This window comes from Ochrobactrum chromiisoli (assembly GCF_026241335.1).
Taxonomy (GTDB): Bacteria; Pseudomonadota; Alphaproteobacteria; order Rhizobiales; family Rhizobiaceae; genus Brucella; species Brucella chromiisoli.
In genome coordinates this window covers 1-57,671 of sequence record NZ_JAPHAV010000019.1, presented here as the reverse complement: position 1 = coordinate 57,671, position 57,671 = coordinate 1, and the positions used below count along the sequence as shown (strand labels likewise).

The following is a 57,671-nucleotide window of genomic DNA, read 5'->3' as shown; positions in this document are numbered from 1 at the left end:
AACACGCGGATGGTGAGCTGCTTTTCTTCCGCTTTCAGCGTTTCCCACGACTGGATATCGTTAGAGAGCGGCACCTTTTCCGGCAGCCAGAAATTACCGGTCAGACGGTTCCAGACTTCGAGGTCTTTGTCGTCTTCGATCCGGTTCCAGTTGATGGCCCGCACGACCGCCGGCTTTTTCGCATTGTTGTTTTTAAACTGCATATTCATTTGTCTCGATCCTGATCAGAGAGCGCAAGAGACGCAGCCTTCAACCTGCGTACCTTCGAGCGCCATCTGGCGCAGGCGGATGTAGTAGATCGTCTTGATGCCCTTCTTCCACGCGTAGATTTGCGCCTTGTTGATGTCGCGTGTCGTCGCGGTATCACGGAAGAACAGCGTCAGCGACAGACCCTGATCGACATGCTGCGTTGCCGCCGCATAGGTGTCGATGATCTTTTCCGGGCCAATCTCGTAAGCATCCTGATAATATTCAAGATTATCATTCGTCATGAAGGCAGCCGGGTAATAAACACGGCCAATCTTGCCCTCTTTACGGATTTCGATCTTGGAAACAATCGGATGGATCGAAGAGGTCGAATGGTTGATGTAGGAAATCGAACCAGTCGGCGGCACGGCCTGCAGGTTCTGATTATAAAGGCCGCCTTCCATGACGGATTTTTTCAGTTCCTGCCAGTCTTCCTGTGTCGGGATCGCAATACCGGCAGCCTCGAAAATCTCGCGGACCTTATCCGTCGCAGGCTCCCAGACCTGATCGGTATATTTGTCGAAATATTCGCCCGTCGCATATTTCGACTTTTCAAAGCCCTTGAACGAGCTTTTCTGTTCAATGGCGATCAGATTGGACGCGCGAACAGCGTGATAGGCCACCGTGTAAAAATAGATATTGGTGAAATCGACGCCTTCTTCCGATCCATAGAAAATACGCTCGCGGGCGAGATAGCCGTGTAGGTTCATCTGGCCAAGGCCGATGGCGTGACTCTCATCATTGCCGCGTGCAACGGATGGCACCGAGCCGATATGGCTCATGTCTGAAACAGCCGTCAGAGCACGGATTGAGGTTTCGATGGTCTTGCCAAAATCCGGGCTGTCCATGGCTGCTGCAATATTGAGCGAGCCGAGGTTGCAGGAAATATCCTTGCCCAAATGCTCATAAGACAAATCTTCATTGAAGATGCTGGCTTCACTCACCTGAAGAATTTCCGAGCAGAGATTGCTCATGGTGATGCGGCCATCGATTGGATTGGCGCGGTTCACCGTGTCTTCAAACATGATGTATGGATAGCCGGACTCAAACTGGATTTCCGCCAGAACCTGAAAGAAATCACGCGCATTGATCTTCTTCTTGCGGATACGGCCGTCATCAACCATTTCCCGATATTTTTCGGTGATCGAAATCTCGGTCATTGGCACGCCATAGACGCGTTCAACGTCATAAGGCGAGAAGAGGTACATATCTTCGTCGTTTTTAGCGAGTTCGAACGTGATGTCGGGAATCACAACACCAAGCGACAATGTCTTGATGCGGATTTTTTCGTCCGCATTTTCACGCTTGGTATCGAGGAAGCGCATAATATCAGGGTGATGAGCGTGCAGATAAACCGCACCCGCACCTTGACGCGCACCAAGCTGGTTAGCGTAGGAGAATGAATCTTCCAGAAGCTTCATCACCGGAATAATGCCGGAAGACTGGTTCTGAATCTGTTTGATCGGTGCGCCGGATTCACGAATATTGGTCAGGCTCAGAGCCACACCGCCGCCACGCTTTGAAAGCTGAAGCGCCGAATTGATGGAGCGACCAATCGATTCCATGTTGTCTTCAACGCGTAGCAAGAAGCACGAGACCAGCTCGCCGCGCTGCTTTTTGCCTGCATTGAGGAAGGTCGGCGTTGCTGGCTGATAACGGCCCGCAATAATTTCATCGACCATTTCGCGCGCGTGCTGTTCGTTGCCACGCGCAAGCGTCAATGCCACCATGCAGACGCGATCTTCGTAGCGCTCGAGATAGCGCTTACCGTCGAAGGTCTTCAACGTATAGCTGGTGTAATATTTGAATGCGCCAAGGAAGGTCGGGAAGCGGAACTTCTTGTCATAGGCATGATCGAAAAGATCGCGCACGAAATTAAAGGAATACTGGTCCAGCACTTCCCGCTCATAATAGCCTTCAGCGACCAGATAATCGAGCTTTTCACGCAGATTATGGAAGAACACCGTGTTCTGGTTGACGTGCTGCAGGAAATATTGCTGTGCCGCCTGGCGGTCGCGATGCAGCTGAATCTTCCCCTCATCATCATAGAGGTTCAGCATTGCATTGAGCGCGTGATAATCGAGCGAGGTCTCAGCAGGTTTCTGCGGCTTGCTGCCTGATGCAGCAACCGTCGCCGCAGATGACTCCTGCTTTTGCGAAGCAGCGACTGTCTCGTGCTCACGGGTCAGGGTTGTGTCTGCCGTGTCCAAAATCGTTCCATCCCGTCTTTAACATTGCCAATGTCTTCGTCGGTTCCTAGAAGCTCAAAACGATAGAGGTAGGGAACCTGACATTTGGCAGAAATGATGTTGCCTGCGAGGCCAAAGGCCTCCCCGAAATTGCTGTTTCCAGCGGCAATGACGCCGCGAATGAAGGATCGGTTATCCGCATCATTAAGAAAGCGGATGACCGGCTTGGGAACAGCACCTTTCGCGCCTCCGCCGCCATAGGTTGGTGTTACGAGCACAAAAGGCTCGTTGACGCGCAACAGGCCCCCATTGTCTTCATAGCTTTCCAGCGGAATGCGCTTTGAGCGCATCCCCAGACGCATCACAAAGCGATGCGTGTTTTCCGAACGGCTGGAAAAATAGACGATCTGGCCCATAACAAACCCCGGCAGCGGAAGGGATTATGCCAGCGCGCTGATCATATCCGGACGAAAACCAGCCCAATGGGATTCACCGGCAACAACAACCGGTACCTGACGGTAGCCCAGTCCCTGAACGAGATCATACGCATCGCTATCCGCGGAAATGTCGATAACATCATATTCAATGCCCTGACGATCGAGCGCGCGGGTGGTTGCTGTGCACTGGACGCAGGCGGGCTTGCTATAGACGGTAACGTTCATTTTTTCCTCACTGGGGATAGATTGGTATGGGTTGCGGCTACTGGAGTAACGACGCACAAAGACGCTCGCACATGGTAAAATGCGCGCGGAAAAACTCGGAAACTGAAGAAATGCGGCTCACCCCACTGGCAAGCCATGCACACTAGCCCGTAAAGGGCGGACCGGAACTATTCTGTTTCAAATCACTCGACATGCTTTTCACCCCGAAGCTATTGAGAGGGATATACGGGGCACCAAAAAACGTGGCAGCACAGTGCCATAGTTTATCGCGCGCCAACCGGACACCCCGCCCGTGGACGTTACGTTCAAGGCAGGTCTCCTGGCTCACGGCTCACCGCCCTCATCCGTCTTCCCGGCCTGTGCCAGTGACATCTGGATTTGAGCTTGCCGCTTACAGTTGCGGGGGCAGCTACGGCTTAACAACATCCACGATGAATGCAGCGCACCGTATTCCCATCTTCGCTTTCAATTCTCACGAATCGTAAGAACCTTGAACACAATATGTAGTACCTGAAGTTAAAACTTCGTCAATGGATAGATGCTTCAAAAAAATTAAATCTAATTTTGTTGCGCTGCGGCTGTGAATAACAGGGATATTTTATGGTGCCCGACCTCAGACGGGCCAAACCAGTGAACAGGTAATCCGATAGATAGATTCGCGGCATTCGACAATCTGACAGAGACGCTCACACACAATATATAGCGAAGCCGTCCAGCACCCGGCACATAATCCGAGCCCAGCCACAGCAGCTCTCAGAAATTATGTTTCGCCTTACAAATCATGCAAAAAATCTCAACACGGGATCAATGGTTTGCGCGACTGCTCAACAGAGCGCGCCATTGAATGGCTTATGATCCTCGCTCTTCGTCGAAGGGATGATTTGACAGCCGGGCTTCATATCCTGTATCGATCAATAAAATACTGAACATTGTTCAATATAGTGAACAATAAAGCAGAGATCCTCCCAAGCATCTCTTCAAACGACCGATGCACCGGCAACATCGGGAAACTGCTGGTCTGGCTTTCCTATACGCGAAAGCCAGACCGCTTAAAACCCAGAGCCTCGGCACCGGCGAGGAATGAGAGACCTCGGCGCTGGGGAAATTTGGATAAGGGTGGAAAGTATGACTGTAGGTATCAAGCCATTTTCGTTCGATACGGTCGGCTCAATGCTCGTTGAGTGGGGCGCTGCAAAGCGGCTCGGCGAAATTTTGGGAGAACGGTTTTCCGAGCGCAAAGTCCTCATCGTAACCGACAGGGGGCTGCACAAGGCTGGCGTGCTCAACGAAGCGCTTGCTTCGCTTGAAAAGGCGGGTTTTGTCACCAGTATTTTCGATGCTGTTGTTGCCGACCCTCCGGAGTCGGTTCTGTTTGAATGTGTCGATCAGGCCAAAGCAGCCGGTTGCGATATCGTTCTGGGCCTAGGCGGAGGTTCTTCGATGGATATTGCCAAGCTTGCGGCCGTCCTTATTGTCTCCGAGCAGCAACTGTCCGAGCTTTATGGCATTGGCAAAGTACAGGGTACGCGCCTACCGCTGATCCAGATTCCGACCACAGCGGGCACCGGATCGGAAGTGACGAACATCACAATCCTTACTACCGGCGAGACCACCAAGATGGGTGTCGTCTCCCGCCAGCTTTACGCGGATTTCGTCATTCTCGATGCCGAACTGACCTGCGGCTTGCCAGCACTTCATACGGCTGCCACCGGCATCGACGCCATGGTTCACGCAATCGAAGCCTATACCAGCCGCATCAAGAAAAATCCTCTTTCCGATGCTTTTGCGCGCGAAGCGTTGAAGCTCTTGTCTGCCAATCTTGTTGCGGCCTGTGAAAATGGCAAAGATCGTCACGCCCGTGAAGCCATGCTGCTTGGTGCAAATTTCGCAGGGCAAGCTTTCTCGAACTCGCCGGTAGGCGCCGTTCATGCACTGGCTTATCCACTCGGCGGTCATTATCATGTGCCGCATGGCCTCTCCAATGCTCTGATGCTAGGGCCAGTGCTCCGCTTTAACATGGCGGGTGCTGCCGAGCTTTATGCAGAACTTGCCGACCTTCTGATCGGCAAATCAGACGGTACAACCGAAGAACGTTCAGCAGCTTTCGTTGCATATATGGAAGACCTGATGAATCGCTCGGGTGCACCACGCCGCCTGCGTGATGTTGATGTGACCGAAGAAAGCCTCGAAACACTTGCGCGCGATGCAATGCTTCAGACACGTCTTCTGGGCAACAACCCTGTCGATGTAACAGAAGCTGACGCGCTTGCGCTTTATCGCGAAGCCTTCTGAGTTAGCAAATATCATTTAAATCCAGTCGCGGAAGAGTGCTCTAAATAAGCGCTCTTCTACGGCCTGCTTGATCTATTCGGAGTTAAAATCTTGAGCACTGAACGCATTGACGGTCAGGAGCAGCCATATTGGCCTGCCGGACCGTTTAAAATTCGCCTGCCCTTCGTTCATTATAAATTCGAATGGCCAGACTATTTCCAAGGTCTATTGATGTGCGCGGTGGATCTTTCAGCAATTCCATTGATGACAGAGCTTCTAGGCATGCCCTTTGAAGTGGCGCTTGCGGTCGTCATCCTGAACGGTCTTTTCTATCTCGCGCATCATCTGCTAGGCGATCCGGTTGTGCCAGGCTGGATCACACCCGCTATTCCCCTTCTCATGGCTTATTGCGCCACTTTCCCCGAAGGACCGGAACGCGTGCATGCCCTTGTTGCGTTCCAGATGATGCTCGGGTTGTTTTCGATCTTCATCGGAGCGACAGGATTGGCGCATCGAGTCGTACAGCTGATACCACCTGCCATCAAAGCAGGTGTCATCGTGGGGGCTGGTTTTGCTGCAGTTATTACTGTTTTCAAAGTCGGCGGTCGCTTTGACACATTCCCATTCACGATCAGCATCGCTGTTGGCATGGGTTTCTATGTGATCTTTTCGCGCCAATTTGCGCGTATCAAAAACACTAATCCTATTTTGGCAACTATCGGCAAGCTCGGTATCTTTCCTATCATTTTGCTTGCAGTCATCATCGCACCGCTTTTTGGCGAAGCGCCATGGCCGACAATAGAATGGTCCTTCACAAGCCCGGATTTTGGCACTCTCTGGCGAGAATATACAGTATTCGGCCTTGGTCTGCCTCCGGTGTCCATGTTCCTCACCGCTGTTCCGACGATGCTGGCAGCCTATATCGTGCTCTTTGGCGATGTGTTGCAGAGCCGGGCTATATTGAAGGAAGCTGACGAAGCGCGCCCTGACGAAAAGATCGACTATAGTCCGGACCGCGCGCACCTGATCTTCGGTGGACGCAATGCCGCAATGAGTGTTCTCGGGCCAGATATCTGCATGTGCGGGCCACTTTGGTCGGCAATGCATGTGGTGATTGTAGAGCGTTTCTCGCAAGGGAAAAAAGCCATGCACTCGCTTTTTGGTGGCGCAGGCTCTTTCCGCTGGGGAACCAATACAGGTTTGCTCCTCATGCCGATTGTGACGCTTGTTCAGCCGATCCTGGGTGTAGCATTGGCGCTGACTCTGCTTATTCAGGGATATGTGTCGGTGCGTGTTGGCATTCTGGAAGCACGTTCGCAGCGCGATCTTGGCATTGCCGGCATCGTTGGCGCCGTTCTGGCTACACGCGGTGCAGCCTGGGCATTTGCTACCGGCGTCATCCTTTGTCTGCTCGTCTATGGTCGTGATTTCTTCAAAGGCGAAACTGACAGCACTTTCGTCAAAGACCAGAAATCGCAGTGATCTGACCACGAAGCCTCCCGAATATTTATTGGGGGGCTTCTGCTTTTTATACACACAATATAGCTAAATTTGCCTCTTTAGGCAGTTTCATATAGATTTCCGCCGCAATCCGGCAACCGCATTTTTCACCGCTGCGTCTATTGTCGCGCATTGCGTGATAGTTCGGAGTAAAAATTGCGTAGTGAACAGTCTGTTCTTCAAATATCCATAGCAGTTACTATTTTTATTGCAGGGTTTGGTGTTGTCTTCGGCCTTTTATCTGGGTCATTTTCGATTGTGTTTGATGGCGTCTATATGCTGGCCGATGCTGCGATGAGTGGTCTTGCACTTGTCGTTTCACGCCTGATTGCGCTTTCTGCGCTGCCAGAGCCGCCGCGCGGAAAATTGCGCGACCGTTTCACCATGGGTTTCTGGCATCTTGAGCCGATGGTTCTGGGGCTCAATGGCATCATGCTCACGGGTGTGGCCATCTACGCGCTGATCAACGCGATCGGTAGCCTGATGGATGGTGGCCGCGATCTGGAATTCAGCTATGCTATCTTCTATGCCGTGCTCGCCCTCATTGCATGTCTTGGCATGGCATTTCTTGAAATGCGCGCCAACCGCAAGCTCAAATCAGATTTTATCGCCCTTGATGCAAAATCTTGGATCATGTCTGGCGGCATAACGGCGGCACTTCTGATCGCCTTCACCATTGGCTATTTCATTCAGGAAACCCAATTCGACTGGATCACGCCTTACATCGATCCTGCCGTGCTTGCGCTTGTTTGCGTCATTATCATTCCAATGCCTGCCGCAACGATCAAACAGGCATTATCGGACATGCTTCTGGTTACGCCTGTCGACTTTAAAAAGCACGTCGATGACGTGGCAAAGCAGGTTGTGGACCGCTATGGCTTCAAATCTTACCGCGCCTATGTCGCCAAGGTCGGACGCGGTAAACAAATCGAACTCTATTTTATTGTACCAAAGGCACAACCTGCAAAGAAACTCGAAGAATGGGATGCATTGCGCGATGAAATCGGCGATGCGCTCGGCGGCGAAGGCCCTGACCGCTGGCTGACGATTGCCTTCACAACGGATGTTGAGTGGGCGGTTTAGCGCGCCGGTCTGTTTCAATCAGATCGAAATACGCTCTAAAGCGCAATTTTTGCCGACCTTCGCTTCACTACGGCAAGACCTATGCCCAAAGCGAATCCGTTGCCAGATTTCATTACTGCCCGATTTAAGTGATCATTAACCGTGTTTTTTCGAACACAAGGGCATGGCGAACGCACAACCGTCACAACTGTTGAACTCGAATTAGATCATAAAATTCAACGCATTGATAAATGTTTCATTTTTCGCGCAGAAATGTGATCGCGTTTTACGTTGACTATTAACATTTCGTTAACCACAGTTTGTTGCAATTTGTTACAAAGCGTTATTGTGGAGCGGGCACGAATTGAAAAAGATACGGCAGATAAACCAGCAGTCCCTGAGCGCAGGGAACCGCACTGCCGTGTCGCAAATGACCACTTTCTGGGGTGTGATGCGCGCCTATTGGGTTTCAGACCGCTGGAAAGAGGCATGGGCCCTTACGATCGCGATCTTCATCTTCACAGCATTCATCAGCAAGACGACGGTCTGGGTTGCGGAAGCATCCGGCCTTCTGATGAATTCCATCGTCAATGTCAAAAGTGCACCGGTGCAGGACCCGCTGATGGCCATTGCCATCAATGCCGGTATGCTGGTCATACTGATGCTTGGCAAGGATGTGCTGCTGGTCGGCTTCCGGCATCTTCTGTCCACCACCTTGCACCGGAAATGGCGCAAATGGCTCAATGACAGCTTCTCCGATGCACTGCTTGATCGCAATCACACGCATTACCATCTGCAACAGGGAAAAGGTCCAAGCCTGCCCGATAATGTCGATCAGCGTTTGCAGGAATCCATCAAGGGCATGACCGGCGGCGCCATTGGTCTTGTTATGGGCATTGTTGGTGTCCTGCTCTCAGCGTTCTTCGTTGGCCAGAAACTTCTGGAAATCTCGACAGAAGTAAACGGACTGGAGTTTCTTGGCTCTTATGGTGGTGCGGTCGTGGCTTTTGCCGCTATCATAGTCTACGTGCCGATTGGCACACTGATTGCGATCAAGATCGGCCGCAAACTGGAAAAGCTCAACCTGCGCATGCAAAAAGCGGAAGGCTCCTATCGTGGTGAATGGACCACGCTTCTACGCCGCAGCTTCCAGATTTCGGCTTCCGAAGGTGAAGCCGTACAAAGCACGGTCAACAAGCGTCTTTATCAAGACGTTGATGGAACCTGGAACCAACTCAACCGCTTTGATGCTGCCTATCTCGCCTTTTCACAGGCTTATGGCTTTCTGTCCAATCGCATCATCGCTTATATTCCGGGCCTGATCCCCTATATGAGCGGGGCGGTCAGCTTCCGCAATTATGTGACCGGTGCCGAACTGGTGGCCGCCATGATCAATGATTGCTCATGGTTCATTCAGGTCATGCCGGCAATTGCCAATCTGCGCGCAAATGCCGGTCGTGTCACTGGTCTCGCACAAGCCATTGAAGCCGTGCAGGAGCCTGCCGAATTCTATGCCCGTTCAGGTATAAACCGTTTCACATTTTCCGCGCAGCACCCACATTTTGGTCTTTCGGTCCGCAATCTTGCGCTCATGCTCGGACCCGACACGGAAGCGCCGTTTCTGCGCTCCGGTGTTATTAATATCCGCTCCGGTGACTGGGTTTATATGCGTGGCGAATCCGGCTCGGGCAAAACCTCGTTTATCAAGGCGCTCAATGGTCTTTGGCCATATGGAACCGGCGACATCATCTATCCTCAGAAGGCAAAAGCCATCTACACACCACAGGAAGCAAAGTTTCCAAGCGTGTCGCTCAAGCAACTTGTTTGTCTTCCCGAAGACGAAAGCCAGTTCAATGATCTCACGGTTGCAGCCATATTACACGAAGCAGGACTTGGCGAATTTATCCTGCGGATGAATGATGACAATGCAGATGGATCGGCATGGGACATGGTGCTCTCTGGCGGGCAAAAACAGAAGATCATGCTTGCCCGGCTTCTGCTGCATAAGCCATCAGTGATCTTCCTTGATGAAGCAACCGGTGCGCTTGATCCTGTGTCGAAGCTACGTTTCCACACAGCGCTCAAAACACATTGCCCGGATGCAATTGTCCTCTCCATCATGCATGAGGAAAAACTGCCAACGCTGGAAGACGGCCAAAACGTCTATTCGCATGTGCTCGACATTCAGAACGGCTATATGTCGCTCAAGCCGGTTGATGCTGCATCCGAGCCGCAGATTCCATTGGTCGCAGCCGAATAGTTCAGAAGGCCCTAAGTGAAACGCATCTCATTCTGGGATGCAGAATATTGTTCTTTCCTTGGGCTATTGCGGGCAGTCGTGTCGCGCAAATTTTCATTGGTCCGTTGCCGTCGGTACGGGATTTGAACACGGAATGGTTGCCAAATCTATCCAGCGCATAAAGAAGTTTCGATAAAGCATTTCCAAAAAGTGCGACGCTGCTTTGCGTCGGATAATGCGTAAAAATAAAGGACTAGAGTGCCGATTTGATCCAGTCAGATCAGCACTCTGAAAAGGGTCAGTGGAGAGCCTCCCGTCGGCCTGGCAACAGCGCGTCAATGACACTGGCGAGCCGCATTTCCTGTTGACCACTGGCGATCGTCCGCTCAAGCACATCAAGCACAACGGCACCCGCGCCGCGCGCCGCATCGACCAGCGTGCCACCATGAGCCAGATTGGCCGTCAAAAGACCGGTAAAGAGATCGCCTGTGCCAACCGGCGCGATAGGCAGGCGTGGAAATGTCAGTCTTGTGCTCGTCTTGTTCTCGAAAACGATGTTTTCCAGCAAACCATCCGGCGTGTCGGCAAGAGTGCAGCCGGTAACGACCAACCGCGCCTGGCGTTGCGCCTGTATTTTCAAAACGTCCGCCTCAAGCGCACGCCATGACGATATCCCGCTGCCCGCAATCAGGCCGACCTCAAACTGATTGGGGGTCAAGACATCCGCCATCGGAACAAGGCGACCAAGCAGACACTCGACCACCTGGTCAGCGACAAAGACACCGAGATTGGAATCGCCCATCACCGGATCGCAGATATAAACGATATCCGGGTTGATCCTGCGCGCCCGCTCAACGAAAGCGGCAACCACATCACCATTGGCGCGCGAGCCCAGGTAGCCCGAGATAATATAGCGGCTCGTTTCGATCAATCCGCGTTCCTCGACACCACGAAGCAGATCACCGACGAGCTCCGATTCGAGCACACGTCCGCGCATGGTCTCAAAATGAGGATTGTTCGATAACAATGTGGTGGGAACCGCCGCAACGGTCAGCCCCCGCACCTGCATCGGCAAAACGGCAGCGCTGTTTCCGACATGGCCATGCACGACCTGGCTTTGAATGGATATAATATTCATCAGCCTCACTCCGCTGCATCTTCGCTGATTGCCAATTTGGCACTTTCACGGCGAGGCAACCGGCCATTGAGCGCCAGATAAGCGGCCAGCCCGATCACCAGCCCCCAGAAGGCGCCACCAATACCGAGCAGGTTGATGTTTGCGGCCGATGCGAGGAAGGTTATGAGCGCCGCCTCGCGGGATGCGGGGTCTGCCATCGCATTGGCAAGGCTGCCGCCGATGGTACCGAGCAGCGCCAGACCGGCCAGCGTGGTGATAAACGTTGCCGGAAATGCCATGAAAACCGCTGCCAGCGTCACGCCAAAAACGCCCACCAGCACATAGAAAACGCCTGCCGCAATACCAGCGATCCAGCGCTTGGACGGATCTTCATGCGCCTCCCGACCCGTGGCGATTGCCGCAGTAATTGCCGCTAGGTTAAAAGCGTGCGAGCCAAAGGGGGCCATGATGAGCGAACCAAGGCCGGTTACGGTAACAATGGGATTGGCGCTTGTCTTGAAGCCATCATTGCGCAACACCAGCATTCCCGGCATGTATTGGCCGGTCAGGGTGATCAAAAACAGTGGCAGCGCAACGCTCAGAAGAGCATTAAGCGAGAATTCCGGCATGGTGAAAATCGGCGTCGCGAATTTGAGCTGCAGGCCAGACATATCGACACGCTCCTGCGTGACCAGAAAAACAAGACCAATCACCAGAATGCCAACCACAGCATAGCGCGCAGAAAAACGCTTCAGCACGACATAGGCAACGATCAGCAGCCCAACCAGAGCAGGATCGACACTCGCGCCGCCAAAAGCTCCGATACCAAATTGCAGCAGGATACCGGCAAGAAGACCAGAGGCGATGCCAGAGGGGATCAACCGAATGACTTTCTCAAAGCAGCCGGAAAGACCAAGCAGAACAAAGGCCAGAGCCGAGACCATATAAGCGCCGATCGCCTCGGCATAGGGCGTTGTGGCAAGCGCTGTTACAAGGAAGGCCGCTGCCGGCGTCGACCAGGCGGTGATGATCGGTTCTCGATAACGCCAGCTCAGAAAAAGGCCGGTAAGTCCAACACCAATAGAGACAGACCATACCCAGGATGCCGTGAGTTCAGGGCTCAGACCGGCAACACGCGCGGCCTGAAAGACCAGAATGAAGGTACCGCCATAATTGACGATGACCGAAATCAGTCCTGCTATAATTGGATGGGTAAGATCATTCAGACGAATGGATGATCGTGAAGGCAAACGATGCGACATGGCTCTGTTAAAGCTCCTGAATTGTGGCTTGCGGCCCGTTTTTTGCCTTGACTTCTAGAGGACAAATGGCCTGTTGTTCCCATCCACTTACGAAGAGAGGTACAGACCATTTGTTCAAGCATTCGCAACTGGAGTCTGTGAAGGCTTGGCTTGCCCATCCCGCGCATGCGGCGATGCCACTGCATGCACGGATACAACGCGCCATCCGGCAACTGATCGTCGACGGCGCGCTGGGTCCGGGTAAACCGCTTCCGGCCTCGCGCGCGCTGGCAAAATCGCTCGGCGTTTCACGCGACACCATCGAGTCCGCTTACGCCCAGCTTCACGCAGAAGGCTTTATTGAACGGCGCGTCGGAAGCGGCAGCTTTGTCGCGGAAATGACAGAGTTCACGCCCGGCCGCCGGCTGACGCAGCGTGACGCACTTTTACGCAATCAAGCGCCGAACCTCAGCAGACGCGGTGCTGCCATGTTCGGCAGTGGCGGTGTGCGCGAAATGCTCTCTCCACGCCCGTTCGCACACGGCATACCGGAAACTCGCAGTTTTCCACTTCCATTATGGGAGCGTCTTGAGCGGCAGGTGCTCAAAGAAGTTGGCACGCAGGCTTTACATCACGGCGATCCGCAAGGAACGGAACCATTGCGCCGTGCTATTGCCGACTATGTCAATCTTGAACGCGGCGCACGCGCCACCGCCGAACGGGTGGTGGTCCTGACAAGCTCACAGCAGGCGCTGACCTTGTGCGCCAACATGCTGTTCGATCCCGGCGACCCGATCTTCATTGAAAATCCGGCCTATTATGGTGCGCGCAAGGCATTTGAAGCTGCTGGGCTTGAATGCTTGCCTGTGCGCGTCGATGGACAAGGGGTAATGGTTGACCAAATTATCGATGATCCGCGCGGTGCAAAAGCTGCTTTTTTGACACCTTCGCACCAGTTCCCGACAGGCGCAACCCTTGCGCTGGATCGTCGTCTCGCTTTGATCGAATGGGCCGCACGGCATCAGAGCTGGATCATCGAAGATGATTACGACAGTGAGTTCCACTATGCTGGAAAGCCTACCGCCTGCGTTCAGGGGCTCGACCCGCATGACCGGACCATCTATATCGGCACCTTCACAAAAGCCCTCTTTCCGGGCCTTCGGATTGGCTATGTTGTGTTACCACCGCAGCTGGTCAAACCTATGACCGTGGCACGAACCCTGCTCGACGGGCATACTGCCTCCATCGCACAACTGACTTTGGCGCGGTTCATGGAAGGTGGACATTTCGGTGCCCATGTTCGCACCATGCGCAACATCTACGCGCAGCGCCTGGACGTTCTGACAACGCTGGTTCGCAAACATCTTTCAGAATTCGTCGAACCGCAAGTGCCGATCGGTGGCCTGCAAATGCCCTGCATATTGATCGGCGGACTTTCCGAACGCACGGCAATTGATGCAGCGCGGCGCATGGGGATAGAACTTCTTGGCCTTTCAGGACTTCATGCATCCGGCGACGGAAAACCCGGCTTCCTGATGGGCTTTGCTGCCTATACTCCACACGAAATCGAGGTCGCCGTCAAAAGGCTCGCAACTGCACTGCGCGCCGCCGTCGCCGCATAGCCAACGCCCGGTTCCATGGAGTATTGGCCTGATATAATGATCTAAAATCTCATAGAACAACAGGCTTAAACCTGCGGTTCCGTGCGTTGTAGATGGCGCAATCCCAATGCACTTATAGTGCCAAGCCACTGGCGCGATCGAAAACATGAACGCGCTCATTGTTGATCGCCGCCGAAAAAGCTGTGTGAACGCGCACATGCTGTTCACCATCGACAACAGCAGTTATCTGGTCTTCACCAAGTTCAAAAACCACATGTGTCTGTGCGCCGGTTGGCTCCACCAAAATTGTTCTTCCCTCAAGGCGAATATCTCCGCCGGTGGCAGAACCAATATGTTCCGGCCTAAGGCCAATCGTAACCTCCTGGCCCCGCTTTACACTCCTTTGAGATGAAATGCCTATTGCCGTACCGTCTTTCAGACGCGCTATCGGTGCATTTGCATCTGCATCAATCACTGCAGCGATAAGATTCATGGCTGGCGAACCAATAAAGGCCGCCACGAAGATGTTTGCAGGGGTTTTATAGAGTTCGAGTGGCGTTCCCTGTTGCTCAATCCGGCCCTGGTTCAGAACAACAACCCGATCCGCCAAGGTCATCGCTTCTATCTGATCATGCGTCACATAGATGGAAGTCGTTCCGACTTTCTGATGCAGGCTTTTAATTTCGCTGCGCATTTGAACACGGAGTTTTGCATCAAGATTTGATAATGGTTCATCAAAAAGGAAAACAGAAGGATCGCGAACAACCGCTCGTCCCATGGCAACCCGCTGACGCTGACCACCAGAAAGCTGCGAGGGCTTTCGATCCAGCAACTTGCCAAGATCAAGCATGCGTGCTGCTTCCGCAACCCGCTCATCAATGACATTTTTGGGCTTGCCGGCCAGCTTAAGATTAAAACCCATATTCTGTGCAACAGTCATATGCGGGTAGAGTGCATAAGACTGAAACACCATAGCGATATTGCGCTCCCGCGGCGTCATACCGTTGACGATCTGACCACCAATGGCAATTTCACCATCGGTTATTTCCTCAAGTCCGGCGACCATACGTAAAAGAGTCGATTTCCCGCAGCCGGACGGCCCGACAAGCGCAACAAACTCACCGTCATTGATCGACAGAGAAATGTCGCGGATGACTTCGACGGAGCCATAGGATTTACAAACGTTAATAAGTTCTACTGAAGCCATGATTACGTCTCCCGATCAGGATTTTACCGCACCTGCCGTCAAGCCGGCGATGATGTGTTTTTGTGCAAGGAAAAACACGATGACGGTTGGCAAAATCGTCAGTGTTATGAAAGCAAGGACAAGTTGCCATTCGGTGCCGAACTCGCCGCGATAAACCATGATGCCAAGCGGCCACGGATATTTTGATTCCGAATTGAGCATGATCAACGGTAAGAGATAGCTGTTCCAACTGCCGACAAACGAGACGATGCCCACTGTTGCGAGAATTGGACGGGAGAGCGGCAAAGAAATGTGCCAGAAGAAGCGCAGATAACCGCAACCATCGACGAATGCCGCGTGAAACAACTCTTCCGGCAGGTTTCGGAAATAATTGCGAAACAGCAATATGCTCATACCGAGACCGAATGCGACCTGCGGCAGCACAACACCCCAATAGGTATCCAGCAACCCCAGATCACGAATGCGGATAAACAATGGCAGGATTGCTGTTGCCGCAGGAAACATCAGCCCCAGCAGAAAATAATTCAGCAGGAAAGACGAGCCAAAAAACTTCACATGCGCAAAGGTGAAGGCCGCCATCGCCGACACAACCAGTGTCAGGAAAACCGTCAAAACGGCGATGATCAATGAGTTGAATATTTGCAGCCAATAACGGTGACCAAAGAGAATATCTCCGTAATTCGCCCATTGCCATTCCGCCGGAAGGCCGAATGGATTGACCCGCAGATCACCCAGCGTTTTGAAGCCACCCAGCGCTGTTGTCAGAAGCGGAACCAAAACAATAGCGGCAATGAAGCCAAGCGAAAGATAGAGATAAAGTCGGGTCTGTATCGTCATGCGGACAGCGTTTGATGTATCAGTCATGGCGCATGAAAATCCTTTTATAACCGAAGGCAAGTGTCACACAGATCACGAACAAAACGACACCAACCGCACTGCCAAGCCCAACCTGCATACGCATGACACCGTATGTGTAGAGGAAGGTCACCATCGTCTGTGTTGAATTGGATGGCCCCCCGCCTGTCAGCGGCATGATCATGTCGAAGAGCTGCAGCGAACCGATGACGGCAAAGAAAATGGACAAGCGCACGGTGGAACCAAGCATGGGCAGCGTTACATAGCGAAACTTCTGCCAGCCATTCGCGCCGTCGATTTCAGCAGCTTCCAGAACAGCTTTATCGACAGACTGAAGGCCGGCTATGAAAAGCATCATGTGAAAGCCAAAATACTTCCAGACAATGACAGCAAGCACAGCGTAAATTGCGACATCTCGGTCTGCCAGAACATATGGATTTGCGAAACCAAAGAAGTTGGAAGCCGCGGCAAACAGACCGTAGTCGCCGTCATAGACAAAGCGCCAGATCAGGCCCGCCGCAACATCTGCAAGAACGTAAGGCAAAAAGAAGATCAGCCTGAAGGCGACAACACCGGGAATGCGATGCGCCAGCATCATTGCGAGCCAGATCGCTAACGGGATTTGCACAAGGACGGAGACGAAAATGATCAGACCGTTATTGAACAGTGCCTGAGAGAAGGCTGCATTGCCAAAGAGGACCTGAAAATTTTTCAAGCCCACAAATTCCGTCGGCGTTCCATACCCATTCCAGCGGTAAAGACTGTACCACGCCGCCTCACCCATCGGCAAAATAACAAAGAGTGTAAACAGCAATAAAGCCGGAGGCAAAAAGACCAGCAAGGTCATTGTGCGGTCGTGGGCGACAGAGCTTTTTTTCTTTTTGACCAGATGTGTTTTACGTGGAGGCGAGGATGCCGAAGTCACAGACATATCCGTCATCTTTTCCGCTTTCATGATGCCAATAATTAGGATGCGGAGCGCACGTCATGTTCTAACGTGCGCTCAGAACGCGCTTAACGGAGCTCGAAAGCATCCTGAATTTGCTGCGCTGCTTCTTCGGAACTCATCTGCCCTGCGAGAATATCGACCGATACATCGTTCACGACGCGTCCGACAGCAGCACCCAATGTTTGATCAAAATAGTTCTGGTGCCATGTTGAATCCGCCAACTGACGGGCAGATTCGGCCAAAAGAGGGTTTTTAACCGCACTGTCTGCACCGGCTGCAACCGGCAAGATCATGCCTGCCTCCGCCATTTTCTGCTCATTTTCCTTGTTGGTTAGGAAAAGAGCAAAATCGATGGCTTCTTTGGAAGCATTTTTGGTCACTGCCCAACCATTGATCCCGCCTAAAGTATCACTCGCTTTTCCTGCACCACCTTCGACCACAGGAAATGCAAACCGCCCTATGTTTTCCAAAGCGAGCCCTTTTCCATCGCCCGCATTCTTGCGTTGATTGGCCTCGGTATTATCAAAACCGAGGATCATTGCAGCCTTGCCATCACCAAAAACACCAAGCGCCTGCGGCCAGGTTGCCCCTAGATAGCCCGGCTGAAATGGTTCCAACTTGCCAAAGTCCGCAAGCTGCTCACCTGCCTTGAGAATGGCCGGATCCAAAAAGCCTTCACCTTCACCCTTGCTGGCAGCATCGAAGACCGCTTTGCCGCCGTTACGCATCACAAGATAGCTCCAGTAGAAGTGAAGGGGCCACTTATCACCACCCCCTCCGGCAATAGGAACAATGCCAGCGTCTTTAAGCTTGGTTACAGCGGCACTCAAATCATCCCATGTCTTGATATTGTTGGAATCTAAACCTGCTTTCGCGAAAAGTTCTTTATTGTAGAAGAAACTGACAAGACTGACTTTATAAGGAACTGCCCAGAGCTTGCCATCAAAGGAAAGACCTTCAATAGACGAACTCGTGTAAGCTTGACGCAGTTTACCGTCAGAGGCGTTGAAATCCTCTGTCAGATCCTTGAGAACACCGGTTTTTGACTGCTCCTCAAGAACACCACCACCCCAACTATAGAAAAAATCAGGGACGTCATTTGACTGTAGCAGCGTCGGGAGCTTGGCTTTGAAAGCCTCGTTTTCCAGAAATTGCAATTGGATCCGAACATCAGGATGCTGGTTTTCATAGTCTCTTGCTATTTCTTCCCAGACAGCGACCGCTTTGGGGTCCAATTCCACGTGCATCCATTTAACGGTCGTGGTCGCCGAAGCACTTGCGGTGCCTAGCATCAATGCTATGCTTGCTTTTGCGGCATAAGACATCAACTTGCCGCTCAGGCTTGCGCCTGCGTACCAATACGTCATGTTCGAGATCCTCCCTTGGGGTCATCCTCACAATTTATTCCCCAATGCGGATTAATTCATCCGACATATCTGTCGATGTCAAGGCTATTTCATAATTTTTCGCAAGCAGGCTTGACATGAACGATAGAAGTGACGCTATTTAATCCGCAATCCGATTTAAATAATATCTGATCAGCTTTGATCTCAACAGGACCTCATGAAGACCGCTGACCCCGAACTGATGCGCGCTATCAACAGGCTGAACGTATTAGATACGATCCGTCGTCATGGTCCCATTTCGCGCATTCAGATCAGCGAGCGAACTGAGATTTCCACCACGACTGTATCGGCGATAACCGCATCACTGTTGGATGATGGGCTGATACTGACACGGCATGAAGGGGATATCCGCAACGAGACGACGCGCGGGAGGCCGCGGGTCATGCTTGAGCTTAATCCTGAAGCAGCGCGTGTCGTCGGTGCAAAAATCGCGTCCAATCGCATGATTTTCGTGGTCACGGACTTTCGTGGCGAGATCCTTTCCAACCTGTCGCTTCCAATAAGAGTTGATCGTCAACCAATCAGCGTCATTGCGGATCTTATTGAAGACGGGGTACGCCGATGTGTCCTGGATGCCGGTGTGTCGCTGGAAGATGTCGACATGATCTGCCTCGGCATACCAGGCGTCATAGAGCATCGTACTGGTATCATTCGAAGCACACCAATCCTAAGAGAGCATAATTTTAATTTTGCCTCAGAAATGACAACTCGCCTGAATGTGCCCACGATTGTTGAAAGTGATGCACATGCAATAACACTTGCGCACCATTGGTTTGGCCATGCACGTGAATTTGAAGACATGGTTTTGATTTCGCTTGAGCAAACGCTTGGGCTTGGGGTCCTGCACAAAAATCAGCTGTTTCGCGGTGCTGATGGGCTCAGCCATAATCTAGGCGATCTCGTACTCGGTTATACCAATGACACGACCGTCAGGCTTGCAAGCCATGCCGGTGAAAGCGCAATTCTTGGCACTCGCCCGGATGATGCCCGTTTTGCAGAAGCCATGCGCCTCGGAAGGGGCATGAAATACGCGCATTCACTCATTAGCGCTTCCGATGAGGAACTCTTAAATGCTGCCAAACGCGCCGGCGCTGCAATAGGTCTCACACTGGCAAATATCGTAACTTTGTTTGCGCCACCGCGCGTCATCATTACGGGCACCAGTCTTGAACTTGGAGAGCCATTCATCAACAGCATTCGTGAAAGTTACAATATTGCCGTTCCACAAGCCCTGAAGGGCGTTGCTGAACTGGTTTTCGATATTGCCAGTGACGAATTATGGGCACAGGGCGCCGCTGCCGTTGCACTGCATGAACTCTACGAGTCTCCATGGAGCACGACGGGGCCTGCAATTTAACTCAGCTTAAAGTTACGGATTTCTGGGAGGAAACAAGATGGATAAGGTCGGCATTGGCATCATTGGCTGCGGAAATATCTCCAGCGCCTATCTTAAAGCGATGGCTTCGTTTCCGATACTTAATATCTGCGGTATTGCAGATATGAATATGGAAGTGGCGCAAAAACGCGCCGAAGAGTTTAACCTTCAGGCTCGAACAGTGGAGGCATTGCTTGCCGATCCAAGTGTCGAAATCATTGTCAATCTCACGATTCCAAAAGCACATGTTGAGGTGGGATTAAAAGCCCTTGAGGCCGGCAAACACGTTTATTCCGAAAAGCCGTTGGGTATCAATTTTGCCGAAGGTAAGCGGCTTTTTGAAGCTGCAAAGGCAAAGAACCTCCGTTTGGGCTCGGCTCCGGACACTTTTCTTGGCGGAAGCCATCAGGCCGTGCGTTCGCTTATAGATGAAGGTGTCTTGGGAATTCCTGTCGGTGGAACGGCAACATTTATGTGCGCAGGTCATGAGCGCTGGCATCCCAACCCGGCCTTCTATTACGAAGTGGGCGGGGGGCCGATGCTCGACATGGGACCTTATTATATTACAGAACTCGTCAACCTCCTCGGGCCGGTTGACAAAGTCGCAAGCTTCGCGACGACACCCCGGAAAGAACGCATCATTACGAGCGCCGAAAGGAACGGTGAGCATATTCCTGTTCATGTTCCTACCCATGTTGCAGGCGTTCTGGCATTTAAAAATGGCGCGGTCGTGCAAGTGGCCATGAGCTTTGATGTCGCCGGGCACAAACATGTGCCCATCGAAATTTATGGCACTGAAGGCACGCTGATCGTTCCGGACCCGAATTATTTTGGCGGCGATGTCTTGTTGCTCAAAAAAGGCGGAGAGTTTGAAGAAAAAGCAGTTTCTCAACCTTATGCCGACGGGAATTATCGCTCACTTGGAATTGCCGATATGGCATATGCCATTCGGAATAACCGGCCGCATCGCGCGAATGGCTCACTTGCACTCCATGTACTCGAAGTCATGGAAGCATTCCAGACTGCGTCTGATATGGGCAAAACAATATCTATCATGACAGACGTGGAGCGACCTGCCCCACTCGAAACGTCTCTGGTTAATAACCAGATTGCAAATTAATCCTGAGGAGGAAACAATGAAAGAAGCGCTGATCGTCTGGGGCGGCTGGAGCGGACATGAACCACAGGAATGTTCGGTAATCGTCAAAGACATCCTCGAAGAAGAAGGTTTCAAAGTCTATGTCGAGCACAGCACAGAGGCTTTTGCTGATCCGTCCGTGCATGACCTTAGCCTCGTCGTTCCCATTGTAACGATGTCGAAAATTGAAAAAGAAGAAATAAAAAACCTTGCCAAAGCCGTTGAAAATGGAGTTGGCATTGCTGGTTTTCACGGCGGAGCGGGCGACAGCTTTCGTGAATGTGTTGAATATCAGTTCATGATCGGAGGTCAGTGGGTTGCTCATCCTGGCGATATTATCGACTATCAGGTCGATGTGACCCGCCCGGACGACTCTATCATGGAAGGCATCTCAAGCTTCCCATACCGCTCAGAGCAATATTATATGCACGTGGACCCTTCCAATGAAGTGCTGGCAACGACGACCTTCACTGGTGATCATGCCTGGTGGATCGATGGGGTGGTAATGCCCGTCGTCTGGAAAAGAAAATATGGCAATGGCCGGGTATTTTATTCCGCACTGGGGCATCAAGCCAAAGAATTCTCGGTACCACAAATGCAGACGATTTTTCGGCGGGGTGCAAATTGGGCAGCACGGTGAAGGACAGGCTTCATCTTCTACGCTATGGTCTGACAGACACCCTTTATTTTTTTGAAGGGGAAGCCAGCGCAGACCGTAACGCTGCGAGGAGTGCAATCCTCTCACCATAGTCTAAGGAACAGGCGGAAGGGTAAATCATAAGACTGAAGCTCATCAAAGGCCTAATTGTACAGGAAAGCAAAAGAGCCTTTGGGAACCAGTCATCTTATCAATGTTTAAAGCTCTTGTGAAAAGCCTGCCGTAGACAAAGCGAACGATGCACCTTAAATCGGTTTTAGCCACTAAAACCCAAGCAGAAGAGCGCGTCCATGCCACAGAAAACAGATCTCCTTGCTCCCGTCATGCAAGGCCAACCCGTTATCCCGGTCCTGTTGATCGACAAGGTCGAGCATGCAGTTCCGCTGGCACGAGCGCTTGCAAAAGGCGGCTTACCTGCAATCGAAATCACATTGCGCACGGCTGCGGCACTCGACGCAATTCGTGCCGTTGCTTCCGAAGTGCCGGAAGCGATCGTGGGTGCGGGCACCATTCTCAACGCCAAACAATATGAAGATGCAGCCAAGGCAGGCTCACGCTTCATTGTCAGCCCCGGCACTACAAAATATATTATCGCCGCAGCCAATGACAGCGATGTGCCGCTGCTGCCTGCCGCCATTACGCCAAGCGAAATGCTCGCTCTTCGCGAGGAAGGCTACACGCATCTGAAATTTTTCCCTGCCGAACAGTCCGGCGGTGCGCCGTTCCTCAAAGCATTGTCATCACCATTGGCTGGCACCGTTTTCTGCCCCACTGGCGGCATCAGCCTCGCCAATGCGAAAACCTATCTCTCGCTTCCAAATGTCATCTGTGTCGGCGGATCGTGGGTTGCTCCAAAGGAATTGGTTGAGGCCGGCGACTGGGACGGGATCACCAAACTTGCAAGCGAAGCCGCTGCACTAAAAGGATAAAACCGCCCCTCCCAAATATGGTGACTCGTTTTGGGTGATCGACATCCTTAAAAATCACAAAACATGCTTATAAAAAGAGATGACTTAAAAAAGGGGCCTCGAAGGCCCCTTTTCTTGATCTGCTTTCTGATCAGTTGGTCTCGGTAAACTTTGCAACCGTCAGGAATGTAACAGCATTGCCGCTAAACTGATTGGCGCGTTCGCTCGGCAGGTCACCGCGCTGGAAGCCAGCGGTATAGACCATCGCGGGCGCAGAACGCAGGGCATCATTGCGCAACACCGGACTGGTCGCGGGTGCAGTTTGAGAGACCGAATGCGATGAAAGCGCTATCGCAGAAGCCGGTATCGCGGCAGGCTGAACAACCGGTTTTGGGTGCGAAGAAACCCTTGCCACACGACGATCGCCCTTACCTGTTGAGCGCGCACTGCTCTTGGCACCTTGACCGACAGCGACAACGTGCTGACGCGCAGGTGCAGGCTTGGCAATCGATGCAGTCTTCACCGGTGTAATTTTTACAGGCTCGGCTTTGACTTCCGCAGCTGGTTTTGTATCAAAATCATCTTGCGGCGGCGCAATCAGCTCTCCGATTTCATCCCGCTTTGAGAGCATGGCCAATTGCGTATTGGCGCGCGGCGCTTCTTTCGGTACCGGATAAGCGGCAGGGGCTTGCTGCGCAGCTGCATTGCCAGCATCTGCAACAACCGTTGAAGCAACCGGATTGTTGTTTACGAGCTGCGCAATCGCATCCTGCGGATTGTGCTGATCACGCTCCGGCCGGGCACTTGGAACCACGGCGGCTGCAAGCTCAGTCGCAGCTTCCTGCTGTGGGCGCGTGGATGGAATTGGAACAAAACCCGTTACAAGCGGATTAGAACCTTCATCAGATGGAACCTCAGCGGGTTGTACAGCAGCAAGTGCAATCGCTTCCTGAGCTGCATTGGCCGGCTTGCGGCTTGGAATTGGAACATTCAATGCGACGACAGGTGCTTCCTCAACCGCTGCAGCCGCAACAACTGTCTCTGGGCGCGGAGCCTGTAATGGCACTGGCGCATCGCGTGCAGGCAAGGCAGCAATCATCGTTTCAGCCTGTGGAGTCTGCACAGGAGCCGCAGGGGTTGGCGCCTGACGCGCAGGCACGGCACGGGCTGGACGGGCGGCAGCAGGCGCGACATCGCCGTTATCTTCTTCCTCATCAGCACCACCGCCAAAGAGCGCACCAAAGAGTGTCTTGCTCTTACGAGGGGCGGAGTTGCTTGCCATCATGACAGTGCCACCGCTCGCTTTTCGCTGCTCAATCATTGCCAGCGCCTGCTCATAGCCCGGCAATGGCTTGCCATCGGCAGGCAAGTGAGCCGTTTTGCCATCCGGGAACAGCGCCAGCAACTCGCGGCGGCTCATCCGTGGCCAGGAGCGAACATTCCCCACGTCCATATGCACAAAGGGCGAGCCGGAACGCGGATAATAGCCAACGCCACCGATCTGGTAGCGCATACCGATGCCGCGCAGCTTGGCAAGTGGAACACCGGGAATGAAAAAATCCATCGCGCGGCCAAGCGTATGCTGGCTCTTCTTCGCAACACCTTTGGTGGTGGAACGCAACATGTTGTTGGTTGCCGGTGAACGATAGGCGGAAACCACAGTAATATACTGGCTGGAGCCAGTGGAACGATAGACCTGCCAGACCAGATCGAACAGGCGCGGGTCCATTTTGGTCGGTTCGTTGCGGCGCCAGTCGCGCAGAAATACATTCAGTTTTTTCAGACCATCAGGCAGAAAACGACCATTCTTCTTGAACGTAATCTCTGCTTTTTCGCCGGTATGCACATAATAGAGCTTCAACGTGCGGGTTTCAGCCGAAGCCTGCGACGGGGCCAGCGCCATGAGCACAGCTGCCGCGATCCAGAATAAGGACATCGACAACCTGAACCAGGCTTTCGCAAAGCGCGCTTTAATGGTCGATATACTGCTCATTGAATCGTATCGCCTTACCGTGTTGTCTGCCCTAAGGGCCGTATCAGAGATCGCACAAGTGAATATTCGAGAACCCTGATTGTCGGATTTAATGGTTAATAGACGCTTAGTGAACAACAAATGAGGAAACACCATGGCAAAAAAGCCACACAGGTGCATCTATTTTCATCATGGTAAAAAAATTATTAACAATCTTCCTTGTTGCTAACATTCTAGCAACAGTGACAGCAGTGCTTTATAAGTTACTGAATTTCAATAAGTTAAGGCGCTTTACTCGTTAACAATGCGGGGGTGATCGGCGTCAATATCGCTTTCTGCACCGTATTGGCCCTTGCCCGCTACGGACGCCACATCGATGCCATATTCTTTCAATTTTCGATAAAGAGTCGTCCGCCCGATGCCCAAACGCCGGGCAACTTCGCTAATATGCCCCTCATAATGTGCTATTGCGAAGCGGATCATATCCTCTTCAGTGGCAGCAAGAGTGCGAACCTCGCCTTCGGAGGTGATTCCACGGATCGAGCGTGAACCAAACCTTTTAATGGACGCCTGATTTACAAATTCATTGTCATTGACGCGGATTGCCCCACCCTCGAATCCAAGATGACGAAAGTCGCGTATCGTCAGAGCATGTTCTTCACATAGGAGCACGGCATGGTAAATGGCATTTTTGAGTTCGCGAACATTACCGGGCCAATGATAGGACTTGAGACTTTCCAGAACGTAAGGCGTGATACCCGTGATATGGCCCAACCGTTCTTCGCCGGCAAAATGCATCAGGAACTGATGCGCAAGAAGAGGAATATCCTCGATGCGATCTCTGAGCGGCGGCATGGCAATCAGAAACGATGAAACAAGATGATAGAGGCCGGGGTGAAACCGCCCCATATGCACACGTTCAACCAGCGAATGGCTGTTGGATGCAATAATACGTGTATCGGAAAGATGATCTGCCTGCATGATCTCGAACACGCGAAGCTGCGTTCGATGAGACAAGGCGCTTATCTCATCCAAAAACAAGGTGCCGCCCTGGGCCTCGGCAAACTTGCCAGCAATCTGGATGGGCGCATTGCCGACTTGAAGGGCTGTGGGCGCGTCTGACTGCCCGAAAAGCACTTCATCGGGATTCTGCTTTGCCAATGAGCGGCAATCAATGGAGATAAATGGTCCCTGCCAGCGTTGACCACTGCTGCTGATTGCGCGCGCCAGCGTTTCTTTGCCAGTGCCAGCCTCGCCTTCGATGAGCAACGGCGTATCAAGCTGCGTCACACGGCGCGCCAGCGACACCACCTTTTCCATTTCAGAGCTTTTGGCAACCATCTCTGAAAGCAAAATATGGGATTTTTCGTAAGAACGGGTGCGCTTGAGTTCCTGTATCAGAGAATCAAGTTTGAAAGCATTGGCAAGCGAAACCTGAACACGTTCAAACGCCACAGGCTTCGTCATGAAATCCACCGCGCCAAACCTGATCGCCTGCATAGCCTTGTCCATTGTGTCATTTTGCACAAGGACAATAACAGGGGTTTGGATACCAGCTTCGCGCATTCTTGAGAGAACCGAAATACCATCCATATCCGGCATCGCCAGATCAAGGAGGATAAGGGCTATATCCTTACGGCTACAGATGAATCCGAGCGCACTGGTCCCGCCATCTGCCAGAATAGTGCGATAACCCATGCGCAAAACCGCCGCCTCAAGGTGGCGGCGTTGTATCGGATCATCATCCGCTATAAGGATACGCGTACTCATAAATGCTCTACTACCAGTGGCGTATATGTCAGAATATCCCAATATATTGTATTGATCATATTTCAGGCACTTTTTTTGAAACAGCATTTCTCATCAATGCAAGCCCTATGCGCGCACATTCGTATATCATCCTCAGAATAGTGGCGCTTTTCTGAACAAACCCGCGCACCCCTTGGCGACTTGAAGAAGACATGCGAAAAGAGGCCAACAGGAGAATGTTATGACCGTTGCCATTTATCGATTTTCAAAGTCTGTCGCGCTCGACACTGTTTCCCATATGCCCGCCGGTGATACCGGAACTGCTGCAAAAGCCGATCTTGGAAAGCTGCCCGAGTGGAATCTCGCCGATCTTTATCCTTCCGCCGAGAGCGCTGAACTGAAAGCCGACCTCGAAAAAGCGGCAAAGGATGCAGCCGATTTTGAAAACCGCTGGAAGGGCAAACTCGGTGAAGAAGCAGCCAAGGCCAATGGCGGAAATTTCGCCGATGCGATTAAGGAATATGAAGGCTTAAGCGAACTCATGGGCCGCATTGCCTCTTTCGCAGGCCTTTATTATTATGGCGATACCACCGACCCCAAGCGCATGAAGCTGTTCGGCGATGTGCAGCAGAAGCTGACAGATGCCAACACGCCGCTCATTTTCTTCAGCCTCGAAATCAACCGCATCGATGATGACGTACTTGAAAAGGCGATGGCCTCCAATCCAGTGATCGGCCACTACCGTCCATGGCTGGAAGATCTGCGCCTCGACAAACCCTATGAGCTTGACGACAAGCTGGAACAGCTTTTCCACGAAAAATCGATCACCGGCTACAGTGCATGGAACCGCCTGTTCGATGAAACCATGTCGAGCCTGCGTTTTGAAATCGATGGCGAAGAACTGGCCATCGAGCAGACGCTTAACATGTTGCAGGATGCTGATGGTGCCGTGCGCAAAAAGGCATCGGAAGCGCTTGCCAAAACTTTTGGTGCAAATCTGCGCACTTTCACGCTGATCACCAACACGCTGGCCAAGGACAAGGAAATCTCTGACCGCTGGCGCGGTTTTGAGGATATTGCCGACAGCCGTCACCTTGCAAATCGCGTCGAGCGCGAAGTGGTTGATGCGCTGGCGAGTGCCGTCGAAGAAGCCTATCCGCGCATTTCGCATCGCTATTATGCACTGAAAGCCAAATGGCTCGGTCTTGAAAAGCTGGAGAACTGGGATCGCAATGCACCGCTGCCGGAAACTCCGCAGGCACTGATCTCATGGGATGAAGCGCGCGAAACCGTGCTTTCCGCCTATGGCAACTTTGCCCCTGAAATGGCCGAAATTGCCAAAAAATTCTTTGACAAAAACTGGATCGACGCGCCGGTGCGTCCGGGCAAGGCGCCGGGGGCTTTTGCGCATCCGACCGTGCCTTCCGCCCATCCCTATGTGCTGCTCAACTATATGGGCAAGCCGCGCGATGTGATGACGCTTGCGCACGAACTCGGCCATGGCGTGCATCAGGTGCTGGCCGGCGAACAGGGTGCGCTGATGGCATCTACGCCTCTCACACTGGCTGAGACGGCTTCCGTCTTTGGTGAGATGCTAACGTTCCGCTCGCTGCTGGAACGCACCACCAACAAGCGCGAGCGCAAGGCCATGCTGGCTCAGAAGGCCGAGGACATGATCAATACGGTCGTGCGCCAAATCGCTTTCTATCAGTTTGAGCGTCGTGTTCACACCGAACGCCGCGAAGGCGAACTGACCTCAGAGCGTATCGGCGAAATCTGGATGGATGTGCAGCGCGAAAGCCTTGGCGATGCGGTCAATCTCAATCCGGGTTATGAAACCTTCTGGACCTATATTCCGCATTTCATCCACTCGCCTTTTTACGTCTATGCCTATGCTTTCGGCGATTGTCTGGTAAACTCGCTGTATGCCGTCTACCAGAACTCGGAAAAGGGCTTCCAGCAGAAATATTTCGATATGCTGAAGGCGGGTGGCACCAAGCACCACAAGGAACTGCTGGCGCCATTTGGCCTTGATGCAACCGATCCAAATTTCTGGAGCAAGGGCCTTTCAGTGGTGGAAGGCATCATCGACGAACTCGAAGCCATGGAAGACTGAGCAAATTCGTGGCCCACAAGGGTTTGAATAGGCCGCACATCCTTTTTCGGGATGACAAGGCGGGCCGCGATGTTGTATTCGCGGCTCCGTCTTCGATGATCCGCGCCGATACACCAGATACATTCGAAGCAGCATGGGAGGCGATGCAACGCGCCCATGAAGCGGGCAAATGGCTTGCAGGCTATCTCTCCTATGAGGCAGGCTATCTGCTTGAACCCAAGCTGAAAGCGCTTCTGCCGGAAGGCCGCAAAGCCCCTCTCCTGTGCTTTGGCGTCTTCGATGGTCCATCGGACGATGTCTTGCATACACGCAGCGCCGACAACATCACCTATCTGCGCGAACCCGTCGCGCAATGGTCGCTCGAAGACTACCAGCCTAAATTTAACCGCCTTCACCAGCATTTGCGCGAAGGCGATTGTTATCAGGGCAATCTGACATTTCCGGTTCATGCGCAATGGGACGGCGATCCGCTCGTGCTGTTCAACACGCTCGCAAAGCGTCAGCCGGTTCGCTATGCGAGCTATTGCGATCTGGGTGGGCCGATCATCCTGTCGCGTTCACCGGAACTCTTCTTTGAAGTGGATGGCGAAGGCTATATCGAAACACATCCGATGAAGGGCACCATGCCGCGCGGTGCCACCCCTTTTGAAGATGAGGCCAACCGCCAGTTCCTGATGAATGATCCTAAAAATCAGGCGGAAAACCGCATGATTGTTGATCTGCTGCGCAACGACATTTCATTGATCAGCGAAGTGGGATCGCTGGATGTGCCTGAACTTTTCCGGGTCGAAACTTACCCGACCGTTCATCAGATGATCAGCCGCGTGCGCGCAAAGCTTAAAAGCGATCTGCCGCTGCGCAAGATTTTTGCAGCCCTTTTCCCCTGTGGCTCCATCACCGGTGCGCCGAAAATAAGCGCGATGGAAATCCTGCGCAGGCTGGAAAGTGGGCCACGTGATATTTATTGCGGCTCGCTCGGTTGGATCGAACCGGGCGGACGTATGCGGTTCAATGTTGCCATCCGCACGATCTCGCTTCTTGAGCAAAATCGTGCAATCTTCAATGTCGGGGGCGGCGTGGTCTTCGATTCCACAGCGCAAGCGGAGTATGAGGAATGTCTTCTGAAAGCACGGTTCGCGACGGGACAGCGACCAGCCATGCGGAACCAGACTATCAACTGATCGAGACCATGCGCTGGGAGCCTCTCTCTGGCATTCTGCGGTTTGATCTCCATATGGCGCGGCTTGAAAACTCAGCGCGGGAGCTCGGTTTTCACTACAACATGGAAGCGGTGCACCAGAAAATCGCCGAGATCAGCGGCGGTGAAAATCCGCTCAAACTGCGGCTGACACTGGCACCGGATGGCCATGTCGAGATTACCGCTTTTCCTTACGAACCACTGCCGGCGCAAACTGTCTGGCGCATCGCGGTCGCAAAAACACGCCTGAAGCACGATGATCCCTTGTTGCGTCATAAGACAACAAAACGTCAGGCCTATATTTCGGCTCGCGACGAATATTCACCGGCGGAAGTGGACGAAGTCATTCTGCTCAATGAGCGTGACGAAGTGTGCGAAGGCACCATCACATCAATTTTTCTTGATATTGGCGGCACCACCTGCATTACCCCTCCCCTTTCCTGCGGCCTGCTCGACGGCGTTCTGCGGCGTGAACTTTTAAACAACAGCGTGGTTCAGGAAGGCGTAGTCACACTTGATGATCTTAGCCGTGCGCGCAACATTCTTGTCGGCAATTCATTGCGTGGCATGATCCGCGCTCAACTTCTATCCATATAAATTCGTTAAACACGTTTGCTGTCATAGGCTTGTGACGTTTCTTTCTTTCTATGAACCTGTGCTATCGTAGCAAAGTGAGCAGTTCCGCATATCGGAAATGCCAAGCGTTGCGGCCTTGCAGCAGGAGAGAGAAAAAATGGCGAAAGCGAAATGGCCAGTCTATGGCGAAATTACCGGCCCTCTTATCATGATCGGCTTTGGCTCGATCGGGCGCGGTACCCTGCCACTGATCGCACGCCACTTCAAATTCGACAAATCCCGACTGGTCGTCATCGATCCAAGCGAAAAGAACCGCAAAATTCTGGATGATCAGGATATCCGCTTCGTCAAGGAAGCGATCACCAAAGATAATTACAAAAAGATCCTTGGCCCTCTGATCAAGGAAGGCGAAGGCCAGCCGTTCATCGTCAATCTGTCGGTCGATACCGGATCGCTCGATCTGATGCGCTACAGCCGCGAACAGGGTGCGCTCTATATCGACACGGTTGTCGAGCCATGGCTCGGTTTCTATTTCGATGCGGAAGCCGATAATGCTGCGCGCACCAATTACGCATTGCGTGAAACAGTTCGTACCGAAAAGCGCAAGAATCCGGGCGGTCCGACTGCTGTTTCCTGCTGCGGCGCCAATCCCGGGATGGTTTCATGGTTCGTCAAAAAAGCGCTTATCGATCTTGCCACTGAGCTCAAGCTTGAGTTTGAAGAGCCATCAGCCGATGACCGTAAGGGTTGGGCCAAGCTCATGAAAAAGGCAGGGGTTAAGGGTGTTCACATTGCTGAACGCGACACTCAGCGCGCCAAGGAGCCGAAGCCGTTCGACACATTCTGGAACACTTGGTCGGTGGAAGGTTTTATTGCTGAAGGTTTGCAGCCTGCCGAGCTTGGCTGGGGCACCCATGAAAACTGGAAGCCGAAAAACGCCCGCAAGCAGAAGAAGGGCAACAAGGCTGCAATCTTCCTTGAACAGCCCGGCGGCAATACCCGCATCCGCACATGGTGTCCAACCCATGGCGCGCAATACGGTCTGCTTGTCACCCACAATGAAGCAATCTCGATTGCCGACTTTTTCACCGTGCACAACAAGAAGGGCAAACTGGAATACCGCCCGACCTGTAATTACGCCTATCATCCAAGCAATGTCGCCGTTCTTTCACTGGATGAAATGTTTGGCAGCGGCGGACGTGCGCAGGCGGTTCAGCATGTGCTTGAAGAAGACGAAATACTCGACGGCTCGGACGAGCTGGGCGTGCTGCTCTATGGCCACGACAAAAACGCCTATTGGTATGGCTCACAGCTGAGCGTCGAAGAGGCTCGCAAGCTTGCGCCTTACCAGAACGCAACCGGGCTGCAGGTTTCATCTGCCGTTTTGGCCGGTATGGTCTGGGCGCTTGAAAACCCACAAAGCGGGATCGTCGAAACCGACGAAATGGATTACCGTCGCTGCCTTGAAGTACAGCTGCCCTATTTGGGACCCGTCAAAGGCTATTATACTGACTGGAACCCGCTGGAGGGTCGTGGCGTTTTGTTCGAAGAGGATATCGACACCAAAGACCCTTGGCAGTTCCGCAATATTCTTGTTCGCTGAGCCGTTCGAATGCCCGGCTTCGGCCGGGTTGCCGAATGCGACAGTTGCGCAACAGTCTTGCAATCCTGATAAAAGGGGCTTGTAATCGTGTGAATTTCCATACATCACACGATAAACACTCTTACGGAGAAGATGGACATGAAATCCTTCCGCATCATTGGCTCTACGGCAATCGTATCACTCGCGCTTGCAGGTTGTGTTGCGACTGGCCCAGTCGGTGGCGGCAATGTCCCTGTCGTTAATCGTGCGCCATCCGGTATTGATGGTTCATGGGTTGATCCGAATGGCATCGTCTCATCTTTCAACGGCGGTATTTTCGAGACCCGCGCGACCGATACCAACGAAAAGCTGGCCGAAGGCAACTATCGTTACCAGTCGCCGCAGCTCGTTGAAATCGATATGCGTTCCATCGTGCGCGGCACCTCATCCCGCGTCAATTGCGCGCTCGTTTCACAGAACCAGCTCAACTGCACATCGTCTGCAGGATCGCGTTTCTCGCTGACCCGCCGCAGCTAAAAATCGTCTGAATGCAATCAAACGGCACACGCTTTTCGGCGTTTGCCGTTTTTATTTTATGGGGTTCCAGCTTAACGCCTTATAATTCAACCATACCCAGCGTTGTTAGGATTGTAATTTGTCTTTTTTTCTCTAGTTTTCCGTCAGCATAGGAACAGGAAGATGAATGAGATGGATAAAGTGACCACCACCCCAGCCAGCCATTCTGTAAAACAACCCAAAGTTGGTGTTTTACTGGTTAATCTCGGCACGCCGGACGGTACAAGTTATGCGCCGATGCGCCGTTATCTGGCCGAGTTCCTTTCGGACCGCCGTGTTATCGAGTGGCCTCGCATTTTTTGGTATCCTATCCTTTACGGCATTGTGCTCAGTGTGCGCCCGAAGCGTTCAGGCAAACTTTATGAACGCATCTGGAATTATGAAAAAAACGAGTCGCCGCTGCGCACATTCACGCGTGCCCAGGGCGAAAAACTCGCCATTGCCCTCAAAGATCATCCAAATGTGATTGTCGACTGGGCTATGCGCTATGGCCAGCCTTCAATTGAGGAAGTGACGGATCGCCTGCTCAAGCAGGGCTGCGAACGCATCGTTATGTTTCCGCTCTATCCGCAATATTCAGCAACCACCACTGCCACGGTGAATGATAAATTCTTCGAAGTGCTGATGAAAAAGCGCTTTATGCCAGCAGTGCGCACAATCCCTTCCTATGAAGTGGAGCCGGTCTATATTGAGGCGCTTGCGCAGTCGATTGAAAAGCATCTGGCAACGCTTGATTTCAAGCCGGAAGTCATCCTTGCCTCCTATCATGGCATTCCAAAAAGCTATTCCGACAAGGGCGACCCTTACCGCTCGCAATGCCTTGAAACCTCAAGGCTTTTGCGCGCACGCCTCGGCATGGACGACAAACAGTTCCGCTCCACGTTCCAGTCACGCTTTGGTCCCGAAGAGTGGCTACAGCCATACACTGACGAAACCGTTGAAGAACTGGCAAAGCAGGGCGTAAAATCAGTAGCCGTGCTCAATCCCGGCTTTGTGGTAGACTGTCTGGAAACCGTGGATGAGATCGGCCATGAAGCGGCCGAAGCTTTCCATGAGGCTGGCGGAGAAAATTTCAGCCACATACCGTGCCTTAACGATACCGAAGAAGGTATGAACGTTATCGAGACACTCGTGCGGCGCGAGTTGCAGGGCTGGGTTTAATTTAGGGGATTACATATGACTGGTTTTGACATCACGCTGCTGATTTTGGCGGCCCTTGTTCTTGCAACACTGTTCGCCGGCATCAAGACTGTACCGCAGGGCTACAATTACACAGTCGAGCGCTTTGGCCGCTACACACGCACATTGATGCCGGGCCTCAATCTCATTGTACCCTTTTTCGATCGTATTGGCGCGCGTCTCAACATGATGGAACAGGTGCTTGACGTTCCTACCCAGGAGGTCATCACCCGCGACAATGCCATTGTCGGTGTCGATGGCGTGGCCTTCTATCAGGTGCTCAACGCCGCACAGGCCGCCTATCAGGTTTCAAATCTGCAATATGCGATCCTTAACCTGACCATGACCAATATCCGCTCTGTCATGGGGTCAATGGATCTTGACGAGTTGCTTTCCAACCGTGATGCGATCAATGATCGCCTGTTGCGCATCGTTGATGAAGCTGCACATCCTTGGGGTCTGAAAATGACCCGCGTGGAAATCAAGGACATCAATCCGCCGCAAGACATTGTGACCTCGATGGCACGCCAGATGAAAGCCGAACGCGACAAGCGTGCACAGGTGCTGGAAGCCGAAGGCGACCGCAATGCGCAGATTTTGCGCGCTGAAGGTCAAAAACAGTCGCAGATTCTGGAAGCCGAAGGCAAGCTTGAGGCTGCAAAGCGCGAAGCTGAGGCGCGTGAGCGTCTGGCGGAAGCGGAGGCACGGGCGACCACGCTTGTTTCCGATGCTGTTTCGAGCGGCAATGTTCAGGCGCTCAACTACTTCGTCGCACAGAAATACACCGAGGCACTCGGCAATATCGCAAGCGCCAAGAACCAGAAAGTGGTTCTCATGCCGCTTGAAGCAAGCTCGGTGATCGGCTCGCTGGCTGGCATCGGTGCAATTGCCAAGGAAGTGTTTGGCGATGGCAGCAAGCCGGTTGATCCGGTTCCCACCGCACCTTCGCCGCGCTCGCGCAGCGTTCCCACCACGCGCAGTTAGTCAGGCAGGGCGTCATGATCATCCATTTCCTGTCGCAACTGGGGCTGTGGGGCTGGTTCGTCGCCGGACTTGTCCTGCTCATTCTGGAAATTATGGCGCCCGGTATTTTCTTTATCTGGTTTGGTCTTGCCGCGCTTGTGACCGGCATCTTTGCTTTTCTGCTCGGCTCACTCGTGGGCTTTGGCTGGCAATTGCAAACCGTGCTGTTTCTGGTTCTGGCGGTGGTTTTCGTGCTCGTTGGGCGTCGCGTTTTCGGCTTCAGCGATCGTCAGGATGAGCCATTGCTCAATCGCCGCGGCGATCAGCTCGTCGGCCAACGTGCGACCCTGACAGAGCCAATTGTCAACGGCCGCGGTCGTATGCGCATCAATGACACGACATGGCGTATCAAAGGCCCCGATTTACCGGCTGGAACCGAGGTGCACATCGTCTCATTTGATCCTGTCACACTTGAAATGGAAGTGGCTGCATAGCGGCCACTTCTCTTCTTTACGCAACACCAATACGAAGCAGATCGTGGAAGTGCACAAGGCCGATTGGCCGACTGTCTTCGACAACAATTAACGCGCCGATATGTTTCTCATTGATGAGGCTGAGCGCAGCGCTTGCCAGCATATTCTGGTCAACGGTTTTGGGCGTGCGTGTCATGATGTCATCAACGGTCAGCTCTGAAAGACTGCGGCTCAGATTGCGTGAAATATCGCCGTCAGTGATAATACCCGCAAGTTGTCCATCGTGCTCAACAACGATCACACAACCAAAGCTCTTATGGGCCTGAACCTTCATGGCATCCGGCATCAATGTGCCCACTGTGACCAGCGGCAGACAGTCACCCTTATGCATGATTTCCCGAACATGGACGAGACTCGCACCGAGCGAACCGCCCGGATGGAAGGTTTTGAAGTCTGTCGGCGTGAAACCACGGGCCTCGAGAAGCGCAATCGCCAATGCGTCACCAATGGCAAGCTGCATCATGGTTGATGTCGTCGGTGCAAGGCCGTGCGGACAAGCTTCCTGTGCCTTTGGCAAAAGCAGAACAACATTGGCCGCGCGTCCAAGCGCCGACTCCTCGCCTGCCGTAATTGCAATCAGCGGGATACGAAAGCGCTGTGAATAATTGACAATGCCCTTAAGTTCGGCCGTTTCGCCCGACCATGAAATCGCAAGGATAACATCATCCGTACCAATCATGCCAAGGTCGCCGTGATTGGCTTCCGCCGAATGCACGAAGAATGCAGAGGTGCCGGTTGATGCGAAAGTCGCCGCAAGTTTGGAGCCAATGTGCCCGCTCTTGCCCACCCCGGTTACAACAAGGCGGCCTTTAGAACCGACAATCGTTCGCACGGCTTCTGCAAACGGTGCAGAAAGGCCATTGTCGAGCGCTTTTTCCAGCGCCACGAGACCCGCGTTTTCGGTTCTGATCGTGCGCAAAGCGGAGGCGATCAAATCCTCCGCAGGCGCGGTATTTTGTGTCGTATCAAGATTTGTCATGACGCCAACGGTTAGCGCCTTCAAAGCTGCTTGTCCAAGCATTTGTTGCCGCACAATAGAGCCACGCAGAAAGCAAATCTCAATAAAGAATTAACCATGAACGTTTACCGTTCGCTTACCACGTTGCAACGAGTTGAAGACATTATGCTTTTTGCCAAATCCACACAGGGCGGCTTATCGCCTTTTGCCAGCAGGTTAACACGCCTGTTGCTGGCAGGCTGTGTTTTGGCAATCAGCAATTCGGTGGCGTTTTCGCAGGATACCCAACTCCGTGGCATTCTTGATGACGACAATCTGTCTGTCGTATCACCCGATCAGGCAACCCTCCGCGATGGTGATGCGTTTGATCCGAATGCGTCCGCTTCGGATGACATTGCAAACGAATCTTATACACCACCCACCGAGCCACAGGCGCCCAAACCTAAACTGGTGACGCCCGTGACTGAGGAAGAGCCGCAGCGCTTTCTTGCCACCGACAATATGCCCGTGGGTGCGGTTACAATTGAAGAGCAGGACAGCACCGGACGCGTCCGCCGTGAGAACTTGCCCGCTATCCCTGAACAGGGCCGGCGTTTGCCGCACGAGGCCGATCCGTTTGCGCCCGTGGGCATCCGCACAGGCAATTTCATACTGCGCCCTTCACTTGAACAAGGGATTCGCGCCACCTCCAATGGCGACAATAGCTCAACCGGTTCAAGTGCTGTTCTGTCCGAAACAACGCTCCGTCTGAAGGCTGAATCAGACTGGTCCCGTCATCAGGCAACGCTTGATGCCTCGGGCACCATGAGCAAATCCATTTCCGGGCAGGATGTTTCAGAGCCGCGCGTCGATGTTCGGGGCAATCTGCGTTTCGATCTAAGCAATGAAACAACTGTGAATGCGGGCGCAGGTTATAAATTGCGCCGTGAAAGCGCATCCAGCCCCAACGGCGTCACAGATGCTTTGAAGCGTCCGCTGGTACACACGATTAACGGCAGTCTGGGCATTGAGCGCGACACCGGACTGATTTTCGGTCGTGCAACAGGCCGCGTCGAGCATGAAACTTATGGCGATGCAGAACTTTCTTCCGGCGGCACCGTCAGCCAGAAAGATCGCGACAACACCTATTCCAGCGTAACATTGCGCGGTGGTTTTGCAATTTCGCCCGCGCTTAAGCCCTTTGCTGAGATTGAACTGGGCAAGCGTATTTTTGATGAGCGTATAGACAGCAACGGCTATGAGCGCAGCGGATCACAATATGCCTTGCGCGGCGGCCTGATGTTTGATCGCGGCGAAAAGTTCAATGGCGAAATTTCGGCAGGCTATATGCGCGCCAACAGCGATGATTCCCGTCTTGGCAGCATCAGCGGCCCATCGCTTGCAGCCAGCATCCAATGGTCGCCACTGCGCGGCACCGATGTGCAGCTTTTTGCACAAACCTTGGTCGACACCTCCACGACGCCCGGCGTTTCCGGTGCGCTTCTGCATCTTGCAAGCCTCGAGGTGACGCGGCACGTGCGCTCAAACCTGAGCTTCAACGGCAAGCTCGATCTGAATGTCCGCGACAACAAGGATGGCACAGGAACCGATTACACAATCGGCGCACAGATTGGTGCGACCTATTGGATTAACCGCTTTGTCGGCATTGATGCACGTCTGCGACATGAGTTTCAAACCAGTCAGGTTTCCTATCGCGAATATCACGCCAACAGTGTTTATGTCGGCATGAAAGTGCAGCGATAAAGCGCATGTAAAGCCCTCCGCTCCGAGGCCCTCGCATGAATTTATAGCAGCATAAAAAACCCCGCCTTCATTGCTGAAAGCAGGGTTGATTGATTCTGCCGACGGCTCAGCCTATTCCGGCTGAATGGTCTTGAGAAGATCGGCAATCGAAAATTCGACCGTTGGGCGGATATCCTTGCGCCAAAGCGCAAAAGCCACATTTGCTTCGATAAAGCCTGACTTGGAACCACAGTCAAACGTCCGGCCGTGATAATCAAAGCCATAGAATTTCTGCGCATCGGCAAGCTTGAGCATGGCATCGGTCAGCTGGATTTCATTGCCAGCACCTTTTTCCTGCTTGCTCAGCAGCTCAAAGATTTCTGGCTGAAGAATATAGCGGCCATTGATATAAAGATTGGAAGGTGCCGTTCCCTTGGCTGGCTTTTCAACCATCTGGTTGATTTCAAAGCCACTACCGATGGCATTGCCCTTGCCGACGATGCCGTATTTGTGCGCTTCGTCAGGATCACATTCCTGCACGGCAATCACATTGCCACCGGTCTGCTCATAAAGCTCGACCATTTCCTTGAGGCAGCCTTTCTTCGACTGCATGACCATATCTGGCAGTAACAATGCAAAAGGCTCGTCGCCAACCAGTTCGCGCGCACACCAGACCGCATGGCCTAGGCCAAGTGGAACCTGCTGGCGGGTGAAGCTGGTGGTGCCTGGCTGCGGCTGCAATTCCTGCAGATGCTCAAGCTCCGCTTTCTTGCCGCGCTCGGCAAGCGTGGAATAAAGCTCAACCTGCGCGTCGAAATAATCTTCGATGACAGCCTTGTTGCGTCCGGTGACAAAAATCAGATGTTCGATACCGGCTTCGCGAGCCTCATCCACCACATACTGGATCACGGGCTTGTCGACGACGGTGAGCATTTCCTTGGGGATGGACTTGGTCGCTGGAAGAAAGCGGGTGCCGAGACCGGCGACTGGGAAAACTGCCTTACGGATTTTGCGGATCGAACTCATTCGTCTCCTCGATTTGTTAAAAAGAACAGGGCGCTATCAAAGCATTGAAACCACTGCATTTCAATTAGGGCGCTTTCATTAAGAAAGGACGAAATTCCGCCTTTTTCCTTATCACATTCAATAACCCGGCCTTAATGTTACTTGATTCAAATATTTTACAAAATTTCCGGCAATTTCTTTGGTGTAAGCTTGATGGTAAACCAAATGCTAACCCGAAGGCTTTAATTTTAGCGTTACGAGAGTCGGCCCCAAATTCAACACTGGATAGTATTATCAACTTAATGCAATCTGAATGACACAGGCTCGGCAGGAAAGGCAACTCGCCGTTCAACACGGCAGCAATATGATTGCAGAAGGGAAACACAGAATGCTGCGATTTCCATTCACTCTGGGACGAGGAATGCGCGCCAGGATTACGGCAACCGTTGCGGTTGCAATGCTTGCGTCTGCGCTGACAACAGGCAGCGCTTTCGCCGATGCCAATTTCAGAAAATGGGTTTCTGGCTTCCGCACCACCGCGGTTCAGAGCGGCGTATCGCCGTCGATCTTCGACCGCGCGTTCAGAGGCGTCGATTCACCTGATCCCGAAGTGCTGCGCAAAGCCCGCTTTCAGCCCGAATTCAACGAACCCGTCTGGAACTATATCGACAACCGCGTGAATGAGCATTCCGTGGCTGTGGGCCAGAGCATGGCGAAAAAATGGGGTCCGTGGCTTCAGCGCATCGAACAGCGTTTCTCGGTTGATCGCAACATCCTGCTTGCTATCTGGTCAATGGAAAGCAATTACGGTGAAATTCTCAAGCGCGACGATGTGATGATGGATACGATCCGTTCACTGGCAACGCTTGCCTATGCCGATCAGCGCCGCGCCAAATTTGCCCGCACGCAGCTGATCGCCGCGATGAAAATTCTCCAGACAGGCGATATTGATCGCGGCCACCTGACCGGCTCATGGGCGGGTGCAATGGGTCACACGCAGTTCATTCCGACCAGCTATCAGGCCTATGCAGTTGATATTGATGGCAATGGCAAGCGTGACATTTGGAATTCAGTTCCCGATGCGCTTGGCACCGCTGCCAATCTTTTACATCGCAATGGCTGGCAGCCGGGGCGTACCTGGGGCTATGAAGTCGTGCTTCCGGCAGGACGCAAATTCCCATCCGGTTCTCTCAGCGCCGCTGAATGGCAGAGGCTTGGCGTCGTTCGCGCCAATGGCCGCCCCTTCCCCGATGCCAATGAAAAAGTCACGTTGAAGGTCCCCGATGGCCGTCAGGGTCCAGCCTTCCTGATGGGCAAGAACTTCTTCGTCATCAAGCGCTATAACAATGCTGATAAATATGCGCTGGCCGTTGGCCTGCTCGCGGATCGTATCGGCGGTTATCAAGGCCTTCGTCAGGACTGGAACCGTCCTTTCACGCCAATCACCATGAACGAGCGTGAAGAATTGCAGACGCATCTCAAGGCGCTCGGCTATTACGATGGCAAGATCGACGGTAAAATCGGCTCAACATCGCGCAAAGCGATTGAAGCTTTCCAGCAGCGCAATGGCCTACAGCCAGACGGACATCCAAGCGCTGAAGTGCTTTCGGTTCTCCGCCGCCGCTAAAAGCCGCGTTAAAGCAAGGGAGCGTACATTGGTGTACGCTCCTTTTTCTTTCTGGCAAAGGACGCTACTATTCCGCAAGCAGGAAGGTAAGGCCCATGCAGCCACAACGGTTCAAATATTCGATTGGCAACATCGTGGCGACGCTGTTCATTGCCTTTTCGATGGTGCTGACAGCCCTTTCTCATGCATCGGCACAGGAACGCCCACGCACGATTTTCGACCTGCTGTTTGGATCAAAAAAGGCACAGCCCCAGCAACAAATTGAACAGCCCAAACCCAAGCGCACGCGTCCGGTAAAACCGAAGCGCGCGCCGAAGCCTGCAAGTTCCGCAACCCGCCCTGCCCCAGCGCCTGCACCTCAGCCTGAAGTGAATTTCGTCGAAAAAAAGCCCGATGCTAAAAGAGTCCTCGTGGTTGGTGACTTTATCGCTAATGGTCTTGCAGAAGGGCTTGATGTGGCCTTTGCGGACGATCCCGACATACGGATTGTAACGCGTATCAATGGCTCCTCCGGCTTTGTGCGCGACGACCATTTCGACTGGCCCGCCAATATCGGCACCATTCTCGAAGAAGAAAAGCCCGATGCGGTGGTCGCCATGATCGGCTCAAACGACCGACAGGCAATCACAACGAAAGGCCAGAATCTTGCCCCGCGCTCACCCGAGTGGACAGCGGAATATCAAAGCCGCCTTTCCAGTTTCACAAAGCAGATCACAGACAAGAACTATCCGCTGATCTGGGTCGGACAACCGCCGTTTCGCCCCCGTGGCATGTCGCAGGATATGCTTGCCCTCAATGAGATCTATCGCGCCACCTCCGAAAGGGCTGGCGGAAAATTTATCGACGTATGGGATGGCTTCGTGGATGAGGATGGCAATTTTAGCCAGACCGGCTTCGACATTAATGGCCAAACGGCGCGTTTGCGCAGCAATGATGGTATCAACACCACCACGGCAGGCAAGCGCAAGCTCGCTTTCTATGCAGAGAAACCTCTCAAAGCGCTGTTCGGTGACAATCGCGACAATCAGCAATTGCTGCCAACTGCGGAAAAACAAGACCCTTCCAAGCCCGTCGATCGCATCGCGCCGGTGAGTCTGCGCGATATCGACCATGACAAAAGCGGTATCTTGCTGGGTGGAACGCTGGCCCCTCACAAGACCAATAAAGAAAAGTCGGCAAAAGAACAAAAATCCATGCCGGGAAGAGCCGATGATTTTTCGTGGCCGCGCACTAGCGTAAATCCCTGATTACGCAACTTATTTAATGCGTATCAAAAAGGAATATTGCTGAAAAGCCGTGAAATATACGGTACTTCTAAGCCTAAATGTTGAATTTCACAGAGTTCACTTTTGAGACGGCCTCGTTTATCACAAATGCACGCGGCCTGACAAAACGTTGGGCGCATGCGTCTATATTGCATAAGAGGCATCTGAATGAATATTGCATCGAAGCCTCCCGTTGAGAACAACCGGGAGGAGGAACCCCATCTTGCACGCAACCTGTCCAACCGACATCTCCAGCTGATCGCCATTGGCGGTGCGATCGGCACGGGCCTTTTCATGGGGTCAGGGAAGACGATCTCGCTCGCCGGACCATCTATTCTGCTGGTTTATGCAATCATCGGCTTCATGCTGTTTTTCGTGATGCGTGCACTGGGTGAAATCCTTCTGTCCAATCTCGAATATCGTTCATTCGCTGATTTCGCAGGCGACTATCTCGGCCCATGGGCACAGTTCTTCACCGGCTGGACCTACTGGCTCTGCTGGATTGTAACCGGCATTGCCGATGTTGTGGCCGTCTCGGGCTATGTCTCGTTCTGGTATCCCGATCTGGCTCTGTGGATTCCCGCACTTGGCCTAATTGGTGTCTTGCTGCTGCTGAACCTGCCAAATGTGCGCAACTTCGGTGAAATCGAGTTCTGGTTTGCGCTGATCAAGATCGTGGCAATCGTCGCCCTTATTTTGGCAGGCGCCTATATGCTGATCACGAATTTCACGCTGCCGAACGGCACGCAGGCTTCGGTCACGCATCTCTGGGCCAATGGCGGCTTCTTCCCAAAAGGTTTCTTTGGCTTTGTGGCTGGCTTCCAGATTGCGGTTTTCGCTTTCGTCGGCATTGAGCTTGTTGGTACAGCTGCCGCTGAAACCGAGAACCCAATGCGCAACCTGCCAAAGGCCATCAACTCGATTCCGATCCGTGTTGTGCTTTTCTACGTCGGTGCGCTGTTCGTGATTATCACAGTTATTCCATGGGATCAGGTTGATCCAGGCTCAAGCCCGTTTGTGGCTATGTTCTCGCTGGCCGGCCTTGGTATTGCCGCCCATGTTGTGAACTTCGTGGTGCTGACGTCTGCAACATCGAGCGCCAATTCCGGCATCTATTCGACATCGCGTATGATCTATGGTCTTGCAACATCGCGTCTCGCCCCGCAGACGCTCGGCAAGCTGAACAGCCGTAAAGTGCCCGTGAATGCGCTATTCTTCTCCTGCATCTTCCTTCTTGCAGGCGTTGTGCTGCTTTATGCAGGCCAGAGCATCATCGAAGCCTTTACCATCGTCACGACGATTTCAGCGCTTCTCTTCATCTTCATCTGGTCAATTATTCTGGCTTCTTATCTTCAGTATCGCCGCAAGCGTCCTGATCTGCATGAAAAGTCAACATTCAAAATGCCGGGCGGCCGCGCTGCCGTTGCCATGGTCTTTGCCTTCTTTGCCTTCATTCTCTGGGCGCTGGCACAGGAACCGGATACGGCGGTTGCTCTGAAAATAACACCTGTTTGGTTTGTGCTCTTGGGCATAATCTATCTGGTAATTCGCAAAAACCGCCAGAAGAGCTAACACAAAGATAAAAAAGCCCGGCTTCAAGCCGGGCTTTTCATTGGAATGCTGTTCGAATTAACGCGGTAAAACTGACGACCCCATCAAATCCGCATCGATTGCATGAGCGACCTGACGGCCTTCACGTATGGCCCAGACAACCAGCGACTGGCCGCGGCGCACATCGCCTGCTGCATAGAGCTTATCGACATTGGTGCGATAATTGCGCGTGTTAGCCTTCACAGAGGTTCCGCCGCGACGATCCGTTGCGATTTCGAGCTTGTCTCCAAGTTCCTTGAGCACACTGTTTTCAGCCGGACCAAAGAAGCCAATGGCGATAAAAGCAAGATCAGCCTTGATGAAGAATTCGGAACCCGCAATCGGCTTGCGCTTTTCATCAACCTGACAGCACTTCACATGAGTGAGCTTGCCATCTTCGCCGATGAATTCAAGCGTTGCCACCTGAAACTCGCGATTAGCACCTTCAGCCTGACTGGAAGATGTGCGCATCTTGGTTGCCCAATAAGGCCAGACGCTGAGCTTGTCTTCTCGTTCAGGCGGCTGCGGACGAATATCAAGCTGCGTGACATTGACCGCGCCCTGACGGAAAGCCGTACCAACGCAGTCGGACGCCGTATCACCACCGCCGACGACGACGATATGCTTGCCTCCGGCTAGGATCGGCGCTTCGTGCCAGGCGACCGATTCAATATTTTCGCGGCCAACGCGACGGTTCTGCTGCACGAGATAAGGCATGGCATCATGCACGCCTTCAAGGTCTGCACCCGGAATACCAGCCGGACGCGGCTTTTCAGAACCGCCCGAATAAAGCACTGCGTCATAGGTATCGAGCAGACCGCGCAGCGGCTTGTCGACACCGATATTCACGCCGCAAAGAAAACGAACGCCTTCGCCTTCCATCTGCGCAACCCGACGGTCGATCAGGTGCTTTTCCATCTTGAAATCAGGAATGCCATAGCGCAGCAGACCACCCGGACGGCTTTCGCGTTCATACACATCGACCATGTGACCTGCGCGTGCAAGCTGCTGTGCAGCTGCAAGACCTGCCGGACCAGAACCGATAATCGCCACCGACTTGCCGGTCTTCTGCGCTGCTGGCTGCGGCACGATATAGCCAAGCTCATAGGCCTTGTCGCCCAGTGCCTGTTCAACCGTCTTGATCGCAACAGGCGCGTCTTCAAGGTTTAATGTGCAGGCTTCCTCGCAAGGTGCCGGACACACCCGACCGGTAAACTCGGGGAAGTTATTGGTCAGATGCAGGTTGCGGATCGCCTGATCCCAGTTGTTGTTATAGACGAGATCGTTCCAGTCCGGGATCTGGTTGTGAACAGGACAACCCGTGTCACCATGACAGAATGGAATGCCGCAATCCATGCAGCGTGCCGCCTGCTTTTGCACCTCACCATCCGTCATCGGCAGCGTGAATTCACGGAAGTGACGAATACGATCCGATGCAGGCTGATACTTTGCTACCTGCCGGTCGATCTCAAGAAAACCAGTAACTTTACCCATTATTCCATGCTCCTCTCACAATGCCGTGCGCCATTTCAGGCGCACAAGCACCGCGTCGTGATTTTGACTTTTACTCAGCTGCAACGCCGATCTGCATACGTTCCATCTCTTCCAGAGCGCGGCGATATTCGACCGGCATGACCTTCACGAATTTCGGGCGATAGCTCTCCCAATTATCGAGAATGTCCTTGGCACGCGTGGAACCAGTGTAATGCAGATGGTTGGCAATCAGCTGCACCAGACGTTCTTCGTCGTGGCGCGTCATGTTTGCCGATACATCGACACGGCCCTTGTGCATCAGATCGCCACCGTGATGATGCAGCTTTTCAAGCATGTCATCTTCTTCCGGCACCGGTTCCAGCTCGACCATCGCCATGTTGCAGCGCTGTGCGAAGTCACCTTCTTCATCAAGCACATAAGCAACGCCGCCCGACATACCGGCTGCAAAGTTACGGCCAGTCTGACCGATAACGACAACCACGCCACCCGTCATATATTCGCAGCCGTGATCACCCACGCCTTCGACAACCGTGACCGCGCCCGAGTTACGCACGGCGAAACGCTCGCCAGCCACACCGCGGAAGTAGCACTCGCCTTCAAGCGCTCCGTAAAGCACGGTATTGCCTGCGATGATCGAGTTTTCAGCCACGATCCGCGTGTCTTCCGGTGGACGTATGACAATACGACCACCCGAAAGACCTTTGCCGATATAGTCGTTGCCATCACCAATAAGTTCAAACGAGATACCGCGGGCAAGAAACGCACCAAAAGACTGGCCAGCCGTACCGCGCAGGGTAACGGCAATGGTGTCTTCTGGTAGACCCTTATGACGGAAGCGCTTGGCCACTTCGCCCGAAAGCATTGCACCTGCCGAACGGTCGACGTTCTTGATGGCGACATCAATCTTGACCGGCGTCTTGTTTTCCAGCGCTGGCATGGCTTCGGCAATCAACTGGCGATCCAGAACATCTTCAATCGGATGATGCTGACGCTCGGTCCAGAAGATTTCGTGCTTCTCGGCTTCCGGCTTGTAGAAGATACGGCTGAAGTCGAGGCCTTTGGCCTTCCAGTGATCAATCATGGTCTGCTTTTCGAGCAGTTCCGTTTCGCCGATGATCTGTTCAAGCTTGGTAAAGCCCATTTCTGCCAGCAATGCGCGCACTTCTTCTGCGAGATAGAAGAAGAAGTTAATCACATGTTCGGGCGTGCCCTTGAAGCGCTTGCGCAGAACAGGGTCCTGTGTGGCAACACCCACAGGGCAGGTGTTGAGATGGCACTTGCGCATCATGATGCAGCCAGCGGCGATCAGCGGAGCGGTCGAGAACCCGAATTCGTCGGCACCAAGCAGCGCCCCGATGATGACATCACGACCAGTGCGAAGACCACCATCAACCTGCAGCGCAATGCGCGAACGAAGACCATTGAGCACCAGCGTCTGGTGGGTTTCGGCAAGGCCGATTTCCCACGGCGAACCGGCATGCTTGAGCGATGTCAGCGGCGATGCACCGGTGCCACCATCATAGCCCGAAATGGTGATGTGATCGGCGCGCGCCTTGGCTACACCGGCCGCAACCGTACCGACACCCACTTCCGACACCAGCTTGACCGAAATATCGGCGGTTGGGTTGACGTTTTTGAGATCATAGATCAGCTGCGCCAGATCTTCGATCGAATAAATGTCATGGTGTGGCGGAGGCGAAATGAGGCCAACGCCGGGCGTCGAGTGACGCGTCTTGGCAATGGTTGCATCAACTTTATGGCCCGGCAGCTGGCCGCCCTCACCCGGCTTTGCACCCTGCGCAACCTTGATCTGGATAAGATCGGAGTTGACCAGATATTCGGTCGTCACACCGAAGCGGCCCGATGCCACCTGCTTGATCGCAGAGCGTTCAGGGTTTGGCGTACCATCCGGCAGAGGATAGAAACGATCCGGCTCCTCACCGCCCTCACCCGTGTTCGACTTGCCGCCAATGGCGTTCATCGCACGTGCAAGCGTGGTATGGGCTTCACGCGAGATCGAGCCAAACGACATGGCGCCCGTCGAGAAGCGCTTGACGATGTCGGCTGCGGACTCAACCTCTTCGATGGCGACCGGCTTGCGGCCATTTGCTTCTGCAAAACGAATATCGAACAGGCCGCGAATGGTCTTTGCCTGTGCCGCCTTCGAGTCGAGCATGGACGTGTATTCTGTGAACGTATCCGGGTTCGAGGTGCGCACGGCGTGCTGCAATTTCGCAACCGCATCCGGCGACCAGAGATGTGCTTCACCACGCATACGGTAGGCATATTCGCCACCGACTTCGAGTGCTGTCAGCAGAACCGGGTCGTTGCCGAACGCATCGGTGTGACGACGCACGGTTTCTTCCGCAATCTGTTCAAGACCAACGCCTTCGATGCTCGTTGCTGTGCCGAAGAAGAACTGATCGACAAAGCTCGTCTGCAAGCCAACAGCATCGAAAATCTGCGCACCGCAATAGGACTGATAGGTCGAAATGCCCATCTTGGACATGACTTTGAGAATGCCCTTGCCAATCGACTTGATGTAGCGCTTGACCACTTCATGTTCATCGACTTCGGGCGGGAACTCGCGGCGGCGATGCATGTCGAGCAACGTATCAAAGGCGAGATACGGATTGATTGCTTCCGCGCCATAACCGGCAAGACAAGCGAAGTGATGCACTTCGCGCGGTTCACCCGATTCAACAACCAGACCGACCGAAGTCCGCAGACCCTTGCGGATCAGGTGATGGTGGACAGCAGCCGTTGCCAAGAGCGCCGGGATCGGAATGCGATCCGGCCCAACCTGACGGTCCGACAGGATAACGATGTTATAGCCGCCATGAACCGCTGCTTCCGCACGGTCGCACAGACGCTCAATCGCACCATGCATACCCGCCGCGCCTTCACCGACATTATAGGTAATATCGAGCGTCTTGGTGTCAAAACGGTCTTCCGTGTGACCAATGGAACGGATTTTTTCGAGATCGCCATTGGTCAGGATCGGCTGACGCACTTCCAGACGCTTGCGGCGCGAGGTGCCAACCAGGTCAAAAATGTTCGGGCGCGGACCGATGAAAGAGACAAGGCTCATCACCAGCTCTTCACGGATCGGATCAATCGGCGGATTGGTGACCTGCGCGAAGTTCTGCTTGAAATAGGTATAGAGCAGCTTCGACTTGTCAGACATCGCCGAAATCGGCGTATCCGTCCCCATCGAACCGATGGCTTCCTGACCGGTGGTGGCCATTGGCGACATCAAAAGTTTGGTATCTTCCTGCGTGTAACCGAAGGACTGCTGACGGTCGAGAAGACTCACATCTTTGCGCAGCGCACGTGGTTCGACCGGATTCAAGTCTTCCAGAATGAGCTGCGTGTTTGCCAACCACTGCTTATAGGGATGCTTCTGCGCGATCTGCGACTTGATTTCCTCATCTGAAACGATGCGGCCTTCTTCCATATCGATAAGCAGCATACGACCCGGCTGAAGACGCCACTTCTTGACGACCTTTTTTTCCTCGACAGGCAAAACGCCCGCTTCGGAAGCCAGAATGACGAAATCATCGTCTGTCACAATATAACGGGCCGGACGCAGACCGTTACGGTCGAGCGTTGCACCAATCTGCCGACCATCAGTAAAGGCAACGGCGGCAGGACCATCCCATGGCTCCATGAGAGCTGCATGATATTCATAGAACGCACGGCGCTCTTCCGACATCAGCTTGTTGCCCGACCATGCTTCCGGGATCAGCATCATCATCGCATGTGCGAGGCTGTAGCCACCCTGATGCAGGAATTCGAGCGCGTTATCGAAACAGGCCGTATCCGACTGGCCTTCATAAGAGATCGGCCAGAGCTTGGAAATGTCGTTGCCAAACAGCTCCGAATCCACAGATGCCTGGCGGGCAGCCATCCAGTTGACGTTGCCGCGCAGCGTGTTGATTTCGCCGTTATGAGCGACCATGCGATAAGGATGGGCCAGACGCCATGACGGAAAAGTGTTGGTTGAAAAGCGCTGATGAACGAGCGCCACAGCACTTTCAAAACGCGGATCTTTCAGATCGTTGTAATAGGCACCCACCTGATAGGCCAGGAACATGCCCTTATAAACGACGGTGCGCGCCGACATGGAGACAATATAGAAGCCCTTATCGTCGCCGTCGTTTTCTTGATAAATGCGATTGGAAATGACCTTGCGCAGCACGAACAGGCGGCGCTCAAATTCATCGTCGCTTTCAATGATTGCGCTACGGCCGATGAAAACCTGAACGTGGAAAGGTTCAGTCGCGGCAATTTCAGGGGCTTTGGACAGCGAAGAATTATCAACCGGCACCTGACGAAAGCCGATGAAGGTTTGACCTTCCGAGCCAATCACTTCCTTGACGACTTCTTCAATATGCGCACGCAATTCAGCGTCGCGCGGCATGAACAGATAGCCGACAGCATAATGGCCGGGCTGCGGCAGATCGATACCCTGACGCGCCAATTCTTCACGAAAGAAGCGATCTGGAATCTGCACCAGAATGCCTGCACCATCCCCCATCAGAGGGTCGGCGCCAACGGCTCCGCGATGGGTGAGATTTTCAAGCATCTTGAGGCCGTTTTCGACGACCTGATGCGACTTCTGGCCCTTCATATGCGCAATAAAGCCAACGCCACAGGCGTCGCGTTCATTGCGCGGATCATAGAGGCCTTGGGCGGGCGGTGTACCCGCCGAAGTTCGCATTTTTCGGGTGGCATTGGTGGAATTGGTCGCAGCTTTGAACGTTCCGTTCTGACCGTTGTGTAAATCCACATGCGATACAGATGGCGTCAAATGCGGCATCGTCATTTCCTCCAAAGAGCGCACAACCCTGCGCGCGTTACGATAATGAACCGGAACGACTATTCGTTCCGCAACTGATTACGAGGCGCGTCTGATCCGAAAACCGTTTCACGTTTTCCGGCATACGCTTTAGTTTAGATGTATGGGAGCCTTGTCGAAAAGGCGTTGGACGACGTTCCGGGGGCGTACGGTCAAAGCCGCCGCGGGGGAATATTGTTTAAGCGCCTTAGTCTTTCAGGCTCGGACAAGCGACCTCAGCCCGCCAGAACGGCGCACCAAACTCCCCTGTCTTAATTGAATGCCGCTACCGCCGGTTTGTCCGATTGCACGACACTCTCTTTCTGCGACAAGAAAATGTCCCAGCGAGACACCAGCCTATCACAGTGTTGAATTGGACAGCGCCGAACAATTAGTCAGCATTGCTGTCCTAATTACGTATGACAGAATTCAAATTCGCTCACAAGATGGAAACTTGATTTTTTTGAGCTTATTGCGAAACAAAATGTCGCAGAAACGTGTTCGACCAACATTTAGTTGCGCAAAAGACTGATTGCGTCAGTTTGGCGCGCCTCGCTGCACGCAGTAAAAGCTTCTAAAAGTGGCAGCGGCCGGCTGCTTTTTCGCGCATACTGGTCTTACGCCGGTAACCCGTTGCGTCTATATACCTCCCATAGATGATCATATTGTGAGCGGAGAACAACGTGCATTTTGCTTCCGACAATTGGGCTGGTGCCCATCCGAAGATCGCTGAAAGCCTTTCGCTGCATGCCAATGGTTTTGCTGCTGCCTATGGCGCCAGCGAAATCGACAAACGCGTGGAACAGCGTTTCAACGAGTTGTTCGAACGCGAAGTCGCAGTGTTCTTTGTCGGCACAGGCACTGCGGCCAACTCTTTGGCCCTCGCCAGCGTCAACCGTCCCGGTGGCGTTTCTCTCGTGCATCGCGAAGCGCATGTGATCGAAGATGAATGCGGTGCGCCGGAATATTTCACCGGCGGTGCACGTCTGCATCCGATTGACGGGGCAATGGGTCGTATCGATCCTGAACTGCTCAAGCGCGAACTCAAGCGCTTTAATCCTGCCTTTGTCCATGCAGGCCAGCCGATGGCAGTCAGCATTACGCAGGCCACGGAAGTCGGCACGCTTTATCAGCCTGAACATATTGCGACGATCTCAAAAATTTGCCGCGATGCGGGTCTGCCGCTGCATATGGACGGTGCACGTTTTGCCAACGCTCTTGCGTCGCTGGATATGACGCCTGCCGAAATGACATGGAAACAGGGCGTCGACATCGTATCCTTTGGCGGCACCAAAAATGGTTGCTGGTGTGCGGAAGCGCTTGTCTTCATGGACCCTGCCCGCGCACGCGACCTGCCTTTCATCCGCAAACGCGCAGCCCAGCTTTTCTCAAAGACGCGCTTCATCGCAGCGCAGTTTGATGCCTATCTTGCAGATGATCTCTGGATCGAACTCGCGAAGCACTCAAATGCGCTTTCTGCGCGCCTTGCCCGTCATATCGATGTATCCAGTCAGATGCGTCTTGCATGGAAGCCGGAAGCCAATGAAGTTTTCGCGATTATGAAACAGTCGGTCTATGATCGCCTGCGGGAAGCTGGCGCAATTTTCTACGACTGGAATCCACCACATTCTGAAGTCAACCGCATCAGTGAAGGCGAGATTTTCGCGCGTTTCGTGACAAGCTTTGCCAATACAGAAGAAGAAATCGATCAGTTCGGCAAGCTGATTGCTTAACAATGAAAAAGCGGCGCACATGGCGCCGCTTTCCTTATAGATGAATATCAGCAGAGTTTAGTGAGCGGTTTTCGTCTCAATCTGCTGCGCATCGCCGACTGGCGCTTTGCTGACTTCGATCTTGCGCGGCTTCATCTGTTCGGGAATTTCGCGCTTAAGATCAATATGGAGCAAGCCATTTTTAAGGCTTGCACCGGCTACTTCAACAAAGTCTGCAAGCTGGAAGCGGCGTTCGAAAGCACGCGAAGCAATGCCGCGATAAAGCACTTCACTGGTTTCAGACGCATCGTCCTCAGCCTTTTGACCCTTGACGGTCAACTGATTGCGATGGGCTTCAATTTCAAGTTCGCTTTCCGAAAAGCCTGCAACGGCCATGGTGATGCGATAGGTGTTCTCACCGGTCCGCTCAATATTATAGGGCGGATAAGACTGCGAACCTTCTGGCGATGCGAGTGTATCGAGCATCGAAGAGAAGAGACGGTCAAAACCAACGGTGGAACGATAGAGTGGCGAAAAATCAACGTGACGCATGTGTAAGCCCTCCTTAAGAGCGACAAAGATGCACTATATTGGCGGCAGAACTCCCATTCTGGCGAATTCTTTGTGCCGGCGATCCCGTTATCGGCAACCGCAAAACTCATTTGGGAATGCTGCTTTTTTATTTCAAGAGCGATTTTTTCAGGCCGCGCAAAAAACCGACAATGCCTTTTCGTCAACAATTCGATAAAATTACACGGCTTATCACTTGCCGTAATAACTCCTGATCGTTTGGGAGCCGCAAATTGGGGTCTTTGCCACCCATGAACCAAAAATGAACATCATCTTCGGCGAGCGTTCAGGTGCTTGGGGCTATCGTCCCACTATGCCTGCCGAGAGGCGGGTTTATCAAAGGATCACGGTTATGAAAAAAGCTCTTCTTGCTTTTGCCGCACTCGCCACCATCGCGACTGGAGTCGCGACAAAGTCCTACGCAGCCAATAATGGTCTGCTTATACAGACCCAGTACTATGACGATGATGGTTATCGTCCGCCGATGCCGCCCCGCGGCGGACCGCGTCCCGGTTGGGATGGTCCAGACAGAGGCCCAGGCCGCGGACCGGGCTGGGGCGATGAAGCCATGCGTCGCGAAATCATCAGTCCGCGCCGCATCGCCCGCTCGCTTGAACGCCGCGGTTATGATGTCGGCGATATACGCCGAGATCGCGGCGCCTATTTCGTTAAAGCCACGCGCCCCAACGGTCGCCGTGTCATCGTGGTGGTTGATGCGTTCAGCGGTCGCATTCTTGATGAGCGCCGCGCCGGGCGCGGCTGGTAAGTATCAAACAGTTCAACCTGGGTAACGTCCCTTGCACAGGTTGTTTTCTGAACCGGAAGTCTGCGTTCAGGCTTCCGGTTACTTTTTGTAATAGTTTAGCCCGCTATAATGGTCTTAGAATATCGAACCTGGGCACACGAGTGAAATGCCAGATTTTCTTTTTGAGACCAACGCCAACCCCATACCGGCGGGCACACAATCTGGCATGTTCAAAACGCGGGACGGCAAGAGTCTGCGTTATGCACTGGTGAAATCACCGACAAAACCATCGCGTGGTACGATCGTTTTGCTACAAGGCCGCAACGAGTTTATCGAAAAATACTTCGAAACCATATCCGACCTGACAAACCGCGGCTTCCATGTCGCGACCTTCGACTGGCGCGGCCAAGGCGGATCGCACAGGCTGCTCAAAGACCGCTTTCGCGGCTATGTGGGCCGCTTTAGCGATTACACCAATGATCTTGATCAGTTTCTCACTGACATTGTTCTGCCAGACTGCCCACCCCCCTTTTATATGTTGGCGCATTCAGCAGGTGCACTGATTGCCTATGCGTCGATCCCAAAGCTTGCATCACGCATAACCCGGATTGTGCTTTGTGCACCCTTGATGGGACTTGGCGGATCGCAATCAAGCGATGACAAGATGCGCCGCATCACCATTGCCTTGCGCATGATCGGCTTTGGCAGGCTTTATGCCGCAGCAGGGCGCAAAATGATGAACCGGCCTTTTGCGAATAACCCGCTGACCAGTGATCCCGCGCGTTTCATGCGCAATATGGAAGTTGTCCGTAGCCATGCCGATCTGGCGCTTGGCGGCCCGACCATACGCTGGATTGCAGGCGCGCTTGAAACCGCATCGCGCATCAACCGACCAGACTTTTATCAGGGACCGGCTGTCCCTGTTCTGATTATTGCAGCCGGTAATGATCGGGTGGTTTCCACACCGGCGATTGAGCGCTTTGTAGCACGCACGCGCAATATTTCGCTCGTGGTCGTCGATGGTGCCCGCCACGAGATACTTCAGGAGGCTGACTTCTATCGTGAGCAGGCTCTGGCTGCCTTTGATGCCTTCATTCCCGGCAATTCGGAAACAGAAATAGCAAGCACAGAGCCAACTCAACTCATTTAGCTGTTGATCAGCTCCAGTGCGGCCTGATGCAGCTCTACAGATGCGGCTGCAACAATATCGCCACCCTTCTCTGCCGGCCCCCCATCGCGCTGCGTGACAACACCGCCTGCCTGTTCAATGATCGGGATCAGCGCGACAATATCATAGGGCTGCAAGCCTGCTTCAACAACAATATCCGTGAAGCCGCCCGCAAGCATGGCGAAAGCATAGCAATCGACGCCATATCGCGACAGACGCACGGAATTTTCCAGTCGATCGAACCCTTTGCGCAATTCGCCTTTGAAGAGCGCAGGCGTCGTCGTGAACATTGTTGCATCTTCAAGAGTGGCCTGTGAGCGCGTAGCTAAACGCTGCTCGACGCCATCACGCACCAGATAAGACCCTTCACCGTCGCTATAAAATAACTCGCCCGTAAAAGGCTGAGACATCATGCCTGCCTTGGCATCGCCGTCGACAGTCAGACCTACAAGCGTTCCCCATACGGGCAAACCCGAAATGAAAGCACGGGTTCCATCAACAGGATCGATAACCCAGACATGGCTGCGATCAATATTTTCGGGGCCGTATTCTTCACCGAGAATGCCGTGTTCTGGAAACTCGCGCCCGATCACTGCACGAATCGCGCGCTCCGCTGAACGGTCGGCTTCCGTCACCGGATCAAATCCCGAAGTGTATTTATTATCGATCTCGTTGAACCTGCGAAACCTTGGCAAGGTTTCAGCTGCCGCCGCCGCTGCGACCTCGGAAAAAAATGCCCTGTCGATCAGCAATTCCAATCTCCCATTTCCATAACGTGATGCATTCCTATGCAATCCATACCAACAATGCAAATAATTTGAGCAAAATAGATTTAGCTCAAAAATTATGCGTAATTTCTTGACCTATCAGGGTTTTCAGCATAACTTAAAGGTCAGACAGGCTGTCCTGTCGGTGCCTTTCGGGGCATTTCCTCCCTAGTCTTTGGCCGCGCCTTCTTCATTGGGGCGCGGCTCTTTTTATCTACGATACTTTTGGAGTTTCCAGCGTCTTTGGCAGCCCTATTCCGCTGCGAGTGACGGCATGACCAGAAGCTCATCCGGCAAAGATGTCAGGTCACTCAGAAACTGATAGAGATCAGCGCAAAGTGCGTCAAAGCCAACAAGCTTCTGTAAGCTCTGCTCGTTCATATAGAGGCTGCGGTTGATTTCGATCTGCAGGGCAAAGCACGACTGGGCAGGCCGACCATAATGTTCCGTGATAAAGCCGCCCGCATAGGGCTTGTTATGGGCAACCGTATAGCCAAGCCCCTGAAGAAGCTCCATCGCAGCCTGCGTCAGCTGCTCACTGCATGAACGGCCAAAACGATCCCCAATAATGAAATCAGGACGGTCACTTAGTTCGCCCACGCGCGTACCGCCCGGCATGGAATGGCAATCTATCAGCACAGAATAGCCAAAACGCTCATGGGTGGACTTCAGCAGATCATCGAGTGCGCGGTGATAGGGCTTATAAATATCTTCGATGCGATAAAAAGCTTCCCGCAGCGATATACGCCCCGAATAAATGGTCTGCCCCTCGCCAACCAGACGCGGCACTGTTCCCAAACCGCCTGCCACGCGTGCAGACTGGCTGTTGACGAAGGGCGGCAGCGGCTCAATGAACATGCGCGGATCAAGCTCATAGGGCTCGCGGTTTACATCGAGAAACGCCCGCGGAAAATGTGCTTTAAGCAAAGGCGCGCCCAAGCGCGGCACCGTCGCAAAAAGTTCATCCACATAGCAGTCTTCCGAATAGCGAATTGCCAGCGGGTCGAGACGCGTCTCTTCAAGGAATGAGAGCGGATAGGCGCGGCCGCTATGGGGGGAATTGAAAACAAAGGGAATGCGCTGCTGCGCAGGCGCGCAAAGCTCAAAAGGGGGGATCAGATGAAAATCGCGTTCCAGACTCATACGTCAACCCGTTTCGATTGCCTTGTGACAGCGCGCCACCCGATCAATTTGCACCAAAAGTAGCACCTTATTCTAGTCCGGCCCGATGCAATATCCAAATTTTAAGCCACCACCTTTCCTCCTATTGGCTGGCCTCTTAAATCGTGCAAAGCTGTAACACATAACAGCATGTTGCCAAACAGTGGCCATAACAATTAACATTTGCGCGAGCATTCATTTCATATTTACCAAAAGCGCGTTTTCTAGTGTGCAAAATGAGTCGTTATCTTCGCTGCACCTTGCGAACGGACGACATGAAATTCGGACGGACCAATGAAAAGAATTCTGCTAGCTGAAGACGATAATGATATGCGTCGCTTCCTCGTGAAAGCACTGGAAAAAGCAGGCTATCACGTCACCCATTTCGACAATGGCGCAAGCGCCTATGAAAGACTGCGCGAAGAACCGTTTTCGCTGCTGCTCACTGATATTGTCATGCCGGAAATGGACGGTATTGAGCTCGCGCGCCGTGCGACTGAAATCGACCCGGATCTCAAGATCATGTTCATCACCGGCTTCGCTGCCGTTGCATTGAACCCCGATTCGGACGCTCCGCGCGACGCAAAAGTGCTTTCCAAGCCATTCCATCTGCGCGATCTGGTGAACGAAATCGAAAAGATGCTGATCGCTGCCTAAACCAAACCATTCCAACACAGGAACCGGTTTTTACAAGCAATGCGCCTGTTTGTGCGTCCATACGGACGCACAATGCTTTTGAGCTGCCTGTGGCATTCCTGGCATACGATAAACTATTCACGAAAAAGACAAAAAACTTCAAAAAGAGCATTGACGGGCGCAACGCGATATGGTGTATGCGCCACATCGAATGGGCGTATAGCTCAGCGGGAGAGCACTACATTGACATTGTAGGGGTCACAGGTTCAATCCCTGTTACGCCCACCATTCGAACCATTAAAATTTCGTTTTTTATTTAATATTATCAAATACATAACAATAACACGAACCTTCTTAAATCCCCTCACCTACAGCCCAAAAACGACATTGAAACCATTCAATAATCCCGTTCCTCGCCCTCACCTTTTACCCCGTCATCAGCGCCCATAGCTTCTTCCCAAAAGCGGCTACTAGTCCACCAAGTGAGGCGGCAGCGAATGACACGAGCATGACTGCCCCAACCCCACGCTCGCGCCAACGGTTGAAGTCTGCGACAGGTTCCTCAACATTGCTAAGTCGCGTATCGACACTTTGAAGCTTGCGCATCACCTCGTCTAAGGTGCGATCTGTCTTTTCCTGCTTTTCATATTGCTGCTTCCGGTCATCGCGTGCCCGATCCATATCCTTGATGATCTGATCAAGCTTGCCTTCTACGCGGCCTATGGCTCTGTCTTGTCCCGCTTCAGTTGTCACTGGCATGCCTCTTATTTCTCATCATGCTTTGCGCATTCGTCTTTCGACCAGACGCCACCGGCACAGCCACGAACGATTGTGCGGTCGATCTTTCGCTGATCCGTGTCAGTTGCGCCGCGCGCGCCGAGCAAATCAGTTCCAAGAACGCTACGGACGCCGCTCACATTTGCCGGTCCTGAATGTCCACACCCCGCCAACGTCAATGCACTCATCATAATTGAGCACAGCACCAAGGGCTTTCTCAGTCGCTTCATTGTTCTGTCTTTCGATTTTGGCTTCGGCACTGGCTCGACCGTCACGCTTTCCGGCGACATATCCAGCAGCCAGACACAAAAATGCCGCCAGAACAGCGGCGGCGGTGATCTTCAACCAGTTCGGGATTAGCGCCCAGATTACGCTCATATCGCATCCACCAGCTTTTCAAGCTTGGCCTTGGCCTGTGGCATCGTGAAGATTGCATAGGCCGTGAGAGCAAGAACAAACACGACAAGCACCATCTGGACACGCCAGTCCACAAACGGAATTGCAGCCCCTGCCCCGCCGCTGCCGATCCAAGACCAGAACCGCGAAGATTTTGAGATTGGCTTTTC

47 protein-coding genes, 1 tRNA gene, 1 pseudogene and 1 riboswitch (1 of these 50 running past the window's edge) are annotated in these 57,671 nt (G+C 53.1%); of the genes and pseudogenes, 26 read left to right on the top strand and 23 right to left on the bottom strand.

Annotated elements, in window-relative coordinates:
* The 4 genes in view from nrdF to nrdH are tightly spaced (at most 24 nt apart) and all read right to left on the bottom strand, a layout consistent with a single transcriptional unit that may run on beyond the window.
* Positions 1-209, bottom strand: the 5' end (the start) of a protein-coding gene (gene nrdF / locus OPR82_RS20715; RefSeq protein ID WP_265986821.1) for a class 1b ribonucleoside-diphosphate reductase subunit beta. Its footprint begins 781 nt before the window's first position; the window shows 209 of its 990 coding nt (coding positions 1-209); the start codon lies at positions 207-209; the stop codon falls past the left edge of the window.
* Between the two features lie 15 nt (positions 210-224).
* Positions 225-2,456 (bottom strand): class 1b ribonucleoside-diphosphate reductase subunit alpha, encoded by a 2,232-nt coding sequence (nrdE, locus tag OPR82_RS20710; RefSeq protein WP_265986820.1) that lies wholly within the window; start codon positions 2,454-2,456, stop codon positions 225-227.
* Positions 2,432-2,851 carry a class Ib ribonucleoside-diphosphate reductase assembly flavoprotein NrdI gene (gene nrdI / locus OPR82_RS20705; protein WP_265986819.1) on the bottom strand — a complete coding sequence of 140 codons (420 nt, stop codon included), beginning with the start codon at positions 2,849-2,851 and terminating at the stop codon, positions 2,432-2,434. The genes nrdE and nrdI overlap by 25 nt, the downstream gene beginning before the upstream one ends.
* Positions 2,852-2,875: 24 nt before the next feature.
* Positions 2,876-3,097 carry a glutaredoxin-like protein NrdH gene (gene nrdH, locus OPR82_RS20700; protein WP_265986818.1) on the bottom strand — a complete coding sequence of 74 codons (222 nt, stop codon included), beginning with the start codon at positions 3,095-3,097 and terminating at the stop codon, positions 2,876-2,878.
* A gap of 292 nt (positions 3,098-3,389) precedes the next feature.
* A riboswitch (cobalamin riboswitch) is annotated at positions 3,390-3,605 on the bottom strand.
* A gap of 617 nt (positions 3,606-4,222) precedes the next feature.
* On the opposite strand from nrdH, the gene OPR82_RS20695 reads away from it, so the two are divergent.
* The 4 genes from OPR82_RS20695 (at position 4,223) to OPR82_RS20680 (ending at position 10,190) form a co-directional block, all read left to right on the top strand.
* Positions 4,223-5,389 carry an iron-containing alcohol dehydrogenase gene (locus tag OPR82_RS20695; protein WP_265986817.1) on the top strand — a complete coding sequence of 389 codons (1,167 nt, stop codon included), beginning with the start codon at positions 4,223-4,225 and terminating at the stop codon, positions 5,387-5,389.
* A gap of 90 nt (positions 5,390-5,479) precedes the next feature.
* Entirely contained in the window at positions 5,480-6,850 is a 1,371-nt protein-coding gene (locus tag OPR82_RS20690) for a hypothetical protein (protein ID WP_265986815.1), read from the top strand.
* Positions 6,851-7,024: 174 nt separating this feature from the next.
* The gene (locus OPR82_RS20685) at positions 7,025-7,951 is read left to right on the top strand and encodes a cation diffusion facilitator family transporter (protein ID WP_265986814.1); all 927 of its coding nucleotides are present in this window, start codon (positions 7,025-7,027) and stop codon (positions 7,949-7,951) included.
* A 400-nt stretch (positions 7,952-8,351) separates the two neighbouring features.
* Positions 8,352-10,190, top strand: a complete 1,839-nt coding sequence (locus OPR82_RS20680; protein ID WP_265986813.1) for an ABC transporter ATP-binding protein/permease — start codon at positions 8,352-8,354, stop codon at positions 10,188-10,190.
* Positions 10,191-10,467: 277 nt separating this feature from the next.
* Here the strand turns inward: OPR82_RS20680 and pdxY are convergent, their stop codons facing one another.
* Both pdxY and OPR82_RS20670 read right to left on the bottom strand, forming a co-directional pair.
* On the bottom strand, positions 10,468-11,307 hold the full coding sequence (gene pdxY, locus OPR82_RS20675) for a pyridoxal kinase (RefSeq protein WP_265986812.1): 840 nt from the start codon (positions 11,305-11,307) through the stop codon (positions 10,468-10,470).
* Between the two features lie 5 nt (positions 11,308-11,312).
* Entirely contained in the window at positions 11,313-12,548 is a 1,236-nt protein-coding gene (locus OPR82_RS20670; protein ID WP_265986810.1) for a benzoate/H(+) symporter BenE family transporter, read from the bottom strand.
* A gap of 110 nt (positions 12,549-12,658) precedes the next feature.
* On the opposite strand from OPR82_RS20670, the gene pdxR reads away from it, so the two are divergent.
* Positions 12,659-14,149: a MocR-like pyridoxine biosynthesis transcription factor PdxR gene (gene pdxR / locus OPR82_RS20665; protein ID WP_265986808.1), complete on the top strand. Its 1,491-nt coding sequence runs from the start codon at positions 12,659-12,661 to the stop codon at positions 14,147-14,149.
* Between the two features lie 112 nt (positions 14,150-14,261).
* On the opposite strand, the gene OPR82_RS20660 is transcribed toward pdxR, so the two are convergent.
* From OPR82_RS20660 to OPR82_RS20645, 4 genes are all read right to left on the bottom strand, one after another.
* Entirely contained in the window at positions 14,262-15,335 is a 1,074-nt protein-coding gene (locus OPR82_RS20660) for an ABC transporter ATP-binding protein (protein ID WP_265986806.1), read from the bottom strand.
* 15 nt (positions 15,336-15,350) lie between these two features.
* Complete coding sequence (locus tag OPR82_RS20655) at positions 15,351-16,199, bottom strand: carbohydrate ABC transporter permease (RefSeq protein ID WP_265986805.1); 849 nt, start codon at positions 16,197-16,199, stop codon at positions 15,351-15,353.
* A complete protein-coding gene (locus OPR82_RS20650; RefSeq protein ID WP_265986803.1) occupies positions 16,192-17,130 on the bottom strand; it encodes a carbohydrate ABC transporter permease in 939 nt (312 codons plus the stop codon). The genes OPR82_RS20655 and OPR82_RS20650 overlap by 8 nt, the downstream gene beginning before the upstream one ends.
* Before the next feature lie 74 nt (positions 17,131-17,204).
* Entirely contained in the window at positions 17,205-18,464 is a 1,260-nt protein-coding gene (locus OPR82_RS20645; protein ID WP_407673288.1) for an extracellular solute-binding protein, read from the bottom strand.
* A 238-nt stretch (positions 18,465-18,702) separates the two neighbouring features.
* On the opposite strand from OPR82_RS20645, the gene OPR82_RS20640 reads away from it, so the two are divergent.
* The 4 genes from OPR82_RS20640 to OPR82_RS20625 all read left to right on the top strand — a co-directional run bounded on the left by OPR82_RS20640 (position 18,703) and on the right by OPR82_RS20625 (position 22,645).
* Positions 18,703-19,902: an ROK family transcriptional regulator gene (locus OPR82_RS20640; RefSeq protein WP_265986799.1), complete on the top strand. Its 1,200-nt coding sequence runs from the start codon at positions 18,703-18,705 to the stop codon at positions 19,900-19,902.
* A 37-nt stretch (positions 19,903-19,939) separates the two neighbouring features.
* Complete coding sequence (locus OPR82_RS20635; RefSeq protein WP_265986798.1) at positions 19,940-21,040, top strand: Gfo/Idh/MocA family protein; 1,101 nt, start codon at positions 19,940-19,942, stop codon at positions 21,038-21,040.
* A 16-nt stretch (positions 21,041-21,056) separates the two neighbouring features.
* Entirely contained in the window at positions 21,057-21,698 is a 642-nt protein-coding gene (locus OPR82_RS20630; RefSeq protein WP_265986797.1) for a ThuA domain-containing protein, read from the top strand.
* Positions 21,699-22,006: 308 nt separating this feature from the next.
* Positions 22,007-22,645: a 2-dehydro-3-deoxy-phosphogluconate aldolase gene (locus OPR82_RS20625; protein WP_265986796.1), complete on the top strand. Its 639-nt coding sequence runs from the start codon at positions 22,007-22,009 to the stop codon at positions 22,643-22,645.
* Positions 22,646-22,775: 130 nt separating this feature from the next.
* On the opposite strand, the gene OPR82_RS20620 is transcribed toward OPR82_RS20625, so the two are convergent.
* Both OPR82_RS20620 and OPR82_RS20615 read right to left on the bottom strand, forming a co-directional pair.
* Positions 22,776-24,617, bottom strand: coding sequence for a DUF882 domain-containing protein (locus OPR82_RS20620; protein WP_407673286.1), 1,842 nt, complete (start codon positions 24,615-24,617; stop codon positions 22,776-22,778).
* Positions 24,618-24,887: 270 nt separating this feature from the next.
* Entirely contained in the window at positions 24,888-26,366 is a 1,479-nt protein-coding gene (locus tag OPR82_RS20615) for a sigma-54-dependent transcriptional regulator (RefSeq protein WP_265986795.1), read from the bottom strand.
* A gap of 220 nt (positions 26,367-26,586) precedes the next feature.
* Between OPR82_RS20615 and OPR82_RS20610 the strand changes: the two genes are divergently transcribed.
* From OPR82_RS20610 to OPR82_RS20575, 8 genes are all read left to right on the top strand, one after another.
* A complete protein-coding gene (locus tag OPR82_RS20610; RefSeq protein ID WP_396997346.1) occupies positions 26,587-28,461 on the top strand; it encodes a M3 family oligoendopeptidase in 1,875 nt (624 codons plus the stop codon).
* Between the two features lie 8 nt (positions 28,462-28,469).
* Positions 28,470-29,642 carry an aminodeoxychorismate synthase component I gene (locus OPR82_RS20605; RefSeq protein WP_265986793.1) on the top strand — a complete coding sequence of 391 codons (1,173 nt, stop codon included), beginning with the start codon at positions 28,470-28,472 and terminating at the stop codon, positions 29,640-29,642.
* Complete coding sequence (locus OPR82_RS20600) at positions 29,576-30,256, top strand: aminotransferase class IV family protein (RefSeq protein ID WP_265986792.1); 681 nt, start codon at positions 29,576-29,578, stop codon at positions 30,254-30,256. The genes OPR82_RS20605 and OPR82_RS20600 overlap by 67 nt, the downstream gene beginning before the upstream one ends.
* Positions 30,257-30,392: 136 nt before the next feature.
* The gene (locus OPR82_RS20595) at positions 30,393-31,838 is read left to right on the top strand and encodes a homospermidine synthase (protein WP_265986790.1); all 1,446 of its coding nucleotides are present in this window, start codon (positions 30,393-30,395) and stop codon (positions 31,836-31,838) included.
* Positions 31,839-31,976: 138 nt separating this feature from the next.
* Entirely contained in the window at positions 31,977-32,354 is a 378-nt protein-coding gene (gene omp10 / locus OPR82_RS20590) for an outer membrane lipoprotein Omp10 (protein WP_265986831.1), read from the top strand.
* A gap of 162 nt (positions 32,355-32,516) precedes the next feature.
* A complete protein-coding gene (gene hemH, locus OPR82_RS20585; protein WP_265986789.1) occupies positions 32,517-33,554 on the top strand; it encodes a ferrochelatase in 1,038 nt (345 codons plus the stop codon).
* A gap of 15 nt (positions 33,555-33,569) precedes the next feature.
* A complete protein-coding gene (locus tag OPR82_RS20580; RefSeq protein ID WP_265986787.1) occupies positions 33,570-34,556 on the top strand; it encodes an SPFH domain-containing protein in 987 nt (328 codons plus the stop codon).
* A gap of 14 nt (positions 34,557-34,570) precedes the next feature.
* The gene (locus tag OPR82_RS20575) at positions 34,571-35,029 is read left to right on the top strand and encodes an NfeD family protein (RefSeq protein WP_265986785.1); all 459 of its coding nucleotides are present in this window, start codon (positions 34,571-34,573) and stop codon (positions 35,027-35,029) included.
* A gap of 16 nt (positions 35,030-35,045) precedes the next feature.
* Here the strand turns inward: OPR82_RS20575 and OPR82_RS20570 are convergent, their stop codons facing one another.
* Complete coding sequence (locus tag OPR82_RS20570; protein WP_265986829.1) at positions 35,046-36,047, bottom strand: KpsF/GutQ family sugar-phosphate isomerase; 1,002 nt, start codon at positions 36,045-36,047, stop codon at positions 35,046-35,048.
* 96 nt (positions 36,048-36,143) lie between these two features.
* Between OPR82_RS20570 and OPR82_RS20565 the strand changes: the two genes are divergently transcribed.
* Positions 36,144-37,769 (top strand): outer membrane beta-barrel protein, encoded by a 1,626-nt coding sequence (locus OPR82_RS20565; RefSeq protein WP_396997338.1) that lies wholly within the window; start codon positions 36,144-36,146, stop codon positions 37,767-37,769.
* A 111-nt stretch (positions 37,770-37,880) separates the two neighbouring features.
* Here the strand turns inward: OPR82_RS20565 and galU are convergent, their stop codons facing one another.
* Positions 37,881-38,774 (bottom strand): UTP--glucose-1-phosphate uridylyltransferase GalU, encoded by an 894-nt coding sequence (galU, locus tag OPR82_RS20560; RefSeq protein WP_265986783.1) that lies wholly within the window; start codon positions 38,772-38,774, stop codon positions 37,881-37,883.
* A 367-nt stretch (positions 38,775-39,141) separates the two neighbouring features.
* Here galU and OPR82_RS20555 point away from each other — a divergent pair, with 367 nt between their 5' ends.
* From OPR82_RS20555 to OPR82_RS20545, 3 genes are all read left to right on the top strand, one after another.
* Positions 39,142-40,380: a lytic murein transglycosylase gene (locus OPR82_RS20555; RefSeq protein WP_265986781.1), complete on the top strand. Its 1,239-nt coding sequence runs from the start codon at positions 39,142-39,144 to the stop codon at positions 40,378-40,380.
* Between the two features lie 95 nt (positions 40,381-40,475).
* The gene (locus OPR82_RS20550) at positions 40,476-41,627 is read left to right on the top strand and encodes an SGNH/GDSL hydrolase family protein (RefSeq protein WP_396997336.1); all 1,152 of its coding nucleotides are present in this window, start codon (positions 40,476-40,478) and stop codon (positions 41,625-41,627) included.
* A 186-nt stretch (positions 41,628-41,813) separates the two neighbouring features.
* A complete protein-coding gene (locus OPR82_RS20545; protein ID WP_265986780.1) occupies positions 41,814-43,217 on the top strand; it encodes an amino acid permease in 1,404 nt (467 codons plus the stop codon).
* Positions 43,218-43,274: 57 nt separating this feature from the next.
* Here the strand turns inward: OPR82_RS20545 and OPR82_RS20540 are convergent, their stop codons facing one another.
* Positions 43,275-44,729 carry a glutamate synthase subunit beta gene (locus tag OPR82_RS20540; protein ID WP_265986778.1) on the bottom strand — a complete coding sequence of 485 codons (1,455 nt, stop codon included), beginning with the start codon at positions 44,727-44,729 and terminating at the stop codon, positions 43,275-43,277.
* Positions 44,730-44,799: 70 nt separating this feature from the next.
* A complete protein-coding gene (gltB, locus tag OPR82_RS20535; protein ID WP_265986776.1) occupies positions 44,800-49,551 on the bottom strand; it encodes a glutamate synthase large subunit in 4,752 nt (1,583 codons plus the stop codon).
* A gap of 701 nt (positions 49,552-50,252) precedes the next feature.
* Here gltB and OPR82_RS20530 point away from each other — a divergent pair.
* Positions 50,253-51,302: a threonine aldolase family protein gene (locus OPR82_RS20530; RefSeq protein WP_265986775.1), complete on the top strand. Its 1,050-nt coding sequence runs from the start codon at positions 50,253-50,255 to the stop codon at positions 51,300-51,302.
* Positions 51,303-51,359: 57 nt separating this feature from the next.
* Here OPR82_RS20530 and OPR82_RS20525 read toward each other — a convergent pair whose 3' ends face one another.
* Entirely contained in the window at positions 51,360-51,833 is a 474-nt protein-coding gene (locus OPR82_RS20525; RefSeq protein WP_265986774.1) for an Hsp20 family protein, read from the bottom strand.
* Positions 51,834-52,203: 370 nt separating this feature from the next.
* Here OPR82_RS20525 and OPR82_RS20520 point away from each other — a divergent pair, with 370 nt between their 5' ends.
* Positions 52,204-52,617 (top strand): antifreeze protein, encoded by a 414-nt coding sequence (locus tag OPR82_RS20520; protein ID WP_265986773.1) that lies wholly within the window; start codon positions 52,204-52,206, stop codon positions 52,615-52,617.
* 145 nt (positions 52,618-52,762) lie between these two features.
* On the top strand, positions 52,763-53,746 hold the full coding sequence (locus OPR82_RS20515; RefSeq protein ID WP_265986772.1) for an alpha/beta fold hydrolase: 984 nt from the start codon (positions 52,763-52,765) through the stop codon (positions 53,744-53,746).
* Here the strand turns inward: OPR82_RS20515 and hisN are convergent.
* Together hisN and OPR82_RS20505 are read right to left on the bottom strand one after the other, a co-directional pair.
* Complete coding sequence (hisN, locus tag OPR82_RS20510) at positions 53,743-54,516, bottom strand: histidinol-phosphatase (RefSeq protein WP_265986771.1); 774 nt, start codon at positions 54,514-54,516, stop codon at positions 53,743-53,745. The genes OPR82_RS20515 and hisN overlap by 4 nt on opposite strands.
* A 267-nt stretch (positions 54,517-54,783) precedes the next feature.
* Positions 54,784-55,674 carry an N-formylglutamate amidohydrolase gene (locus OPR82_RS20505; RefSeq protein ID WP_265986770.1) on the bottom strand — a complete coding sequence of 297 codons (891 nt, stop codon included), beginning with the start codon at positions 55,672-55,674 and terminating at the stop codon, positions 54,784-54,786.
* Between the two features lie 312 nt (positions 55,675-55,986).
* Between OPR82_RS20505 and cpdR the strand changes: the two genes are divergently transcribed.
* Together cpdR and OPR82_RS20495 are read left to right on the top strand one after the other, a co-directional pair.
* Positions 55,987-56,349, top strand: coding sequence for a cell cycle two-component system response regulator CpdR (cpdR, locus tag OPR82_RS20500; protein ID WP_007877205.1), 363 nt, complete (start codon positions 55,987-55,989; stop codon positions 56,347-56,349).
* Between the two features lie 192 nt (positions 56,350-56,541).
* Positions 56,542-56,616 (top strand) — tRNA-Val (locus OPR82_RS20495).
* Between the two features lie 138 nt (positions 56,617-56,754).
* On the opposite strand, the gene OPR82_RS20490 is transcribed toward OPR82_RS20495, so the two are convergent.
* From OPR82_RS20490 to OPR82_RS20475, 4 genes and pseudogenes are all read right to left on the bottom strand, one after another.
* Complete coding sequence (locus OPR82_RS20490) at positions 56,755-57,087, bottom strand: hypothetical protein (protein WP_265986767.1); 333 nt, start codon at positions 57,085-57,087, stop codon at positions 56,755-56,757.
* A 5-nt stretch (positions 57,088-57,092) separates the two neighbouring features.
* On the bottom strand, positions 57,093-57,335 hold the full coding sequence (locus OPR82_RS20485; protein ID WP_265986826.1) for a lipoprotein: 243 nt from the start codon (positions 57,333-57,335) through the stop codon (positions 57,093-57,095).
* Positions 57,229-57,483, bottom strand: coding sequence for a hypothetical protein (locus tag OPR82_RS20480; RefSeq protein WP_265986766.1), 255 nt, complete (start codon positions 57,481-57,483; stop codon positions 57,229-57,231). The genes OPR82_RS20485 and OPR82_RS20480 overlap by 107 nt, the downstream gene beginning before the upstream one ends.
* Positions 57,480-57,671 (bottom strand): annotated as a pseudogene (locus OPR82_RS20475) (glycoside hydrolase family 19 protein); the annotation flags it as partial. The gene OPR82_RS20480 and the pseudogene OPR82_RS20475, both read right to left, overlap by 4 nt.

What these genes read in the sequence shown, in the direction of transcription:
- OPR82_RS20545 (WP_265986780.1), top strand. Translation starts at nt 41,814, where the DNA reads ATGAATATTGCATCGAAGCCTCCCGTTGAGAACAACCGGGAGGAGGAA.
- OPR82_RS20670 (WP_265986810.1), bottom strand. Translation starts at nt 12,548, where the DNA reads ATGTCGCATCGTTTGCCTTCACGATCATCCATTCGTCTGAATGATCTT.
- OPR82_RS20570 (WP_265986829.1), bottom strand. Translation starts at nt 36,047, where the DNA reads ATGACAAATCTTGATACGACACAAAATACCGCGCCTGCGGAGGATTTG.
- OPR82_RS20565 (WP_396997338.1), top strand. Translation starts at nt 36,144, where the DNA reads ATGAACGTTTACCGTTCGCTTACCACGTTGCAACGAGTTGAAGACATT.
- OPR82_RS20620 (WP_407673286.1), bottom strand. Translation starts at nt 24,617, where the DNA reads ATGAGCAGTATATCGACCATTAAAGCGCGCTTTGCGAAAGCCTGGTTC.
- OPR82_RS20480 (WP_265986766.1), bottom strand. Translation starts at nt 57,483, where the DNA reads ATGAGCGTAATCTGGGCGCTAATCCCGAACTGGTTGAAGATCACCGCC.
- cpdR (WP_007877205.1), top strand. Translation starts at nt 55,987, where the DNA reads ATGAAAAGAATTCTGCTAGCTGAAGACGATAATGATATGCGTCGCTTC.
- hemH (WP_265986789.1), top strand. Translation starts at nt 32,517, where the DNA reads ATGAATGAGATGGATAAAGTGACCACCACCCCAGCCAGCCATTCTGTA.
- nrdH (WP_265986818.1), bottom strand. Translation starts at nt 3,097, where the DNA reads ATGAACGTTACCGTCTATAGCAAGCCCGCCTGCGTCCAGTGCACAGCA.
- OPR82_RS20695 (WP_265986817.1), top strand. Translation starts at nt 4,223, where the DNA reads ATGACTGTAGGTATCAAGCCATTTTCGTTCGATACGGTCGGCTCAATG.
- omp10 (WP_265986831.1), top strand. Translation starts at nt 31,977, where the DNA reads ATGAAATCCTTCCGCATCATTGGCTCTACGGCAATCGTATCACTCGCG.
- OPR82_RS20635 (WP_265986798.1), top strand. Translation starts at nt 19,940, where the DNA reads ATGGATAAGGTCGGCATTGGCATCATTGGCTGCGGAAATATCTCCAGC.
- OPR82_RS20610 (WP_396997346.1), top strand. Translation starts at nt 26,587, where the DNA reads ATGACCGTTGCCATTTATCGATTTTCAAAGTCTGTCGCGCTCGACACT.
- OPR82_RS20640 (WP_265986799.1), top strand. Translation starts at nt 18,703, where the DNA reads ATGAAGACCGCTGACCCCGAACTGATGCGCGCTATCAACAGGCTGAAC.
- OPR82_RS20660 (WP_265986806.1), bottom strand. Translation starts at nt 15,335, where the DNA reads ATGGCTTCAGTAGAACTTATTAACGTTTGTAAATCCTATGGCTCCGTC.
- OPR82_RS20525 (WP_265986774.1), bottom strand. Translation starts at nt 51,833, where the DNA reads ATGCGTCACGTTGATTTTTCGCCACTCTATCGTTCCACCGTTGGTTTT.
- OPR82_RS20490 (WP_265986767.1), bottom strand. Translation starts at nt 57,087, where the DNA reads ATGCCAGTGACAACTGAAGCGGGACAAGACAGAGCCATAGGCCGCGTA.
- OPR82_RS20600 (WP_265986792.1), top strand. Translation starts at nt 29,576, where the DNA reads ATGTCTTCTGAAAGCACGGTTCGCGACGGGACAGCGACCAGCCATGCG.
- OPR82_RS20550 (WP_396997336.1), top strand. Translation starts at nt 40,476, where the DNA reads ATGCAGCCACAACGGTTCAAATATTCGATTGGCAACATCGTGGCGACG.
- OPR82_RS20555 (WP_265986781.1), top strand. Translation starts at nt 39,142, where the DNA reads ATGCTGCGATTTCCATTCACTCTGGGACGAGGAATGCGCGCCAGGATT.
- OPR82_RS20625 (WP_265986796.1), top strand. Translation starts at nt 22,007, where the DNA reads ATGCCACAGAAAACAGATCTCCTTGCTCCCGTCATGCAAGGCCAACCC.
- OPR82_RS20515 (WP_265986772.1), top strand. Translation starts at nt 52,763, where the DNA reads ATGCCAGATTTTCTTTTTGAGACCAACGCCAACCCCATACCGGCGGGC.
- pdxY (WP_265986812.1), bottom strand. Translation starts at nt 11,307, where the DNA reads ATGAATATTATATCCATTCAAAGCCAGGTCGTGCATGGCCATGTCGGA.
- OPR82_RS20650 (WP_265986803.1), bottom strand. Translation starts at nt 17,130, where the DNA reads ATGACGGATATGTCTGTGACTTCGGCATCCTCGCCTCCACGTAAAACA.
- OPR82_RS20615 (WP_265986795.1), bottom strand. Translation starts at nt 26,366, where the DNA reads ATGAGTACGCGTATCCTTATAGCGGATGATGATCCGATACAACGCCGC.
- OPR82_RS20520 (WP_265986773.1), top strand. Translation starts at nt 52,204, where the DNA reads ATGAAAAAAGCTCTTCTTGCTTTTGCCGCACTCGCCACCATCGCGACT.
- OPR82_RS20575 (WP_265986785.1), top strand. Translation starts at nt 34,571, where the DNA reads ATGATCATCCATTTCCTGTCGCAACTGGGGCTGTGGGGCTGGTTCGTC.
- OPR82_RS20540 (WP_265986778.1), bottom strand. Translation starts at nt 44,729, where the DNA reads ATGGGTAAAGTTACTGGTTTTCTTGAGATCGACCGGCAGGTAGCAAAG.
- OPR82_RS20505 (WP_265986770.1), bottom strand. Translation starts at nt 55,674, where the DNA reads ATGAGTCTGGAACGCGATTTTCATCTGATCCCCCCTTTTGAGCTTTGC.
- nrdI (WP_265986819.1), bottom strand. Translation starts at nt 2,851, where the DNA reads ATGGGCCAGATCGTCTATTTTTCCAGCCGTTCGGAAAACACGCATCGC.
- gltB (WP_265986776.1), bottom strand. Translation starts at nt 49,551, where the DNA reads ATGCCGCATTTGACGCCATCTGTATCGCATGTGGATTTACACAACGGT.
- galU (WP_265986783.1), bottom strand. Translation starts at nt 38,774, where the DNA reads ATGAGTTCGATCCGCAAAATCCGTAAGGCAGTTTTCCCAGTCGCCGGT.
- OPR82_RS20655 (WP_265986805.1), bottom strand. Translation starts at nt 16,199, where the DNA reads ATGACTGATACATCAAACGCTGTCCGCATGACGATACAGACCCGACTT.
- OPR82_RS20485 (WP_265986826.1), bottom strand. Translation starts at nt 57,335, where the DNA reads ATGAAGCGACTGAGAAAGCCCTTGGTGCTGTGCTCAATTATGATGAGT.
- OPR82_RS20595 (WP_265986790.1), top strand. Translation starts at nt 30,393, where the DNA reads ATGGCGAAAGCGAAATGGCCAGTCTATGGCGAAATTACCGGCCCTCTT.
- OPR82_RS20580 (WP_265986787.1), top strand. Translation starts at nt 33,570, where the DNA reads ATGACTGGTTTTGACATCACGCTGCTGATTTTGGCGGCCCTTGTTCTT.
- OPR82_RS20630 (WP_265986797.1), top strand. Translation starts at nt 21,057, where the DNA reads ATGAAAGAAGCGCTGATCGTCTGGGGCGGCTGGAGCGGACATGAACCA.
- OPR82_RS20645 (WP_407673288.1), bottom strand. Translation starts at nt 18,464, where the DNA reads ATGTCTTATGCCGCAAAAGCAAGCATAGCATTGATGCTAGGCACCGCA.